This is a genomic window from Vibrio sp. V15_P4S5T153, from assembly GCF_963874485.1.
In the GTDB taxonomy this organism is placed as follows: domain Bacteria; phylum Pseudomonadota; class Gammaproteobacteria; order Enterobacterales; family Vibrionaceae; genus Vibrio; species Vibrio anguillarum.
Genome location: NZ_CAWNHR010000018.1, coordinates 115344 through 173014, shown reverse-complemented (window position 1 = coordinate 173014; position 57671 = coordinate 115344). Strand labels below are relative to the sequence as shown.

The 57671-nt window shown below is 45.0% G+C and carries 45 protein-coding genes (2 of these 45 cut by a window edge); 24 read left to right on the top strand and 21 right to left on the bottom strand.

Annotated elements, in window-relative coordinates; translation table 11 throughout:
* Positions 1–913, bottom strand: the 5' portion of a protein-coding gene (locus tag AACT42_RS16275; RefSeq protein WP_017047432.1) for a DUF3612 domain-containing protein. The gene continues 605 nt to the left of window position 1, outside the view; 913 of the gene's 1518 nt are visible here — the first part of the coding sequence; the start codon lies at positions 911–913; its stop codon lies off the left edge, out of view.
* 161 nt (positions 914–1074) lie between these two features.
* Here AACT42_RS16275 and AACT42_RS16270 point away from each other — a divergent pair, with 161 nt between their 5' ends.
* A complete protein-coding gene (locus AACT42_RS16270) occupies positions 1075–1653 on the top strand; it encodes a malate synthase (protein WP_013868075.1) in 579 nt (192 codons plus the stop codon).
* A gap of 118 nt (positions 1654–1771) precedes the next feature.
* Here the strand turns inward: AACT42_RS16270 and AACT42_RS16265 are convergent, their stop codons facing one another.
* Positions 1772–2788, bottom strand: a complete 1017-nt coding sequence (locus tag AACT42_RS16265) for a GGDEF domain-containing protein (RefSeq protein WP_017045993.1) — start codon at positions 2786–2788, stop codon at positions 1772–1774.
* Positions 2789–3020: 232 nt separating this feature from the next.
* Here AACT42_RS16265 and AACT42_RS16260 point away from each other — a divergent pair, with 232 nt between their 5' ends.
* Positions 3021–3398, top strand: coding sequence for an MmcQ/YjbR family DNA-binding protein (locus AACT42_RS16260; RefSeq protein ID WP_094133020.1), 378 nt, complete (start codon positions 3021–3023; stop codon positions 3396–3398).
* Here the strand turns inward: AACT42_RS16260 and AACT42_RS16255 are convergent.
* Positions 3395–4312 (bottom strand): chemotaxis protein, encoded by a 918-nt coding sequence (locus tag AACT42_RS16255; protein WP_013868073.1) that lies wholly within the window; start codon positions 4310–4312, stop codon positions 3395–3397. The two genes, AACT42_RS16260 and AACT42_RS16255, sit on opposite strands and share 4 nt — an antisense overlap.
* Positions 4313–4497: 185 nt before the next feature.
* On the opposite strand from AACT42_RS16255, the gene ppiC reads away from it, so the two are divergent.
* On the top strand, positions 4498–4776 hold the full coding sequence (gene ppiC / locus AACT42_RS16250; protein ID WP_026027858.1) for a peptidylprolyl isomerase PpiC: 279 nt from the start codon (positions 4498–4500) through the stop codon (positions 4774–4776).
* A 374-nt stretch (positions 4777–5150) separates the two neighbouring features.
* On the top strand, positions 5151–5822 hold the full coding sequence (locus AACT42_RS16245; protein ID WP_013868071.1) for a LuxR C-terminal-related transcriptional regulator: 672 nt from the start codon (positions 5151–5153) through the stop codon (positions 5820–5822).
* Between the two features lie 70 nt (positions 5823–5892).
* Here the strand turns inward: AACT42_RS16245 and malK are convergent, their stop codons facing one another.
* A complete protein-coding gene (malK, locus tag AACT42_RS16240; RefSeq protein ID WP_017045996.1) occupies positions 5893–7011 on the bottom strand; it encodes a maltose/maltodextrin ABC transporter ATP-binding protein MalK in 1119 nt (372 codons plus the stop codon).
* A 657-nt stretch (positions 7012–7668) separates the two neighbouring features.
* Between malK and malE the strand changes: the two genes are divergently transcribed.
* The 3 genes from malE (at position 7669) to malG (ending at position 11404) form a co-directional block, all read left to right on the top strand.
* A complete protein-coding gene (malE, locus tag AACT42_RS16235) occupies positions 7669–8850 on the top strand; it encodes a maltose/maltodextrin ABC transporter substrate-binding protein MalE (protein WP_026027705.1) in 1182 nt (393 codons plus the stop codon).
* A 76-nt stretch (positions 8851–8926) separates the two neighbouring features.
* Positions 8927–10501 carry a maltose ABC transporter permease MalF gene (malF, locus tag AACT42_RS16230; protein WP_088733512.1) on the top strand — a complete coding sequence of 525 codons (1575 nt, stop codon included), beginning with the start codon at positions 8927–8929 and terminating at the stop codon, positions 10499–10501.
* Positions 10502–10513: 12 nt separating this feature from the next.
* Complete coding sequence (malG, locus tag AACT42_RS16225) at positions 10514–11404, top strand: maltose ABC transporter permease MalG (RefSeq protein ID WP_094133018.1); 891 nt, start codon at positions 10514–10516, stop codon at positions 11402–11404.
* Between the two features lie 319 nt (positions 11405–11723).
* On the opposite strand, the gene AACT42_RS16220 is transcribed toward malG, so the two are convergent.
* Positions 11724–11969 carry a hypothetical protein gene (locus AACT42_RS16220; protein ID WP_017045998.1) on the bottom strand — a complete coding sequence of 82 codons (246 nt, stop codon included), beginning with the start codon at positions 11967–11969 and terminating at the stop codon, positions 11724–11726.
* Between the two features lie 93 nt (positions 11970–12062).
* Positions 12063–12548, bottom strand: coding sequence for an acyl-CoA thioesterase (locus AACT42_RS16215; protein WP_026027856.1), 486 nt, complete (start codon positions 12546–12548; stop codon positions 12063–12065).
* A gap of 300 nt (positions 12549–12848) precedes the next feature.
* Between AACT42_RS16215 and AACT42_RS16210 the strand changes: the two genes are divergently transcribed.
* Positions 12849–13430 carry an acyl-homoserine-lactone synthase gene (locus tag AACT42_RS16210; RefSeq protein ID WP_013868065.1) on the top strand — a complete coding sequence of 194 codons (582 nt, stop codon included), beginning with the start codon at positions 12849–12851 and terminating at the stop codon, positions 13428–13430.
* Positions 13431–13433: 3 nt separating this feature from the next.
* Here AACT42_RS16210 and AACT42_RS16205 read toward each other — a convergent pair whose 3' ends face one another.
* The 4 genes from AACT42_RS16205 to AACT42_RS16190 form a co-directional block, all read right to left on the bottom strand.
* Positions 13434–14156, bottom strand: coding sequence for a helix-turn-helix transcriptional regulator (locus AACT42_RS16205; RefSeq protein WP_017050309.1), 723 nt, complete (start codon positions 14154–14156; stop codon positions 13434–13436).
* Positions 14157–14294: 138 nt separating this feature from the next.
* Complete coding sequence (locus AACT42_RS16200) at positions 14295–15056, bottom strand: DeoR/GlpR family transcriptional regulator (protein WP_013868063.1); 762 nt, start codon at positions 15054–15056, stop codon at positions 14295–14297.
* 196 nt (positions 15057–15252) lie between these two features.
* On the bottom strand, positions 15253–16170 hold the full coding sequence (locus tag AACT42_RS16195; RefSeq protein ID WP_094133016.1) for a sensor domain-containing diguanylate cyclase: 918 nt from the start codon (positions 16168–16170) through the stop codon (positions 15253–15255).
* Between the two features lie 129 nt (positions 16171–16299).
* Positions 16300–17199, bottom strand: coding sequence for a DMT family transporter (locus AACT42_RS16190; protein ID WP_013868061.1), 900 nt, complete (start codon positions 17197–17199; stop codon positions 16300–16302).
* Positions 17200–17298: 99 nt separating this feature from the next.
* Between AACT42_RS16190 and AACT42_RS16185 the strand changes: the two genes are divergently transcribed.
* Positions 17299–18087, top strand: coding sequence for an AraC family transcriptional regulator (locus AACT42_RS16185; RefSeq protein ID WP_026028665.1), 789 nt, complete (start codon positions 17299–17301; stop codon positions 18085–18087).
* 132 nt (positions 18088–18219) lie between these two features.
* Here AACT42_RS16185 and AACT42_RS16180 read toward each other — a convergent pair whose 3' ends face one another.
* Positions 18220–19131, bottom strand: a complete 912-nt coding sequence (locus AACT42_RS16180; RefSeq protein WP_176429025.1) for a M14 family metallopeptidase — start codon at positions 19129–19131, stop codon at positions 18220–18222.
* A 281-nt stretch (positions 19132–19412) separates the two neighbouring features.
* On the opposite strand from AACT42_RS16180, the gene AACT42_RS16175 reads away from it, so the two are divergent.
* The 3 genes from AACT42_RS16175 (at position 19413) to rlmC (ending at position 23024) form a co-directional block, all read left to right on the top strand.
* Positions 19413–20741, top strand: coding sequence for an HD-GYP domain-containing protein (locus AACT42_RS16175; RefSeq protein WP_094133012.1), 1329 nt, complete (start codon positions 19413–19415; stop codon positions 20739–20741).
* Between the two features lie 134 nt (positions 20742–20875).
* Positions 20876–21787 carry a DUF808 domain-containing protein gene (locus AACT42_RS16170; protein ID WP_094133011.1) on the top strand — a complete coding sequence of 304 codons (912 nt, stop codon included), beginning with the start codon at positions 20876–20878 and terminating at the stop codon, positions 21785–21787.
* A gap of 88 nt (positions 21788–21875) precedes the next feature.
* Complete coding sequence (rlmC, locus tag AACT42_RS16165; protein WP_176429024.1) at positions 21876–23024, top strand: 23S rRNA (uracil(747)-C(5))-methyltransferase RlmC; 1149 nt, start codon at positions 21876–21878, stop codon at positions 23022–23024.
* A 67-nt stretch (positions 23025–23091) separates the two neighbouring features.
* Here the strand turns inward: rlmC and pyrC are convergent, their stop codons facing one another.
* Positions 23092–24120, bottom strand: coding sequence for a dihydroorotase (gene pyrC / locus AACT42_RS16160; protein ID WP_094133008.1), 1029 nt, complete (start codon positions 24118–24120; stop codon positions 23092–23094).
* 208 nt (positions 24121–24328) lie between these two features.
* On the opposite strand from pyrC, the gene AACT42_RS16155 reads away from it, so the two are divergent.
* The 4 genes from AACT42_RS16155 (at position 24329) to AACT42_RS16140 (ending at position 30461) form a co-directional block, all read left to right on the top strand.
* A complete protein-coding gene (locus tag AACT42_RS16155; RefSeq protein WP_094133006.1) occupies positions 24329–26146 on the top strand; it encodes a hybrid-cluster NAD(P)-dependent oxidoreductase in 1818 nt (605 codons plus the stop codon).
* Positions 26147–26733: 587 nt separating this feature from the next.
* Complete coding sequence (locus AACT42_RS16150) at positions 26734–27942, top strand: NupC/NupG family nucleoside CNT transporter (protein ID WP_013868046.1); 1209 nt, start codon at positions 26734–26736, stop codon at positions 27940–27942.
* 198 nt (positions 27943–28140) lie between these two features.
* The gene (pepT, locus tag AACT42_RS16145; protein ID WP_094133004.1) at positions 28141–29373 is read left to right on the top strand and encodes a peptidase T; all 1233 of its coding nucleotides are present in this window, start codon (positions 28141–28143) and stop codon (positions 29371–29373) included.
* 209 nt (positions 29374–29582) lie between these two features.
* On the top strand, positions 29583–30461 hold the full coding sequence (locus AACT42_RS16140; RefSeq protein WP_069212099.1) for a mechanosensitive ion channel family protein: 879 nt from the start codon (positions 29583–29585) through the stop codon (positions 30459–30461).
* A gap of 93 nt (positions 30462–30554) precedes the next feature.
* Here the strand turns inward: AACT42_RS16140 and norR are convergent, their stop codons facing one another.
* Positions 30555–32141 carry a nitric oxide reductase transcriptional regulator NorR gene (norR, locus tag AACT42_RS16135; protein WP_176429023.1) on the bottom strand — a complete coding sequence of 529 codons (1587 nt, stop codon included), beginning with the start codon at positions 32139–32141 and terminating at the stop codon, positions 30555–30557.
* Between the two features lie 203 nt (positions 32142–32344).
* Between norR and hmpA the strand changes: the two genes are divergently transcribed.
* Positions 32345–33532, top strand: a complete 1188-nt coding sequence (gene hmpA / locus AACT42_RS16130; RefSeq protein ID WP_094133000.1) for an NO-inducible flavohemoprotein — start codon at positions 32345–32347, stop codon at positions 33530–33532.
* Between the two features lie 191 nt (positions 33533–33723).
* Here hmpA and AACT42_RS16125 read toward each other — a convergent pair whose 3' ends face one another.
* Both AACT42_RS16125 and AACT42_RS16120 read right to left on the bottom strand, forming a co-directional pair.
* Positions 33724–34269, bottom strand: a complete 546-nt coding sequence (locus tag AACT42_RS16125) for a YaeQ family protein (RefSeq protein WP_013868041.1) — start codon at positions 34267–34269, stop codon at positions 33724–33726.
* Between the two features lie 70 nt (positions 34270–34339).
* A complete protein-coding gene (locus tag AACT42_RS16120; RefSeq protein WP_010318975.1) occupies positions 34340–34549 on the bottom strand; it encodes a cold-shock protein in 210 nt (69 codons plus the stop codon).
* A 796-nt stretch (positions 34550–35345) separates the two neighbouring features.
* Here AACT42_RS16120 and AACT42_RS16115 point away from each other — a divergent pair.
* The 4 genes from AACT42_RS16115 to AACT42_RS16100 all read left to right on the top strand — a co-directional run bounded on the left by AACT42_RS16115 (position 35346) and on the right by AACT42_RS16100 (position 37766).
* Positions 35346–35708 carry a hypothetical protein gene (locus AACT42_RS16115; RefSeq protein ID WP_026029065.1) on the top strand — a complete coding sequence of 121 codons (363 nt, stop codon included), beginning with the start codon at positions 35346–35348 and terminating at the stop codon, positions 35706–35708.
* A gap of 209 nt (positions 35709–35917) precedes the next feature.
* Positions 35918–36157, top strand: coding sequence for a hypothetical protein (locus tag AACT42_RS16110; RefSeq protein WP_017046015.1), 240 nt, complete (start codon positions 35918–35920; stop codon positions 36155–36157).
* A 164-nt stretch (positions 36158–36321) separates the two neighbouring features.
* A complete protein-coding gene (locus AACT42_RS16105; RefSeq protein WP_017046016.1) occupies positions 36322–37326 on the top strand; it encodes a response regulator in 1005 nt (334 codons plus the stop codon).
* Positions 37327–37328: 2 nt separating this feature from the next.
* Positions 37329–37766, top strand: coding sequence for a PAS domain-containing protein (locus tag AACT42_RS16100; protein WP_094132998.1), 438 nt, complete (start codon positions 37329–37331; stop codon positions 37764–37766).
* A gap of 78 nt (positions 37767–37844) precedes the next feature.
* Here the strand turns inward: AACT42_RS16100 and AACT42_RS16095 are convergent, their stop codons facing one another.
* A complete protein-coding gene (locus AACT42_RS16095; RefSeq protein WP_094132996.1) occupies positions 37845–38846 on the bottom strand; it encodes a 2-hydroxyacid dehydrogenase in 1002 nt (333 codons plus the stop codon).
* A 565-nt stretch (positions 38847–39411) separates the two neighbouring features.
* On the opposite strand from AACT42_RS16095, the gene AACT42_RS16090 reads away from it, so the two are divergent.
* The 3 genes from AACT42_RS16090 (at position 39412) to AACT42_RS16080 (ending at position 44206) form a co-directional block, all read left to right on the top strand.
* Complete coding sequence (locus AACT42_RS16090) at positions 39412–40455, top strand: GMP reductase (RefSeq protein WP_094132994.1); 1044 nt, start codon at positions 39412–39414, stop codon at positions 40453–40455.
* Between the two features lie 396 nt (positions 40456–40851).
* Positions 40852–42507 (top strand): ABC transporter ATP-binding protein, encoded by a 1656-nt coding sequence (locus tag AACT42_RS16085; protein ID WP_094132992.1) that lies wholly within the window; start codon positions 40852–40854, stop codon positions 42505–42507.
* Positions 42500–44206, top strand: coding sequence for an ABC transporter ATP-binding protein (locus AACT42_RS16080; protein WP_094132990.1), 1707 nt, complete (start codon positions 42500–42502; stop codon positions 44204–44206). Before AACT42_RS16085 ends, AACT42_RS16080 begins: the two co-directional genes overlap by 8 nt.
* A gap of 347 nt (positions 44207–44553) precedes the next feature.
* Here the strand turns inward: AACT42_RS16080 and AACT42_RS16075 are convergent, their stop codons facing one another.
* The 5 genes in view from AACT42_RS16075 to AACT42_RS16055 are tightly spaced (each overlapping or abutting the next) and all read right to left on the bottom strand, a layout consistent with a single transcriptional unit that may run on beyond the window.
* Positions 44554–46212, bottom strand: a complete 1659-nt coding sequence (locus tag AACT42_RS16075; protein ID WP_019281883.1) for a (2,3-dihydroxybenzoyl)adenylate synthase — start codon at positions 46210–46212, stop codon at positions 44554–44556.
* Complete coding sequence (locus tag AACT42_RS16070) at positions 46209–47603, bottom strand: salicylate synthase (protein ID WP_017046024.1); 1395 nt, start codon at positions 47601–47603, stop codon at positions 46209–46211. Before AACT42_RS16070 ends, AACT42_RS16075 begins: the two co-directional genes overlap by 4 nt.
* Positions 47596–48468 carry a thioesterase II family protein gene (locus tag AACT42_RS16065; protein WP_094133873.1) on the bottom strand — a complete coding sequence of 291 codons (873 nt, stop codon included), beginning with the start codon at positions 48466–48468 and terminating at the stop codon, positions 47596–47598. Before AACT42_RS16065 ends, AACT42_RS16070 begins: the two co-directional genes overlap by 8 nt.
* On the bottom strand, positions 48465–49565 hold the full coding sequence (locus AACT42_RS16060) for a thiazolinyl imide reductase (RefSeq protein ID WP_017046026.1): 1101 nt from the start codon (positions 49563–49565) through the stop codon (positions 48465–48467). Before AACT42_RS16060 ends, AACT42_RS16065 begins: the two co-directional genes overlap by 4 nt.
* Positions 49552–57671 carry the 3' portion of a hybrid non-ribosomal peptide synthetase/type I polyketide synthase gene (locus AACT42_RS16055; RefSeq protein ID WP_094133872.1) on the bottom strand. It continues 3784 nt past the right edge of the window, so the window shows 8120 of its 11904 coding nt (coding positions 3785–11904); its start codon lies off the right edge, out of view; the stop codon is at positions 49552–49554. The genes AACT42_RS16060 and AACT42_RS16055 overlap by 14 nt, the downstream gene beginning before the upstream one ends.

Genomic DNA, 57671 nt, shown 5'->3' with positions numbered 1-57671 from the left:
TGCGATCAAGAAGTTGTCGATAAGGCACTTTGGGGCACAGTAGTGCGCCAGCAAAAAAACTCGATTCAAAATCTCGCCATGCCTGAAGGATATCTTGGGAATTTAATTCGCAGGTGGCGGTGGCATCAGGCGTTTCTTCCCAACTGTTTGTGTGGCCAACCGTTAAGACACTTTTTAGTCCCTCTTTGCTGTGCAGAATATTGTGGCCAATATACACCGCGAGGTCGTACTTTAGGCGAGTTGGGTACTCACGTAGAATTTCATTGAGGTAGATCGTGCATGGTGGTTCAAAAAAAGAGGTAATAAGTTGTTTGGCGCTAACACCAAGCTCATCAACAACATCTTGCGGGGTTCTCGTGACCCAGCGGATAACCAAACCAAGGCTTTTGGCGATGTCGATAAGATCTTCAACAGCTAAGTTTAAGCGTTTTAAACCCACTTCTTCTGCCGCTCGCTCAAGATCTGGGAAGTGGTTTTGTAAACTCTCTTGGTGAGCACGGATCAATAGATGAGCAAACTGTTTGCCAGTGATCCCGGTTTGGGAAAGCATCTCTGGGATCGCGATTTGTAAAATATCATTTGAGAATAAAAAGCTAGGTTCAAGAGCCATACCGCTGATCCCACCTCTGTTACCCTTGTCAGGAGTAATATCCGTTTGACCTGGTTCATCATCTAAAAACCAAGCGGGATCTTTTTGGAAAACTTGGGCAATGACCTCCAACATATCAACACTAGGCACCCGTTTTCCACGCTCAATCATCGAAAGGTATGAAACGGAGGGGGCGTATTCTGGGTTGATACGAATACAGCGTGCCGATAAGTCTTCCATCGTTAGGTGATTACGCTTTCTTAAGTTTCTGACTTTTGTCCCTAAGAAATGTGACTGACGAACTAAGCTTTTTGATAAGGCCATTTTGTAAAATTCACACTGTAAAATTTTTGTTGTGAAATTGTAGTAAAAAATTGGTTAATCTACCAAGTAAGCAAGGTCACAAATTTGCACAAAGGTTAAACGCAAGTTTGGAATAATTGCTCTAGAACACAAAATGTTGAGTTACCTATAAGGAAAAGACGATGAATATGCTGACATTCGATAAAACAGAAATCCAAAAACTAGATAAACCCTTTATCGCTGAAGCCGTCTTCGCCGTCGAGACTATCAGTGCTAATCAACAAAATGAAAAGCAGAGTAGAGCGAAGCAACTACTCGATAGATTGTTCCCTTTGGCGACGGGCTCTCATCAAGATGTGACCAGTTATGTGATCGATTACCGACATGTGTTGGCTTATTTCAAGGATGGGCGTCATAGTGGTTTGAAGCACCCCAAACATTTTGTTGCCTTCAATGGTGAAAAGGAGTCACCATGTTCGATCTTGTTCCGTGATGGAAGTGGTAGCCATGTTGAAGTGATGTTAGGCTGCACTAAAGGGACTGGGCGCGTTGAACTGATAGAGATTAATGATATTCAGTTAGAAACGTGTACCACATTTACCCAATCGGTGGAAGAAATGCCCAGCGCCGCAATGCGCCACTGGGTAAGCCTAGTCAAAGGTGATGAAAAGGGTAAGCCTCAAGCTTGTAGTGAAGATAAGGAGTACACCGCAAAAGATGGTGAAGACTATTACTTAAACTACAGTTTTAACCTTGCTTAGGTTATAGATGCGTATTGGGATTAAATGGGGCGTTGTGCCCCTTTTACTTTTCTATCCATAAATTGAGGTTTATGGAAATTGTGATTGCTTTTCAGCTACCCATAAGAGGTTGAAGCGATTAAAGTGGCATAACACGGTTGCGGCCTAATTGTTTTGCTTCATAGAGCAGTTTATCGGTTCTTTCTATCAAAGACTCGGACGTATCACCTAGTTGTAACTCTGTCACACCAAAAGAGGCGGTAATATTACCAACTTGGTTTCCTGAGCGGCGATCCTTCACGCTCATTTTTTCTATCGAACGGCGCAGTGATTCTGCAAACTGTCTGGCAATGCGCAGTGTTTTATTTGGAACAATTAAAACAAACTCTTCGCCGCCAAATCGGTAGGCGGTAATGCCATCTCGACAGCTACTCTGAAGCTTTTTAGCGATGCCTTTGATGACGGTGTCACCAAATAGGTGGCCGTAATTGTCATTAAAAGATTTGAAGTGATCGATATCTAATAAGATCAGGCTTATTGGTTGCTGCGCGCTTATTAGGGTAAAGAGATCATCATTGAACGAACGGCGGTTATATAAACCGGACAATCCATCGAATAAAGCCTCTTTTTGCACCTCGGCAAGCTGCTCTTTCAGTCGATGAATTTCTTTACTGGCACTATTAAGTTGACCATTTAAAAACTGAGTTGAATGGCGAATATCTCGCGATTCAGTGACCAATTGGCGAACCACTTTCATCACCTCTTCGATCGATAAATCATCGTTTTCGACTCGTTCTAATTCACTAAAACTTTTATCAATCACTCTGGCAAATTCGCTGGTATCGGTTAGGGTATCTGACATTGAACTTGCGACTTCATTGACTAACACTTCAATATTGTTGCGTAGCGTGCTTAAACTGGTTTCAGAGCGCGATGCGACATAGCTGTTATAGAGTTGAGAGCTTGCCGCGGGAGGACAAAGGCCAAAGTTTTCCAATACAGAATCGAGTTCTCGATTGAGTTGAGGTATGGCATTGTCAACATAGGTATACCAAAGTGCATAGTTAGCAGGTGTCGCCGCCACATGATTTTTCATCATCAACGGTACTGCTTTTTTTAAATTGGCTGTAGATCTCTTAAAGTCGTCGCTGGTCATTATCGTAAAATTAATAGACAGTCACAGATATTCATACCGCTAAGATTAGCGGATATCCCAAAGTTATGCGCTAAAAAAATGCAACTAAAGTTTGAAGTTGAATTTTTATTTACGGTGAACAATCGATTCTTGATGTAGATCAAACACAATAGACAGACATAGTAGGGGGTTTTTTATATATTGAATCGCTGAATGATTAAAATAAGTTGGTTACTGAATCAAGGAGTAATAGATGGAGATGTATGATATTGAATCGTTTTTGGATATTTTACCTCAGGTAGAAAGTAGCTATCCGTTTGGTCCTGACGCGTTGGTTTTCAAAATTCGCGGTAAAATGTTTGCTTATACTTCTCAGTCGAGAGAAGAGCCGTTTGTGACATTGAAGTGCACTCCCGAAGATGGTGAAGTTCTGACCAGTGCCTTTTCCGCTATTCGTCCTGGTTATCATATGAATAAAAGACACTGGATCTCCGTTAAGTTAAACGGAGATGTGGACCAGATGATGTTACAGGAATTATGTGAACGCTCTTATCAGCTTGTAGTGAGTAAACTGAAAAAATCAGATAGAGAAGCGCTTCAGGCTCTGTTTATGCAAGCAAAACTTGATTAAGCGGTATCCTTACGTTGTTCCAGTTTTTTTGCGCCACGCAGCATCGCTTCTATCAATTCTGTCGCGTTAAATTTTTCCAAAGCTTCGTGGGCTCCGACTTGGTGAGCTCTATCCAAACAGATCTCACTGGAAAGCGAGGTGTGAAGAATACAATAAGCATGGCTCAGCATTGGATCATTTTGAACCTCAAAGGCCAGTTCATATCCATCAAGGCCCGGCATTTCAATATCACTGACCAGCAAATCGATCGCACGTTGATGTTGAGCGTCTTGACGCATCAGCTCAATGGCATCAAGCCCATTTTTACAGATTTGGTAAGGGATGTTGATACTGTCTAAGGCATCTGACAATTGTTTACGTGCAATAGATGAATCATCCACCAGTAAAATACGCAGTGCTTTTAATCGTTCACGTTCAATATCAGTCAGCATCGGGATCTTAGTTGATTCATACTGTGGATAAATTTTTGAAAGTAATAATTCGACGTCAAGTAACTGCACAATCTGTTTTTGATAGCGGGTTATGCCAGTGACAAAAACGTCTTTTCCCGCCACTGCAGGTGAAGACTCGATTGTTCGCCAGTCACACTCGATGATTTTTTCAATGCTACGTACCATAAACGCAACTACGGTTCGCAGGCAGTCCGTCACGATTAAGTAGCATTGTTTATATTCGCTAGGTTGAATTGCTCTAAAGCCAATGGCGGCAGCCATATCAATGACAGGTACCGTCAAGTTACGGATAGTCACCGTTCCGATCACATGGTGATGAGAATATGGGATTTGTGTCATTGGCATGTAAGGGACAATCTCTCGTACTTTCAGAGTCCCGATAGCAAAAAGCTGTTTCTGAGTGTTCAATGTGAACATCAACATGCCTTGGGATTGGTTTGCCTTACTGGGGGTTTTAGCCATAACACCTTACTCAACGTTGTTTCTTATGCTTAATACTAAACGATCTCTTACTGACGGCAATGCGTTAAATGCAAATAAACAGTATAACCGTATGTTTATTGATCTTTTGCACTCTTACATTGGGGTTGGACTCTTGAAAAGCATCCGTTACACTATTTGCAGTAGCAAATTTATTGAGAAAAATGATGGCAAGAACGGCAGCGGCTCTTCACATTTTAGTGAAGCATAAAGAACAAGCTGAAGATATTATCGCTCAGTTAAAAAAGGGAGCGAAATTTCAAACATTAGCCAGAAAATATTCTACCTGCCCTTCGGGTAAAAAAGGGGGCGATCTGGGTGAGTTTCGTCAGGGGCAGATGGTCCCTCAATTTGATAAAATCTGTTTCACTGGAGAGGTACTGACACCTCATTTGGTGAAAACCAAGTTTGGTTGGCATGTTGTAAAAGTTCTATATCGGACCTAGCCTCAATAGGGTGATTTTCTCATCAACGTTGATTTTTAAAGTAATAACCAATGAGCAGTGAATGCCACGCTTTTTCTCAAAACCAGAAGTGCGTGGTGCTTTTCATTCGTCAGGAATGACACTCGATTCTTTATCTTTTTATTCCATTACCTTTTATAGAATGGCCTACTACACCCAAACCACTTCAAGTAGTAAGGTATATAAATAAAACAGTCATTTGTTCTCATAAATAAGAATGCACAATAACTTCATGAATTAAATGGATTTATTCATTAGGTTTTTTATTAAAATGAGAGCGGGTTATTTTGAGATATTGACTTATAGTCGCTTAACGTTAGTTTTATCAAGTGAGCGGTATGATCTAGGAGTTTAAAATGAGTGAAGAAAAAAAAATTAACGTTCGATTGCTTTCTGATGTTTGTATGCAGTCTCGCTTACTTAAAGATTCGCTAGAGTCAAAGTTGCCGATTAGTATTGATATCTCTCCGCTTTGCGATACGTGGATGAATGATAACAGTCTATCATCCTATAAAATTCAATTGGTTATTATCGACTATTCTCGCGTTGATGAAAATAATTTTGCTGATTACTCAGCATTTAAACGCTTATCCTGCCCTGATGCAAAAGAAGTGCTTATTAATTGCCCGCTAGATATTGAACCTAAAATGCTCTTTAAATGGCAGAATCTTGTGGGTGTATTTTATACCAATGATCAGCTTGAATCTTTAGTTAAGGGCATGGAAAAAGTGCTTGATGATGAAATGTGGTTTAATCGAAAATTGGCTCAGGAATATATACAGCATTATCGTGCAGGTAATTCATCTATTACCTCTCAAGCTTATGCTAAATTAACGAAAAGAGAGCAGCAAATAATTAAGCTACTTGGCTGTGGTGCATCTAATATGCAAATTGCAGATGAGTTGTTTGTAAGTGAAAATACAGTAAAAACACATTTACATAATGTATTTAAAAAGATAAATGCTAAAAATAGACTTCAGGCATTATTATGGGCAAAAGATAATATTGGTATTGAAGAGTTTAATTAAATTTTATTTATTTTTAAATAAGACAGCCCCTATCAAAGGGGCTGTCTTATTTTCTTAACTGAATTTCTTTTTATTCGGCTTCGATGCCTTTTTCTTTGTAAAGGCGGCGGCATGCACGTCCATCGCTGTGGAAGAGATGGCAGCGATGCCCTGGAATACCAATTGTCAATGTATCACCTGTTTCAACGCCCAAAGTATCAGGCTGGCGGTAAATTACATCAGAATCAGAGCCTTTCAAGTTCATGTAGACTTGTGTTTCATTGCCGAGTTTCTCAACCATCATCACTTTGCCTTCAATTTTCGCGTCACCATCTTCAGCGCTCAGCAAGTGCTCTGGACGCACACCTAATGACATACGCTCGCCGCGAGTGATCGTGGTGCCATCGACCAAAATCCAAAATGAGGTTCCATTAGAGAGTTGAACTTTCACGCGTTCGGCTTCGACATCTTCGATGAATACGCTCATGAAGTTCATTTTAGGAGAACCGATGAAGCCTGCGACGAAACGATTTTCTGGGTAATGATACAACTCAAGTGGTTTGCCTACTTGTGATACGAAACCAGCATCCAAGACCACGATTTTGTCAGCCATTGTCATTGCTTCGACTTGATCATGGGTAACGTAAATCATAGTACAGCCCAATTTGCGTTGCAGTTTGGTTATCTCTGAACGCATCTGTACGCGCAGCGCTGCATCTAGGTTAGACAGCGGCTCATCAAGCAAAAAGACATTCGGTTGTGAGACTAAAGTACGCCCAATCGCGACACGCTGACGTTGGCCACCTGAAAGAGACTTAGGTTGACGTTCGAGCAAATGGCTGAGCTGGAGAATATCGGCGGCGTGCTCAACACGTTGCTCGATCTCCTTTTTATCGGCTTTGGCCAACTTTAGGCCAAAAGACATGTTGTCGAAAAGATTAAGGTGCGGGTAGAGCGCATAGGATTGAAATACCATGCCGACGCCACGTTTAGAAGGTTCAACATCATTCATTCGCTTATCGCCAATAAACAAGTCACCCGAGGTGATATCTTCTAGGCCTGCTATGCAACGCAGTAGGGTGGATTTCCCACAACCTGACGGACCGACAAAGACGACAAATTCGCCTTCTTGAATTTCTAAGTCAACATTTTTAGAAATTAATACATCACCGTATGCTTTACATACATTTTTTAACGTGACACTCGCCATAGAGCTCGTCCTCGATCAATATTTTTTATAAATCACTGCCCATCATTATATGAGTTTTCTTGCAGGCAATGACAGCAGGAATTGGGTAAGGTGGTTAATAATGTAAGAAAAAGGGTGATGTCTTCAAATTAAGGGAGTTTGAAGAAAGCATCACCCATCCATGCCAATGATTTAGTTCACTTCCCCTGCACATTGAGCGTCTCCCCCGTTATAAAATCAATTACCACGAACGCTCATTTATGACAGCAAACCAATCTAGCGATGTAAGCCAGTAAACGATGAGTTACTGGAAAAGGCTCTTACTATCCACTCTGGGATGACTGTATTTTGTGTGATGTGTGTGTTTGATACATCCTCCTAATTGAGTTTTTTATAGGGGGGAGTAGCGATGGATGCGATGGAGGAGGGGTTTAAGGGCTGAGTTAGATCCAGTTCAAATAATTAATGGCTGTTAAGTGGAAGCATGTCACAAAAAGGTATTTTTTTGTGATTGAGCTCTCTAACCTTGAGCGATGATGATCACGAAAATAGTCCATAATATCGAGGGCGTAGGGCGTAGGAGGATGAGTCAAGTTAGGTTTTCTCTGATTATATATGACGAAATACGGCGAAACCTGTTGGTGAGCCCTACAACACAAAAATAAAAAGGATATGAACATGAAAAACGCCCTAAGCACAGTCGCGCTAAGTACTCTAGTTGCTCTTGGTTCGTTTGGTGCACATGCTGCTATTGAAGAAGGACAACTCACCATTTGGATTAATGGTGATAAAGGCTATAACGGTTTGGCTGAAGTGGGTAAGAAATTTGAGGCGGACACGGGTATCAAAGTGACCGTGGCTCACCCTGACGCACTTCAAGATAAATTCCCACAAACCGCAGCAACGGGTGATGGACCTGATATTGTGTTCTGGGCTCATGACCGTTTTGGTGGTTATGCAGAAGCTGGCTTGCTGGCTGAAATTAAACCTTCAAAAGCGATTCAAGAGGGAATCGTGGATTTTGCCTGGGATGCGGTGAAATACAACGGTAAAATCATCGGCTACCCAGTCGCGGTAGAATCCTTGTCTCTCATCTATAATAAAGATCTTGTGCCAAACCCACCGAAAAGCTGGGAAGAAGTGGAAGCGTTGAACGCCAAACTTAAGAAAGAGGGCAAAACGGCCATCATGTGGAACTTGAAAGAACCGTATTTCACATGGCCTCTTATGGCGGCTGATGGCGGTTACGCATTCAAATACACGATTGATGGCTATGATGTGAAAGATGCGGGTATCGCGAATAAAGGCGTAAAAGACGCGATGAACTTCGTGAAAGGCTTAGTGGACAAAGGCGTGATCTCTCCTGATATGGACTACTCTGTTTCTGAAGCTGCGTTTAACCAAGGTAAAACGGCAATGACGATCAACGGTCCGTGGGCTTGGGGCAACATTGAAAAATCAGGCATTAACTACGGTGTGACGACATTACCGAAATTTAACGGGCAATCTTCCAAGCCGTTCGTGGGCGTATTGACGGCTGGTATCAGCACCGCTTCTCCAAATAAAGATCTCGCGATTGAGTTTATCGAAAACTACTTACTCACCAATGATGGTCTGCGCATGGTCAATAATGATAAACCTCTTGGCGCGGTGGCTCTTAACTCTTTCCAACGTGAGCTTGATGCAGATACACGCATCGCCGCGACAATGGATAACGCAATGAATGGCGAAATTATGCCGAACATCCCTCAGATGAATGCATTTTGGGGCAGCGCGAAAAGTGCAATTATCAATATTGTAGATGGCCGCCAAACTGTCGATGCCGCACTGGCTGATGCAGAAAAACAAATGACTAAATAATTCGGTTTTGGTCCAGCCCTTAAGGAGAGGGTAACCTCTCCTTCATTTTACGTTTATATCGCTAGCAGGTTCTTCTATGCAGTCAGTTCAAGGTACAGATGTTTTGTCAGCACCCGAAACGGCACTTCCTTCCAGTAAAAATGTGCTCATTAAATGGGCATTATTAGGTACGGTTGGTATCGTTAACGGTTACGCCACTATTCTTATGTATTCTCGCGGTGAGCTCGCCTTTGCGCTGCTTACTCTCATTCTTACCGCTCTGGCCCTTTATATTTTCGGCAGTAAACATACTTACGCACACCGCTATATTTATCCGGGTATCGCGGGAATGATCTTATTCATCCTCTTTCCTTTGGCCTACACCGTTGGTCTGGCTTTTACTAACTACAGTGCTAAAAACCAACTCTCTTTAGAACGTGCACAAACCGTGCTGTTGGATCGAACTTATCAGGGCGGGGAAAGCTATCCTTTCACTCTATACAAAACGGAAAGTGGTTATCGAATTGCAATCGAAGATGGAGAGCAGACGCTCGCTACCGACGTGTTTTCCTTAAATGGCTTATCGGTGACCGATATGGACCTTCAACCTATTGAGGGTATTGAGGGCACCAAAGAGCCGATTAAAACCATTATTAACCACCGTGCTACGTTGAGCTCAATTGATCTGCATTTCCCTAGTGGTGAAGATGTACGCATGAGTGGCTTGCGCAAGTTTGCCGCCGTATCGCCGCTTTACACCATGCAAGATGATGGCGAAACGCTGGTCAATAATCAAACAGGCGAAATACTACGGCCGAATATGGATGTTGGCTTTTATCAACCAGTGGACGAAAGTGGTCAATTTATCGGTGCGACAGTATCGCCTGGTTTTGTGGTGAAAATTGGCACACATAACTTTGAGCGTGTATGGAAAGATGACGGTATTAAAGAGCCTTTCATCAATATCTTTATCTGGACGGTCGTTTTCTCTACCTTAACCGTGATTTTTACTCTCATGATTGGTTTGGTGCTAGCCAGTGTCGTGCAATGGGAAGAGCTTAAAGGCCGCGCCGTTTACCGAGTGCTATTAATCCTGCCTTATGCTGTTCCTGCCTTTATTTCTATTTTGATCTTCAAAGGCTTGTTCAACCAAAGCTTTGGTGAGATCAATATGGTGCTCAACAGTATTTTTGGCATTAGTCCTAGCTGGTTCTCAGATCCCTTTCTCGCTAAAAGTATGGTGCTGATCGTCAATACTTGGCTTGGTTTTCCTTACATGATGATTTTGTGTATGGGTCTTTTGAAAGCGATTCCAGAGGATTTATATGAAGCATCGGCGATTGATGGTGCAGGTTTTTTACACAACTTTACCCGTATCACATTGCCGCTCATGATCAAACCAATGACTCCGTTACTTATTGCGAGCTTTGCATTTAACTTTAACAACTTTGTGATGATTCAACTTCTGACACAAGGTGGCCCGAATATGATTGGTACTTCAGAGCCAGCCGGTTACACCGATTTACTCGTAAGCTATACCTATCGTATTGCGTTTGAAGGAGCTGGTGGTCAAGACTTCGGTTTGGCTAGTGCCATCGCAACCTTGATCTTCTTACTGGTTGGTGGGTTAGCACTACTCAACTTACGTTTTACGAAGCTGTCACAGAATTAAGGAGTAATCGTTATGGCGATGGTACAAGGTCAATCTCTCAAATATCGCTTATGGGCGACTCATGTTGCTCTGTGGGCATTTTTATCGCTGATCATTTTTCCACTATTGATGGTCATTGCGATTTCATTTCGTGAAGGGAACTTTGCCACGGGCAGTTTGATCCCAGATAATCCCTCTCTAGAACACTGGAAATTGGCATTAGGTTTTGCCGTCACTAATGCTGATGGATCTGTTACACCGCCGCCATTTCCGGTTCTGACTTGGTTATGGAATTCAGTGAAAGTAGCAGGCATTACTTCAGTGCTCATTGTGGCCCTATCGACAACATCTGCTTATGCCTTTGCGCGCATGCGTTTTAAAGGTAAAGACACCATCCTAAAAGCGATGATGATTTTTCAAATGTTCCCAGCGGTACTGGCACTGGTTGCGATGTATGCACTGTTTGACAAATTAGGTCAATACATCCCATTTCTTGGCTTAAATACGCATGGTGGTTTAATTTTCTCCTACCTAGGTGGTATCGCACTGCACGTATGGACGATCAAAGGCTATTTTGAAACGATAGATAACTCATTAGAAGAAGCGGCTGCTTTAGATGGAGCTACACCATGGCAAGCCTTTAGACTGGTGCTGCTACCACTCTCTGTGCCGATTCTTGCGGTTGTGTTTATTCTCTCGTTTATTGGGGTGGTTGGTGAAGTACCAGTGGCATCTTTGCTACTTTCTGATGTAAACTCATATACATTAGCGGTGGGTATGCAGCAATATCTTTATCCTCAGAACTATTTGTGGGGAGATTTTGCAGCAGCAGCAGTGTTGTCTGCTTTACCTATCACTATCGTATTTTTGCTTGCACAGCGCTGGTTAGTCGGAGGACTTACGGCCGGTGGTGTGAAAGGATAATAACGATAGGGCGACCGTGAGGTCGCCCATATTGTATTAGCTTAACGTATTTGGTTTGGCCGCCGATCAGTTAAGTAATATGCAAATCTGGCGTTACGCATAGCTGGCTGTTAGCTTTATTCCTTACTATCCAACAAACTAACAGTTTTTGTAACCAAGACCCGAGCATTGCTTGGGTTTTTTTATATCTGTATTAAAGGGTGCTATTGGTAACGCGCATGCAGTATATGATGAATTGAATGTCTCAAAAGTGAAATGGTGTTTGGATGCGACCCACATCTGAAATCTTTGTGTAACGTCGTAAAGGAAGGCTAAAAAATTAGAACTCACGGCTAGAAGGGGCGCAGCCTAAGTATTGCAAAAGGACATACAAACTCTCTTGTTGCAACGCAACGCGGCGAAACAGATCGGCGAAGGTATCATCTCCGCCAAAGCAGGCACGGATATAGTGGTTAATTTCTTGGGGCTGGTAGCCTTCAACGTAAAGCGTTCGGACCCAGTGATACTCAATTGACTTTGGGTCGACTAATGTTGATTCGCTCAAGGTAATCTCTCTGGGAGTCAAAGCCTTTTCCTATCATCGATGCAAAATTTCAGAGGGCTCGATTTAAGCAGATAAAGATGAAGAAAAAATGACAACTGAGCGCATCGTGGGTGGTTATTTTAAGTACTTAACGTGAGCTTCCATCTCTTCCCCTATCTCTTTACGCATGTTCATTAAGCGTATCGCTGATTGGCGTAGGGCAATATCTTCTGCTGTTTGCGGCACCCATTCGGGTATAGGGGTGGGCTTGCCTTGCCCATCGACAGCCACCATGATGACAATACAATGGGTAGTCAGCTGGTTTTTCAACTCTTTTGGATCGCTCGCTTGCACATCAATGGCAATATGCATTGAGCTCGTTCCCGTATAAATAACTTTTGCGCTGACTTCAACGAGGTTCCCTACGTGGATAGGAGCGACAAAGCGGATCCCTCCAGCATAAGCGGTGATGCAATATTTACCACTCCAGCCTGCAGAGCACGCATAGGCCGCTAGATCTATCCATTTCATGACAGCGCCACCGTGGACTTTACCACCAAAATTCACATCACCGGGCTCTGCTAAAAAACGCAAAGTTATTGCACGTTGGCCACTACTCATTGGGGAATCCTTGTTTTTTATTAACGGAATCATAAATAACAAAGCGTTAACCAAACTGCAATATTATTTTGAATGCAGCAGATATAAAAAATCCTCTTAGTTGCCTAAGAGGATTTTTAAAGCCGAGCGGTACGAGTTATTTACTTTATGTTGTACCTTATTAAGCCAACTGAGCGTTAGTTATTCAGTTGCGTTAATAATAGTTTAAACAGTATTTCGACGTAACTGTTCGATCGAACAGGTTCTATCTCTGATGAGATTGTTTAGCGTGATTTCTCCAATAACCTAAGGAGAAGTCACATGACTATTTCAATTTATTCACATACCTTTCAAAGTGTCCCTCAAGCTGATTATGTGTCATTGCTGAAGTTACGCTATAAAGTTTTTTCGCAACGCTTGCAGTGGGAGCTAAAAACAAATCGAGGGATGGAGACTGATGAGTACGACGTTCCAGAAGCACACTATTTGTATGCCAAAGAGGAACAGGGTCATTTAGTGGGGTGTTGGCGAATTTTGCCAACGACGTCGCGTTATATGCTTAAAGATACTTTTTCGGAATTACTCGGTGTGCAGCAAGCACCCAAAGCAAAGGAGATTTATGAGCTGAGTCGTTTTGCGGTCGATAAAGATCATTCGGCGCAATTGGGCGGCGTGAGTAATGTTACGCTGCAGATGTTTCAGTCGCTGTATCATCACGCCCAGCAATATCACATCAATGCCTATGTAACGGTCACATCGGCCAGTGTGGAAAAATTGATTAAGCGGATGGGGATCCCATGCGAAAGACTCGGTGATAAAAAAGTGCATCTTTTGGGAAGTACACGTTCTGTCGCTTTGCATATTCCAATGAATGAAGCATATCGTGCAAGTGTCAATGCATAAGCCTTATAAATAGGGATTGATATAGCCACCTAAAATAGCTTTAGTGATCGCTTGGTAGCGATTCGTCGCGCCAAGCTTTTTACAAGCATTACTGAAATGGAACTTCACGGTACGTTCTGACGTATTAATAATCGTGGCAATTTCCCATGCGCTTTTGCCTTCGGCCGCCCAAGCTAAGCATTGTACTTCACGTGCGGTGAGCACCGCTCTCGGTTTTGCGTCTTTATGGTAACGGGTGATGTTGCCAATATTATGAGCCAGTAACGGTACAATGAGCTGTGAAGTATGGATACTTTGTTGATTCAAATCGTAAGACTTGGTATCTGAGGTTGCAAAACTTATCATGCCAAATTCCCCCCTAAGCCCATGGATTGGAATGCTAAATCCCGCTTTGAGTCCATTGCAACGCGCCTCTTCGAAAATGACTCGTCCATCATCATTGACCCGCTTAGCGTCATCCCAGCGAATGGGCAAAAAATTGGTAATGCTGTATTTGACAATCGGATCGATATGCATGAAGCCGGATTCATCATATTGCTGTCGCCAGCTATTGGGGTAATTGTCCGTGACAAGCGTTTCACTGGTTTTTAACGTGGGTTGAAAAGAGAGGCCAAAGAGGAAAAATTCATGACCAATTAAGTTATTGAGCCCATTGAGTACATTTTCCAAATCATCGTGGCTAGTGATTTGTTGGTTCTCTTGGATCAGTCTCAGAATTTTGTACATAAGCCGAAAGTTCTAAATTGCGTCGTACTATATTGGCATTTATATCAAAAAAAACCGTAACAGTACGAGCAAATAATGAAATAGTTTATCTATTTGGCGGGAAAATCTAGTTCAAATGTCGGTTTGGCCTCAATCTATCTATACCACCTGAATGGTTACTTCATTTTCACGAGCGAATGCATCAATTTCTTCTGGTGGTTGAGCATTAGTAATGATCAAATCGACATCGGCAATTGTGCCTAGCTTCACCATGGCATTACGTCCGAATTTACTGTGGTCGACACCGAGATAAACACAGCGACTATTTTCGATGATCGCCCGTTTGACTCTCACTTCGTGATAATCGAAATCTAAAAGTGAGCCATCATAGTCAATGCCGCTAATCCCTAAAATACCGAAATCGAGACGAAATTGTGAAATGAAATCCAAAGTGGCTTCACCCGTCACGCCACCGTCTTTATTACGCACTTCACCGCCCGCTAAGATGACATTGAAATCTGGTTTGGCCATTAAAATCGTCGCCACGTTAATGTTGTTGGTGACAATGCGCAGATTTTCGTGATTGAGCATTAATGCCCGAGCGATAGCTTCAGGTGTCGTACCTATGTCGATAAAGAGCGTTGCGCCATCGGGAATGTGTTTGACTAGCTCGGCAGCCACTTTCTCTTTTTCTTGCTGATAAGTTACTTGGCGAGTGTGGTAAGAGGAGTTTTCAGAACTAGACGCGATGGTAGCGCCGCCGTGATTGCGTCGTAACTTATTGGCATCTGCAAGTTCGTTGAGATCTCGGCGGATGGTTTGTGGGCTAACATTGAATCGCTCGACTAAATCATCGGTACTCACAAATCCGTGTGTTTGAACTAATTCGATAATTTCTTGATGGCGTTTAACTGCTTTCACCTTAAATATCCTTATTCATTGAAGCTTAAATAGGTCAATACCTTGAATGCTTACTTTGCGTAAGGCACTACGACTTTGTGAGTGTACGGTTTAATCGACCAAATTCAATCATTAGTGAATGGGGTACGCGAGTATTTGCTCGTTTTAAGTGATAATTCACATTAAACGAACATTATAGGCCCTTTATGGAACATAGTTATGTTTCTTGGAATGTGGCACATTGATTCCGTCCAGCGAGCTTGGCTTTATAAAGTGCTTTGTCTGAGCGGCGATAAATTTCGAAAAAATCGGCATCGTTGCCCGCAATTTCAGAGATACCGCAACTGATACTAAAGTGTGTGCCGTTGTCAAAAAATGCGTATGCATAAAATTCTTTACGTAAACGATCTGCCATTTGAAAGGCCTCATGCACATTGGCCTTATGCAGAACAATCAGAAACTCTTCACCACCAATTCTGCCGCAGGCGTCGCCATGGCGTGTGTGCTTTCTCGCCATCTCTGCTAACTGCCAAATCACATCATCTCCTCGCTGGTGGCCATAGGTGTCGTTTACTAACTTGAAGTTGTCGATATCAATGGCAATACAACTTATCGGATAATGATCACGCTGAGCCAACGTAAATTCATTGCACGCTTCCCGCCACAGCTTGCGGCGATTGTAGAGCTGCGTTAAGTCATCGGTATTGGCCAGAGTGTGAAGCTGTTCTCGTAATTCGACAATATCGGTAATCTCAGTAGACACACCGATAAGGCCAATCACTTCACCGGTTTGTGTACTTAGAATCGGTTTCTTTATTGCGCGGTAGACGCGTACTTTGGCATCAAATTTTGCTTGCGCACGTTCTTCACTGGTGAAGGGCTGCTTGGTATCAAATACCATTTTATCGCTGTGTAAAATATCGGCGAGCAGTTCATCTTGAAAAAAATCGTGATCAGTTTTGCCTTTGAGTTCTTCCAAAGTTGTGCCGAACAGTTTTAGTGTTAGCTGATTTGCATACAGATACTCACCTTGGCGGTTTTTTACGAATACGTATGAACCGAGCTCGTTGAGAACAAGCTCATGCAAGGCAAACAAATTATTGCTATACACATCTTCGATGTTATCAAGAATCATTATCTGGCCACCAAATTTGCTAGGTTGCCTAACGGATCTGACGTAAAGGATCCCTCAATACATTTCATTTTTGTTTATTTTTATTCTTCTTCCATAAACATAGCTCGAATCGATGCTAGATGCTCAATTTTATGGTTGTATTGCGCCCTCGATAGCTGTTGTACGGCTTTTTGTCAGTTTTATTTGGGATAAAATAACCCCGGAAATTACCATCGTTCCACCTAAAAGATGGTAGTTTTGCACTGTTTCACCTAACAGGGTTGTGGCAAGCGAAACCGCCACCACAGGTAACAAATTCATAAACATCGCACTAGAGTCTGCACCAATTAAGTCGATCGCTTTTACCCACATCCACGGAGCCAATAAGGATGCAGCGACGGAAGCGTAAGCGATTAGGGGCAGTGAGCCTTCCGTGGGTAGGAGATGTTCACTGGTCAACCATAATGGTGTCAGCATTAAGACAGCAAACAACCCTTGCATATAAATAAGCGTCCAATTGCTTAGTGGCATTTTCCACCGTTTAAGTAACACACAATAAAGTGCGTAAACGGTTGCAGCCACCACCATTAACGCATCACCATGTGTAATATCTTGATGCAAGAAGAAGCTCATATCGCCTTGACCTAGCATAAAAGCAAGCCCTGCGAGAGAGAGGACTCCTCCGACAACACTCAAAGCTGAAATGCGCTTATGGAGCAGAGGAACGCTGATGAACACACTGAGCAGTGGTACCAGCGAAGTGATCAACGACATATTTGATGCAGTAGTCGTTAGCCCTGCGTAATAGCCAAGAGACTGATTCAGTACCATGCCTAACATGGCTAAAAAAGCCAGTTTAGTTAAATGGGGCTTGATGATTACCCATTGGCGGATCACGGTAGGTAAGCAAAAGGGGGTTAGCAACAGCATCGCGACAAACCAGCGATAAAAACTCATCGCACTTGGTTCAATGGTTTCTGCGGCGAGCTTGTTGATGATAGAGTTACCACCCCAAATTAGAACCGTGAATAGTGGAAGAAGATATACCATGTGAGCCTCGTCGCAAATTGTGCTTTGAAGTATAGTGTGGCAGGTCTCTATAATTATATATATCTCCAAAACGACATTGCGAGCGATAGGAAGACAAGTTTGAAAAAAGCGCCCAGAAATCTTCACCCTTCACTATCGATTGACAGTGCGCCATCGGATGTCTTTATGAATTTCGATGCGTTTTTGTCAAACACAGAAACGCGAACTCATAGCCATCCATGGGGACAAGTGCAGCTAATTTCCGGCGGGATTTTGGAAATGGAAGCGCAAGAAACGCGATTTCTCGCACCGCCTCATCTAGCGATTTGGGTTCCTGCGGGGGTGAAACACTGCAGCTATAATCGTAAGCCAATTGAATATTGTTCGCTCAATATTGATCGGGCTCTCACCCATGGTTTTCCCAAGCACACCAGTTTGATAAAAGTGACGCCCATCGTTTCTGCCATCATTGAGGATTTTCGATCGCGTGAAATCAGTGTGGCTCAAAACGCGCAAGATAAACGTTTAGTTCAAGTATTGCTCGATCAATTGGCAACGCAAGAAACGCAGCATCATTTTTTGCCTTCCACTAATCACAAATATTTAGCCCCGATTTTAGCGGCGGTAGAAGAAAACCCGACCGATGATACGACATTGGCTTTGTGGGCTGAAAAAGTACATACCACAGAGCGAACATTAGCGCGGCATTGCCAAACGGAACTAGGGATGAGTTTTACCGAATGGCGATTAAGAGTACGCTATCTCTATTCCATGGATTTACTGCGCACAGGGCATTCAGTGAAAGAGGTAGCATTAACTCTTGGCTACAACCAAGCCAGTCCTTTTATTACCATGTTTAAAAAATACTCCGGCCAAACGCCGGAACAGTATAAAAATCGCTTGTTATAATATTGCTTAAGCGTATGTAGGCACTTCATCCTGATCAAACTATAAAGAAGTGCCTTAGACTTAATTTGGTAATTTTTTACAACGTCTATTACTCATGAATCCATGACATAGGTGGTTGGGTGTTTTATCGTTTTAGCGGCACACGTAGTCCAAAGCGCCAACAATGGCGGCGACTTGTGCGTCATTACACTCTTGCGCTGTGACTTTTGGGCTATCTGGGTACACTTCGGTGGTGGTGCCGAAGTAGCAATTTGTGATGCCACCGCATAACCCTAACGCTTTCATGGGGTAGTTGATCACCCCTTCTTGAGTGATGGGAGAGCCGATGATCTCGCCTTTACTATCGGCTGGTGCAATGTGCGTGACTTTGCGTACCGATTCAATAATGGCTGCTTGGAATTCTGGCTGCGGATTTTCCGTATCGCCGACAGTATAAAACCCATCGGGAATCGTATCGGCTTCATATCTAATCCCATCGCGCGCTGCTAGTGCAGGGCGAAATTCGCTTTCATCACTGTCTGTAGTTTCATGCAAATCAATATGCACCAGCACGTCACCTAAGCTTGCGACCCAGCGCATTAAGCTTGCAGACTCTTCGGCTGGGCTATTGGCGTAAAATGAGCGATTAGGGTCAAGCGCTGATGGGTTCCAACGATTGATCGTTTCATAGCCCCAAGGGCTTACGCACGGGGCAACGGCAATGTTGAAATGAGATTGATACTGCTGTGCTTGAGTCGCTAAAAACTGCAACGCGCCGTGCACTCCGCTGGTTTCGTAACCGTGTACGCCACCTGTGATCAACACCGTTGGTTTGTCAGGGTTCCATGAGCGACTTTTTAAGGCAAATAATGGGTAGCGATCTTTGTCTATTGATAGTGCACCGTATTGCTCTATCTCAAAATCCGTTGCCAAAGCGTTAATTTTCGACACGACTTCTTGCTGATATTCTCGTTTAATCGTCGTTTGTGCGAGCCACGCTTCGCGTTCTGCTGCTTGCCAAGGTGTACCTGGCGTACCGATAGGATAAGTATAAACAGAGTACATGAGGGTTCCTTTCTGACTAGTTGTCCACAGAGTAAGAGGTGTTAGTGTCAAGAGCAATCAAAAATACCAAGCTGGATTTACCACAGCCCGTTAACAGGGTTCATTACCTCAACCTGTTTTTGGGGCAATGCAGGTTTGTTAGAGCAAGGAAATAGTCCAACTCTGGCCTGATAACTGAGGTAAATCATTGGCTAAACCGAACGGTCACATCTAAACTGCAACCAGACCAATGCAATTGAGTGAGAACACGATTGGAGAATAGTTTCCCCCTTTCTGAACTAATGATTTCGCTAACGACCGCCTTAGACATGACGGAAGGGCAACCACCGGAGCACTGCATTCGTTGCTGCTGGGTTGGTATGCATATTGGCATGCAATTAGAGCTCGATCAGGCTGAGCTGCATGATCTGTTTTTTACCTTGCTATTGAAAGATGCCGGCTGCAGTAGCAACGCCGCGAGAATTTGCGAGTTGTATGCCACCGATGATCTCGCTTTCAAACGGCGTTATAAAACCGTCGGAACCAGTCTATCGAGTGTGATTAACTTTATCGTCAAAAATACCGGTTCAGAGCAGAGTTGGGCAGAACGTATTTTAACTACCATCGACATTTTGAAAAATGGTAATGATTATGCACAAGAGCTTATTCAAACTCGTTGTACTCGTGGGGCTGATGTGGCGCGAGAGTTGCGATTTAGCGAAGTCGTCGCGCAGGGGATCCACTCACTGGATGAACATTGGAATGGTCAAGGGCGCCCTCAACAACTAAAAGGTGAAGCCATCCCCCTTTTCTCGCGGATTGCGTTATTAGCTCAAGTGTTTGACGTTTTTCAAATGGAACATGATTTGGACGAAGCAATACGCGAGGTTACAGAGCGTAGTGGTGTATGGTTTGACCCACAATTGGTTGAGATTATTGAGCAGTTGGTGGATAACCCGCACTTTGTGGCTAGCCTCAAAGCCCCTGATATCATCCAACGAGTGATGCATTTACCACCGGCACAAGCGCATCAGCCTTTGGATGAAGCGTATTTAGACTGTATCGTCACGGCATTTGGCAAGATTGTTGATGCAAAAAGCCCCTATACCGCAGGGCACAGTGAACGAGTGGCTGTGTATACTGATTTAATCGCACGACAATTAGCCATTTCGGAAACTGATCGATCTTGGTTGAGACGCGCGGCATTACTGCACGACATTGGTAAGTTAGGGGTCAGTAATGCCATTTTAGATAAACCCGGTAAGTTAGACGATATGGAGTGGAAAGCCGTTCAGGCGCATGCCGCGTTTACTGAACAAATCTTGCAGAAATTGTCGCCCTTTAAGACGTTGGCACGTATGGCAGGGGCACATCATGAGAAACTCGATGGTACTGGCTATCCGCGTGGTGTAAACGGTGATGAGATCAGCGTGATGACTCGAATCATCACGACGGCCGATATTTTTGATGCTCTCAGCGCGGAACGCCCTTATCGCTCCGCGATGCCAATTGATAAAGCACTTTTGATCATGCAAGAGAATCTACATACTGCCATTGATCCTGACTGCTTTGCCGCGTTACAGAGCGCTCTGGCTCAATTGCCAGCCGAATATACTCAGTCACTGAGCTAGTGTTCTTTACTGCTTTGCTACTTGAAGCGTCAGCACTGTTGGTGGGATTCTTATCGCTGTGTTTCCCTTCATCAGCGCTTGGTGTTACATTTTGTCACGCTTTGAATAATGAAAATGAATAAGAGAGAATTTGCATGGCAGGCGCGAGCTTACTTACCCTTCTTGATGATATTGCAACCGTGCTCGATGATGTGGCGTTGATGTCAAAAATGGCCGCGAAAAAAACGGCAGGCGTATTGGGGGATGACTTGGCGCTCAATGCTCAGCAGGTGTCTGGTGTTGCCGCTGAACGAGAGATCCCAGTGGTATGGGCAGTGGCTAAAGGCTCATTTCGCAACAAATTAATTTTGGTTCCCGCTGCCTTGCTGATGAGCTCATTAGCCCCTTGGTTGATAATGCCGCTCTTGTTAGTCGGTGGACTTTTTCTCTGCTTTGAAGGGGCAGAAAAAATCTTAGAAAAAGTGTTTCATACCAGTCATCACAGCACCGCTGACGCGGATGAGCGCATGCTCACTGACGTATCGATTGATGACTATGAAAAACGTAAAGTCGCTGGGGCGATTCGGACCGATTTTATTTTATCGGCCGAGATCATCGTGATTGCGTTGGGGACAGTGCAAGGCCATAGCATGGTGACACAAATTTTGGTGGTGAGTTTGATTGCAGTGGTCATGACCATCGGCGTTTATGGTTTGGTGGCAGGCATTGTGAAATTGGACGATTTAGGTTTCTACCTAGAGCGCACTTCAGATGGCGCAGGGCTGCGTGCTCGCTTTGGTAAAGGGTTGATCAGTTTCGCGCCTAAGCTCATGAAAGCATTAACTGTAGTGGGTACCGCCGCGATGTTTTTAGTGGGCGGTGGCATTGTGGTGCACAACATCCCTTTTATTCACCACGTGCTTGAACCTGTGATTGTAGCCGTTGCTGAACTCTCTTTATTAGCAGTAGTGATGCCAACCTTGCTTAATGGTTTCGTTGGTTTACTCGCCGGGCTGGCTGTGGTTGCAGTGTGGGGGATGGTGAGTAAATTGAAATCGTCCCATTAATTTTTTTTATGGTGATGATAACCATATTGAATGGTGATTTGCCCGCAGACGAATAGACTAGCGCTTTTCGTTTTTGGCAGTTCCCATTATGCAGTGTGCGTTTTTTGATCAACAGCTGTGCCGTTCTTGTACTCATTGCGCGGTTTCTTATTCAGAGCAGGTGAAGCGCAAAGATTTGGCACTAAAAGCGCTGTTTTCAACGCAGATGCCACAGCAGTGGCTAGAACCTGTCATAAGTGAAGAGACGGGTTTTCGTAACAAAGCGAAAATGGTGGCTCTTGGCGCGGCTCATGCACCGATTTTGGGTGTTGAATCCATGGTTGATGGGCTATCAACGCCCGTGTCGTTAGTGCAATGTGCTCTCTACCCACAAGAGACACAAGCGCTATTAACTTATCTACAAGATTGGATCCGTAGCTCGGGCATTCCTCCCTATAATAAAGCCAAGAAGAAAGGCGAACTCAAATACATATTGCTCACACGCAGCGAATATTCAGGTGAGTTTATGCTGCGTTTCGTACTGAGAAGCCGCGAAGCTTTAGGCCGAGTTGAGCAAAACCTCGCGCGGCTTCAGGCGCAGTTTCCAACCATTCGCGTCGTCTCAGTTAACCTTCAACCCATCCACATGGCGCGCCTAGAAGGTGAAGAAGAGATTTTTTTAACCGAGTGTGAGTATTTGATTGAGCAGTTTAATCAGGTGCCTATGGTTATCCGCCCGAAAAGTTTTTTCCAAACCAACCCGCATGTAGCGAAGCAGTTGTACGCGGCGGCGCGTGATTGGGTGAGAGAGATAAACCCAAGTCATATGTGGGATCTGTTTTGTGGCGTGGGCGGTTTTGCCCTACATTGTGCCAGTCCAACTACGGCAGTCACAGGAATTGAAATTGAACCAGAAGCGATCGCCAGTGCTAAACGCTCTGCCAAGACGATGGGCATTATCAATTTAGACTTTGCTGCGCTGGATTCTGCCCAATTCTCACAGGCTCAATCAATCGCGCCAGAGCTGGTGCTAGTCAACCCTCCGCGTCGTGGTTTAGGAGCTGAATTAGTTGAGCGATTGGTGGCTTTATCACCCAAACACATCATTTACTCAAGCTGTAACCCGCAAACGCTAATCACTGATATGCAAGGTATGGTGGGCTACTTACCCAAAAAACTGCAATGGTTTGATATGTTTCCACATACCGATCATAGCGAAGTGATGGTGCTATTAGAGCGTCAGCCTAAGCCGAGATAAGCGCTGTGTGGTGCAAAAATGATAAAGAGAGGGAAGCCGCGGCTTCCCTTTTTGATGCATTAATGGGCTATTTTACTGCCCACGCGACCGTTTCGCCGGCGCGGATCGGCACCACAATATCTGAGCCAAATGGCATACTTTCAGCAACTGGCCACTCTTCTTTGACCAAAGTAACGGTGTCGTTATTACGGGGTAGGCCGTAAAAATCAGGGCCATTGTGACTGGCAAACGCTTCAAGGTTGCCAATTTTACCAACTTGCTCAAACACCTCTGCGTATAACTCTAAGGCTGCGTGCGCTGTGTACGATCCAGCGCAGCCGCAAGCGGCTTCTTTTTTGCCTTTGGCATGAGGCGCAGAATCAGTACCCAAGAAAAATTTCTTATTGCCCGATGTCGCTGCCTGAATCAGCGCAAGCTGGTGGGTGTTGCGCTTAAGGATTGGCAAACAGTAAAAATGAGGACGAATGCCACCAGCAAGCATGTGATTGCGGTTATAAAGTAGATGATGCGCCGTGATCGTTGCCGCTACATTCTGGTTCGCATTTTTTACAAACTCGGCAGCATCGGCGGTGGTGATGTGTTCTAACACTATTTTCAGATTTGGGAAATCATTAACAATAGGAGCAAGCACTGTATCGAGGAAGGCTTTTTCTCGGTCAAAAATATCCACATCGTGAGCAGTTACTTCGCCATGAATCAGCAGCAGCATGCCAACCTCTTGCATCGCTTCTAATACTGGGTAAATATTTTGAGCGCAGGTTACGCCAGAATCTGAATTGGTGGTCGCCCCAGCCGGATAAAGTTTGGCTGCCACGACAGCGCCAGAAGCTTTGGCTTTGCGGATCTCATCAGGTGTCGTGTTATCGGTGAGATAAAGCGCCATGAGTGGCTTGAAAGAATCACGTGGTTTTTGCGCCATGATGCGCTGTTGGTACGCTAATGCTAATTCTGTGGTGGTGATCGGCGGGACCGTATTGGGCATGATCAGTGCGCGGCCGTTGTAGCGACTGATGTCTCGTACTGTATCGGCCAGCACATCACCATCACGTAAGTGAACATGCCAGTCGTCTGGACGAGTAATCGTTAATGTTTTCATTGGTTGCTCCCACCGGAAAATAAATTGATTGGAGCTTAAACGGGCTTCGCTTTTAATGTTCGCGCAATCGCTTACGTTTAAGCGACAGGATGATAGAGGAAACAGGGGTGAATTTCATCCTTTTATTTTCCATAGGGTTAGCCAGCTTTGGCGATTTCCATTATCATCGCGTTATAAAAATACCTTCAAAAAAGCATAAGGATAGGCCATGTCGTCAGCTCAACTCTCACAAATTAACGTCTACCCAGTCAAATCGATAGGTGGCCTCTCGCAGTCCACCGCTTGGGTTGAAAAACAGGGGCTGGCTTTTGATCGGCGCTTTATGATCGCGTTAGCTGATGGTTCAATGGTCACTGCACGTAAGTATCCAAATATGGTTAAGGTCAATTCAATACTGGTTGCGGATGGTTTGATCTTCACGGCGGTGAACCAATCTCCATTAAAACTGCGTTATGCAGATTTCAAAATGCAACCTTCCTCAGCGCAAGTGTGGGATGACAACTTTACCGCTTACACCACAACCGATGAAGCGGATGATTGGTTTAGCCAAGTGTTAGGCCAGCGTGTTGAGTTGCTGTTTACCGGAGAGCAATCAAACCGAATGCGTGAAAAAGTGGGTCACAATGTCAGTTTTGCTGATGGCTATCCAGTGCTGGTCATCAGCCAAGCTTCACTTGATGAACTTAATCGCCGCAGCCCTGAAGTGCACAGCATGGATCAATTTCGTACCAATCTAGTGGTACGAACCGATGAGCCTTTCGCTGAAGACAGCTGGAAACGGATCCGAATTGGTGAGGTAGAATTTGAAGCGGTAAAACCTTGCGAACGCTGTATTCTCACTACTGTTGATGTGAATAAAGGGGCTTTTCGTCCAACCAAAGAGCCGCTAAGAACCTTGTCACAATTTCGCGCTAACGAAAGAGGTGGGGTGTTTTTTGGGCAAAATTTAGTCGCAAAAAATGAGGGGATGATTCGAGTTGGCGACAGCGTTGAGGTGCTTGAGTACAAAGAGAAAGAGTTTTATCGAGATTTGGGCATGAGTCACCATGTGATGACCTGTGTTGAGCGTGAAGCGATTGCGCGTGATTTTGTCACGTTCTGGCTAGAGCCGAAAAAGGGTGAAATGCCAAATTATCAACCTGGGCAGCACCTACCAATCGAAGTTGTGATCGATGGCGAGAACGTGGCGCGCCGCTATACTTTGTCATCTAGCCCATCGCGCCCGGGTCGGTTAGCGATTTCAGTCAAACGTATTGATGGAGGTAGAGTTTCTAACTGGTTGCTTGATCACTTGCAGGTAGGAAGTACATTGACCACGCAATCACCGGATGGCTCGTTTCATCTGTCGACTCAGCACCAACAACCGTTGTTACTGTTGTCGGCTGGAAGTGGCGTGACGCCTATGTTATCGATGTTGCGCTATCTTGCCGATAATCAACAAATTCAAGATGTGGTCTTTTATCATCAATGCCGCAGCGTTGAGGATATTCCTTGCCGTGTTGAACTTGAAGCGCTTAAGCAGCGGAATCCGGGGTTGAAAGTCTTCATTTCTCTGACTCAAGCTCCCATCGATTGGTTGGGGCTGAAAGGTCGGCTCTCTTTATCCCATCTTAAGCAAATCCAACATGTGACTGCTCGCCAAGTGTTTGTGTGTGGGCCTGATGGTTTTATGCAGAAAGCAAAAAGCTTATTGTTGAAAAAAGGGCTTGCGGAAGAATCTTACCACCAAGAAGCGTTTGGTGTGGCGCACACTGTCGCAGCTGAGCTGAAAACGTTACAACTTAGCGTCAATGGCCATGTATTTGAGGGTAATAACCAAACGACCTTATTAGATCAAGCCGAAGCCGCTGGCATTGCGATTGCCAACAGTTGCCGAGCAGGGTTTTGTGGCGCGTGCAAGGTGACTGTGCAGTCGGGCAAAGTGCATCAACCTGACGTGCCAGCACTGCCTGAGCATGAACGTCATCTTGGTTTCGCTTTAGCGTGTTGTTGTATTCCTGAAACCGATATTGAGGTTGTAAACTAGTTTTCGCCTCACGCTGTTGCACTACAGTGACTTTGTCCAATAAAAATGCCTCTTGGGTCAGTGTTGACCGCAAGAGGCGTGACGTTGCTAGTGATTTTTATTCGAAATCGTTTCAGTCTCTTCAAAGTGACTCTCTTAAACCTAGTTGGCAAAATGCAGAAATACCAATTATTCGTTTTTATATAGTTAAATTAGTTTAAATTTGTGATGAAAATTCCATATTTTTTTTGTTTGTTTTCCATCCAATCTTGCCTGTGTTTGATGTTTTTTTAGAATAACTGTCGAATAAATGAGCGCTTGAACGTTTGCGTAAAAATATGTGATGAAACTCTCATTTTGTTCGCTATACTTTCCGCCCGGTTATGAGCCGGTGCTCAACCCATACAAGCCGTCACACGGAAATGTGAATGACCCCAAGGACTGGACCAGCTAAGTTCCTCTGCTTGTATAAGGTGATCTTGGATGAACAATATGTTCGCATACCCCTCTTTTTGTCACGCTTTTGTTGTACAAAAGGACAATGATTCCTCCTTTGCCAAGTTTTTTGGTTCTACCCTTATTTCCAAATTTCAAACTAGGTAAATACAATGAATATTCTTTTTGGCCTCGTCGGCATTTTAGCGCTGATCGCTTGCGCCTACCTGCTCTCTGAAAATCGATCTTTCATCAATTGGAAAACCGTATCACGTGCTTTATTGCTGCAAGTTGGTTTTGCCGCGCTGGTGCTCTACTTCCCATGGGGACAAAGCGCACTAGCCAGCATCAGCGGCGGTGTGTCCAGTTTGCTGGGTTTCGCCGATGCAGGAATCCGCTTTCTATTCGGTGATTTAGCTGATTCCGGATTTATTTTTGCTGTTCGTGTTCTGCCTATCATCATTTTCTTCAGCGCTCTTATCTCTGCCCTTTATTACCTTGGTATCATGCAAAAAGTCATCGAGTTTATCGGTGGTGGTATTCAAAAATTTTTAGGTACGAGCAAAGCAGAATCTCTGGTTGCTACGGGTAACATTTTCCTGTCACAAGGCGAATCACCACTGCTTGTGCGTCCCTTTTTGTCGCGCATGACACGTTCAGAACTGTTTGCCGTCATGGCCGGAGGTATGGCCTCTGTCGCAGGTAGTGTGTTGGGTGGCTATGCCGGTCTAGGTGTTGAGCTTAAATACCTTATTGCAGCCAGTTTTATGGCGGCACCCGGCAGTTTGATGATGGCAAAAATCATCGTACCAGAGCGCGATGTTCCACTTGATCAAACCAATATTGAGATGGATAAAGCGCAAGAAAGTAATGTGATTGACGCACTGGCGAGCGGGGCGATGAATGGCATGAAAGTGGCGGTGGCCGTCGGTACAATGCTGGTTGCATTTGTGAGCGTGATTGCGATGGTTAACACTGGGCTTGAAAGTTTCGGTGAGTTATTGGGTTTGAACGGCATTACCTTGCAACTGCTGTTCGGTTATCTATTTTCACCACTGGCTTGGTTGATTGGTGTACCAAGCCATGAAGTCTTGATGGCGGGATCTTACATTGGGCAAAAAGTGGTGATGAACGAATTTGTGGCTTTCATTGATTTTGTTGACCACAAAGCGCTGTTGTCGGAACACACCCAAGTTATTATTACTTTTGCTCTGTGCGGCTTTGCCAATATTGGTTCTATCGCGATCCAATTAGGCTCTATCGGGGTTATCGCTCCTGAACGCCGTGCAGAAGTCGCGAATTTAGGTATTAAAGCGGTGATTGCAGGTACGCTAGCTAACTTAATGAGTGCATGTCTAGCGGGCATTTTCATTCTGCTTTAAACGCACTGTTTGCTTCTCTCAATGCTCACTGCGGTGGGCATTTTTGATCCCTTTTTTGAATGATTGACACCTCAGTAATTGCTGAAAAGCTGATTTATAGCAAATTCCGTTTCTGATGAGCGCGTAGTATAGCTTGCAATTAACTGCGTATCCCAACATAGGCGATACGTTGACATGCTAACTTATTGAGTGCTTGCTATGGAAAATCTTGTTGAACGCTTTTTGCGTTATGTCTCTTTTGATACTCAATCTCACCCTGCCAGCCGCCGTTGCCCGAGTTCAGTAGGGCAAATGACGTTTGCCCATACACTGCATGAAGAATTAATCGCATTAGGCTTAACCGATGCTACGGTTGATGAACACGGCTATGTTATGGCGAAGTTGCAATCGAATGTTGATTACTCTGTTCCTGCGATTGGTTTTATTGCACATATGGATACCGCGCCAGACGCGTCAGGCAAACACGTTAAGCCGCAAATTGTGGAGAATTATCAAGGTGGAGACATTGCTTTAGGTAAAGGGGATGAGGTGCTGTCACCTATTCAATACCCGGATTTGCATCAACTGCATGGGTACAATCTGATCACGACTGACGGCACCACACTGCTTGGTGCCGATAATAAGGCAGGCATCGCTGAAATTATGACGGCCATTGAGAGGTTAATTGCCGACCCGAGCATCACACATGGTGATATTTGTATCGGTTTCACTCCCGATGAAGAGATCGGCCGGGGCGCGGACTTATTTGATGTGGAGAAGTTTGGCGCACAGTGGGCTTATACCATTGATGGTGGCCCGGTGGGTGAGTTGGAGTATGAGAATTTCAATGCAGCGAGCGCTGATGTTATTTGCTATGGCGTGAATGTTCATCCGGGGACCGCGAAAGATAAAATGGTGAATGCCATCAACATCGCCGCACAATTTCAGCTTATGATGCCAGCCGACCAAACCCCAGAGACCACGCAGGGCTATCAAGGCTTTTACCATTTAAAATCCGCAGAGATGAGTGTGGCTCGCTCAACCTTGGGTTACATTATTAGAGACTTTGAACGAGAAGGCTTGGAAGCTCGTAAAGCGTTTATGCAGCAGCAAGTGGACCAGTTAAATGCCCGTCTTGAGAAAGGACGAGTTGAGTTGGTTGTGACGGACAGCTATTTCAATATGAAAGAGATGGTCGAGCCTCATCCACAAGTCATTGAACTGGCTAAACAAGCCATGATTGCTTGTGATGTTGAACCGCTGATCAAACCTATTCGAGGTGGTACGGATGGTGCGAGGCTCTCATTCATGGGCCTGCCATGCCCTAATATTTTCACTGGCGGTTATAATTTTCATGGTATTCATGAGTTCATTACCATTGAAGGGATGGAACAAGCGGTAAACGTGATTGTAAAACTGGCTGAAAAGACAGCGTTGGCGAATCAACACTGATAACAAATTTTTCCTTTCGCCAATCTCAAAGGGAGTTTCTCTTTCAAAGCTATGACAGGGCGCATAATAATTGCGCCTTATGCCGACGTTAACTATTCACTCAGTTACAATACCTTTCGAAAATTCTAACACGATCTCAATCTGCTGCTCTTTAGTGGCGTAGATGTGTTGCTGATCATTATGCATAAAAATAAAAGAAGGGGATTGATATGGAGAAAGTGGTCGCGGTGTGGGACTTTCTTATCACTCATAAATTGGTTTTTAGTATTTTAATCATGACGTTGATTATTTTGACACGGCGAGTTGTGCTTTCTCAAATTCGTGGTGATGTGGCACTGATTACCGAAAAGCAGCGTAAATGGATGTCACGCACCAAGAATGGCACCTTTGCCTTTACTTTGGTCATCCTCTTCGTATTGTGGCAATCGGAGATCAACGAATTTGCACTGTCAGTGACTGCGATAGCGGTCGCCATTGTAGTCGCATCAAAAGAGATCATCTTGTGTTTTACGGGTTCAATTCAGCGAGCGAGCTCTCGCTCATTTCGTATCGGGGATTGGATTGAAGTCGGAAAACTGAGCGGTGAAGTGATCGAACACAACTTGATGGCAACCGTGATCCAAGAAATCGATTTGAATCATGGTCAATATCACTACACTGGAAAAACCGCGACCTTGCCAAACAGTATGTTCTTCTCGTTTCCGGTAAAAAACCTTAATTTTATGAAGCGTTATGTGTTTCATAACTTTTCGATAGTAGTGCCTGAATTTGTAAATTTATATCCTTTATTGCCGATTATGCATGAAAAAATTGAGAGCCACTTTGCCCACTTTATCGACGTTGCAAGGCGCTATAACAGCATGATTGAAAAACATGCGGGTGTAGATTTGCCCAGTGCTGAGCCGCACATTCAGATCAGCAGCGCAGCCGCAGGAGAGCAGGTCGTGCATTTCATGATTTTTTGCCCAACAGAGCGGGCCAACCATTTAGAGCAACTGATCCGCCAAGACTTTATGCAAGCGTATGAAAACGCATTTCCACGCACTTTAGTTGCAACAGAAGTGCTGCCGAGTGAAATGGGTAGCTAACCGCCGAATAATGAGCGCTCACACAGTATGGTGAGCGTCTTACCTGTAATTACTGTTTGGGTGAGAAAAGATATATTAGTGATGACAGTGAGATTAACGCTCAATTGCGTGTGTTTTTTTCACCGAAATCCCTAAGCGTTTTGAAAGCCTAGTGAGATTCGCGCGATCCACTTGCAATAATCTTCCCGCTTTTGCCCAATTGAAATCGGATTGGGTCAATGCTTCACTGATCAATTTACGCTGATATTCATCCGTTGCTTCTCGCAGCCCACGTTGCCACACCTTCGCTGTGACCTCTTTGCCGCTCAACGTACTTTGCGTGTTAACCAGAGGTAGGCTGAAATCTAACTCACCTATGTCGTAGCTGTTGACTGTGATTAACGCTTGTAAGCCTTGTCTAGCTCGTGCTTTCAGCGCTGCGCGGTTGATCACGTGTTCTAATTCGCGAACATTACCGGGCCATGAGTAGTTGAGTAACCCAGCCAGTGCGTTGGGATCGATTTTGAGCTGTGTGATACCGAGCTTGCGACGCGCTTGCTCTAAAAAATAACCTGCCAACAAGGTAACGTCACCATTTCGCTCTCTTAGCGGAGGGATATAAACAGGGTATACGCTGAGTCGATGGTAAAGATCGGCTCGGAATCTTCCCGCTTCCACCTCTTGCTTTAAATCTCGATTTGTCGCTGCCAATATCCGTACATCAATAGTTTGGACATGATCTTGTCCTACGGGCTGAATTTCATTGTTCTGCAATGCACGTAAAATCTTGCTTTGGGCAGCCAATGGCAGTTCACCGATTTCATCGAGAAATAAGGTTCCACCGTCGGCTAATGCAAACTTGCCTAAGCGATGCCGTTCTGCTCCAGTAAAGGCTCCTTTGACATGGCCAAATAGTTCACTTTCGACCAAGTTTTCTGGAATTGCGGCGCAGTTGACATAAATAAGGGGTTGGCGTTTACGCGCTGATAGTTGGTGCAGTGTTCGTGCGACCAGCTCTTTACCGACACCCGTTTCACCATGGATTAAAATGTTGAAATTAGAAGGGGCGACCACTTCCAAATCGGCTTTCATGGCCAGCATCGACGTACTTGAACCGATGATCTCTCCACCTTCTCTGTCCCATGCTTCTTCATTCAGCTCTTCTAAGCGTTGCTGTGATTGTTTGGCTTGTGCTTCAAGTTGAGAAAAGGTCAGTGCCATTTTCAAGGTAGAGGCCGCGATTGCCGACAACGCTTCTAGGCTGCGTTTGGGAATATGCTCAAACATGTTGGGATTAAGGCTATCAAGCGTCAAGATACCGAGTAGTTTGTCACCAAACAAAAGGGGCAGGCCCATACAAGAGTGCATGGGAAGGTCGCCATCATGATCCATTAATAAACCATCGAAAGGATCGGGTAGTGATGAATTCGCATCGAAAATAACCGGCCCATCAGCGTGGCAAATCTCACGAAAGCGGGGATGTTCATCAATTAAAAAGCGTCGGCCTAAGGTATCGCGAGTCAAGCCTTGCATCGCAAGGGGGATTAACAAATCACCTTGGCGTGAAAGCAGCATCACACAGTCGCATTGAATGGTTTTACGAATCGCATCAAGCAGGCGATTGAATCTATCTTGATCGTTCAAACCACTTGCGAGTCCTATGGTCATTTCAATCAAGGTAGAGATGGAAAAATCTTGCATGGTAAGCACTCAGGTGATGTTTTTGGATATTGTAGTGTCATAATGACATTTTTTGAAGTGTTATTTTGACCTGATCATTTAATGATTTTTTATTTTTTATTTAAAAATCAATAGATTAATGTTGGTATGCTTTGTGCTATACAAGCTTCAGTATCAGAGCGAATCTAATTCGCCATTTATAAAATCTGAGGAGAAAGCTCAATATGCTTAATAATCAACACATCGCCATTGTCAAAAGTACCATTCCTTTACTTGAATCTGCCGGGCCAGCGCTTACAGCTCATTTCTATCAGAGAATGTTTACTCACAATCCTGAGCTAAAAGATATTTTTAATATGACCCATCAACATACTGGTCGTCAGGGCGTTGCACTGTTTGAGGCGATTGCCGCGTATGCGAAAAATATTGAAAATCTCGCCGCATTAACCAGTGCAGTGGAACGTATTGCCCAAAAGCACACCAGCTTTAACATTCAGCCAGAGCACTATCAAATCGTCGGTCATCACCTTATTGAAACGTTGCGAGAGCTTGCTGCCGATGCCTTTACTCCTGACGTTGAAGCAGCATGGACGGCGGCTTATCTCTTTTTAGCGCAAGTCTTTATTGATAGAGAAGGGGAGTTGTACTTACAGCGTAAACAGGCGATCGGCGGTTGGGAAAACGCGCGTGAGTTTGTAGTGCAAGATAAAGTGAAAGAGTCTGAATTCGTCACTAGCTTTATCTTTGAGCCTGCTGATGGCAAAGCAGTATTAGATTATCAGGTAGGTCAGTATATTGGGATTGAGCTCAAGCCGGAAGGCGCGTCATACAGTGAAATTCGTCAATATTCCTTGTCACAAAAACCTAATGGAAAAAACTACCGCATTTCTGTGAAGCGTGAAGGCGTGGATACTGAACATCCTGGGACAGTCTCTAACTATTTACATGATTATGTTGAAAAAGGCAGTCGAGTGAAACTTTATGCGCCAGCGGGTGATTTTTTCTATGTTGAGAAGCTCGCTCCCGTTGTACTTATCTCTGCAGGTGTCGGGGCAACACCGATGCAAGCCATACTTCAACAGCTTGCGTCAGTAGGAAAAAAAGAGGTGACGTATCTGCATGCTTGCAACAATTTATCACAACACTCCTTTATTGATGAAACCGCGACATTAATGGCGGTGCATCCATCATGGCAGCAAGTGGTCTGGTATCTGGAAAGTGAGCTAGCACCAGCCAAGCAAGGTTCTATGATCTTGCATGAAGTTTGCGAGCAACTGCCGCTAACACAGGGGGATTTTTATATCTGTGGCCCCGTTGGTTTTATGCAGTTCATTGTTGAACAGCTTGAATTGCTTGGCGTAGCAAGAGAGCGTATCCATTACGAAGTCTTTGGTCCACACGCCTATTTATAAAGTATAAAGCGCTATCTAAATCTAGGCTCTTTTAAGGGCCTATACCCTTCCCATTTAAAGCTGCAGCGGTGTTGGTTACGTTCGCTTACCCCAATCACATAGTTTATCTATGCTCATGGGGATGAGTTCACTTGCCGTCTACCTGCAACTTCAAGTTGTTTGGGTATAAATACTGAAAAGTGGGCTGGGAATTAATGCTCACTTTTTATTTGTAGTGCTTGCCAAGTAATTTCATCGGAATGGCTATCGCTATCAATAAAAATAGAAGACCCACTAATCATCACTGAAATATCCATACCTCGGTTCAAGGAAGTAGAGAGTTTTTCAATCGCTGCAGCATCAAATCGAAATAGATCGACATTGAGGTGAGAGAACTTTCCCTTGTTTTGCTCCCACCAAACCTGTGATTTCGTGTTAAAGCTGTAGACTTTCACCTGCTTTGCAAGCCGTGTGGCTTTTTTAATGCGATCAGCATCGGGTTCGCCAACTTCAATCCAGAGCTGAATTTGGTCATCTAATGATTTTAGCCAGAGATCAGGTTCTTCAATGGAAGAAAGTCCTCTAGTGAATGTTAGCTCGGGTGAAGCATTAAGACAAAACGCCAAAATGCGCGCCATCATTCGTTCGTTGCTTTCTGAAGGATGCTGAGCAATGGTGAGATTTAAAGAGTCATAATGATCGCGATTAGTATCCGTCAGCGCAATACGGAACTTATAGATTGTCGGTTTAAGAGCCATTGGAAGAATGCCAAGAGGTAAAAACGAAAATAGCCAGCAAATTGCTGGCTATTAGAATACTTAGTAAAAATTATACTAGGCGGATGTTTTCAGCTTGAGGGCCTTTTTGACCTTGAGCTACTTCAAACTCTACCTTTTGACCTTCAGCAAGAGTGCGGAAACCGTCACCTTTAATTTGGCTGAAGTGTGCGAATACGTCTGGACCGTTTTCTTGTTGAATGAAACCGAAACCTTTAGTTTCGTTGAACCATTTTACTGTACCAGTAACTGTGTTAGCCATTTTTATACCCAAAATCAAAAAAAATTTTACAGCCGAATACGGCGCGGATAGCGTGGAAAAGTAGATTGCTATTGCGTACGACACGACGGGGGAGTTACAAGTAATCCAACGAGACGTATGTGTATACAAAGAACTGCTTTCTAGCTAGTGCAAAGTCTAGTTCAAACTTTTATCTTGTCAATCATAACTCGATAAAACTCGAAAAACTTTCTTAAAATTGTTAGGTTTTATGCTCTATGTTGCATTTTCTTATGATGAGGCTTGAAATTAACATTACTATTCTATTACCCATTGACATAGTTGAAGTTTTAGCCAGAGTTAGTGGTCAGATGAGTTCGATGGTTGAAGCCGTTTATTACTGGCCAACGTTCATTGAGTGAGGAGAAGGGTTAGGTTTACTTTCCTATTTAATGGCTCTCTTTTTGGGCTGAATGACTCTCCTCAAAACTGAGGAAATTTTTCCCTATCAAATAGCATCTTCAAGTTGTTTTGGCGACAACTCGGAACGTTGCGCTGTACACATCACAAATTTGCACTTTCAATGAAATATTTACTCGGTTAAATAATTGTTACAATTAGTTCCATTTTGAAGTGTTTTTTTGGGTAATGCCATGTCCCATCTGATTTTCGGGTTTTCTGTTGTTAACCACTGATTAACAATTGTTTTATTCTAAGCCAACAAGGAAAAATTGCTTGTTTTTTGAACTTGAAATTCTTATTTAATGGAGGAAAATGTATGTAAACTGAGTTTTCGAAAATGAATGGATACTTTCTCATAAAAAGAGAGGTTTACAACATGAAACTAATACTGATTTTAATGGCGTCTGTCTCGGCGGGTGTGGCCTCTGCTGATCACTTTCATTCATTTTTGCTTGGGCTTTACATCTCGTCACTCGCAGTAGGCAGTTGTTACTGGTTTGCGTTTCGAAGTACTAAAGTGCCGGAGTTTGCCCTTTTTCTTCTCATCTGTGGGCTTCTTGCTAAATTGACAGTGACCATTATCGGTGTTGCGTGGGGGATATCGGCGCAATTGATCACATCGCCTTTTATCTTTGCTTTGTCGTATCTCTTCTTCTCTATTGTCGTGACATACATCTGGTTCAGTTATCGAGATAAATTAACATCTGCAATCTCTAAAACAACGGCGCATCACGCGTAGCGCACTTAATACATAGCGTCTTTATGCGTAACTTACGCGTAAGATGGTTAATGTGATAGTGAACTAAATTATTTCTGTTAATGCAAAAGGGCTTCCTCACTGGGCCCTTTTGGTGCTTTTGCACTTTAGACTTTTGTCCAAGAGTGGCACTCATCTTTTCGATATACACTGTTGGCAATGATTATTTATCTCCTGAACAAGGAAGTACTATGGGCATCGGATTATTTTGGGCAGAGAAAGTTATCTTAATACTGGGCATCATTTTTATTCTGACGAGTATTGTGCGGTATGGTAAACGTAGCCATGACTGGAAAGGTGTCATCACGATGTTTTATCGTCGCATTCCCATGTCAATTGAGGAATATAAGTGGTACCGCTTGGGAGTGGCATTCATTGTTACCGCTATTGTGTTGCGGATTGCTGTACTGACCTTCTGGCCCTCACTATGAGGTTGAAATGAGCGAACATTGCTGTTTGCTAACCGATGTTTCGCTTGAGTGTGTAGCCTTTTATAATCCCTAAAACTTTTTAATTAATTTTTTGCGCAACTCGCATCTACGCGAGGTTTAGGTATACACTCTATTTATCGAATTAATAAATAGAAGGTGATTACATGTCTTTCCCCGTACTCATCTGTGATGACTCTGCACTGGCTCGGAAGCAGATGGCTCGTTCACTTCCCGCCTCTCTAAACGCCGATATTACTTTCGCAGTCCATGGTTTAGATGGCATCAAAAATCTTGAAGAGCATGATTTTAAATTAATGTTCCTCGATTTAACTATGCCTGAACTGGACGGCTACGGGACGCTAGAAGAGATGCAACGCAGAGGGATGACAACGCCTGTTGTTGTTGTTTCTGGTGATATACAGCCGAAAGCGAAAGAGCGAGTATTGGCGTTAGGGGCGCGTGCTTTTATTCAAAAGCCGATTGATAAGGACGTGTTAAATAGCGTACTACGAGAGTTAGTCGAACCGCCAACACAGCCTCGTATCGTTACGCCTATCTCTGTTGAACTACCTATCTTAAAACGTCGTGACATCTATATGGAAGTTGCGAACGTTTCGATTGGTCGAGCAGCTGATGCTCTGGCGCGGCACTTTGATGTATTTGTTCATTTACCGCTACCAAACGTCAATATTTTTGAAGTGAGTGAGCTACATATGGCACTTCGTGACTTGGCGGAAAATGATCAAGTTTCTGGTGTATGCCAAGGCTTTAGCGGTGAAGGCATTGCAGGTGAAGCACTGGTGCTCTTGAGTGATTCCAGTGTTTCTGACCTGAAAAAATTAATGAAAGTGCCAGCAGACAGTGAAGAGCTTGAAGAATTAGAACTGTTAATGGATGTATCAAACATATTAGTTGGTTCTTTTCTGAATGGATTAGGCGAGCAATCGGAGGTGCGTTTTTTTCAAAGCTCTCCAGTATTGCTTGGGCAACACATCTCCATTGACTCTGTGATCAATTCCACCGCTGGATCATTTAAAAAAACGATGACGTTTGAAGTGAGCTACAACATTGATCAAACGACGATCCGCTGTGACTTGCTCTTTATGTTTGTCGATGAGTCTCTTCCGTTGCTAGACAGTAAATTAGCGTACTTGATGGAGGATTTTTAACGATGAATCTCCCTGCAGAATTTGAACAGTTCCACTGGATGGTGGATATGGTGCAGAATGTCGATATGGGGCTGATCGTGATTAATCGTGATTACGAAGTGCAAGTGTGGAATGGATTCATGACACACCACAGCGGTATTCAAGGGCACGATGCGATTGGTAAAACCATTTTTGAACTGTTTCCTGAAATCCCCCAAGAGTGGTTTAAGCTCAAAACTAAACCTGTGTATGACTTAGGTTGTCGTAGTTTTATTACTTGGCAGCAGCGCCCATATCTCTTCAAATGTCGTAATGTTCGCCCTGTCACTCAGCAAGCCGAATATATGTACCAAAGCATTACTTTAAACCCGATGCGAACCACGACGGGTAAAATTAACTCATTGTTTTTATCAATACAGGATGCCACATCTGAAGCGTTAGCCTCTTTACAAATACGTTGATAGAATCAGGGTGTTGATGATTTCGAAGCCTCCTTTTGGTGTTTCATCAAGGAGGCTTCATATTATCGATGGGTTTAATTAATCAAGCGTTACAAGCTCATTTCCGCAACGTTGATTGTTTGCAAAGGCACGAATGTTATCCAAAGTTGTCTGAGCGATATTGTGTAGTGCATCTTCAGTCAAAAAGGCTTGATGTCCCGTAAATAGTACATTGTGGCAAGCCGATAGGCGTCTGAATACATCATCGACAATCACATCATTCGACTTATCTTGGAAGAAAAGATCCTTTTCATTGTCGTAAACATCTAAACCAAGAGCGCCGATACGACCTTGTTTCAGTGCTTCAATTGCTGCAACTGAATCGAGTAATTCACCTCGGCTGGTGTTTACAATCATCACGCCATCTTTCATTTGGGAAAATGCGTGACTGTTGAGTAAATGGTAGTTCTCTGGCGACATTGGGCAGTGAAGCGTAATCACATCACTTTGTTGGTAGATTTCCTCAAGGCTGCAGTAAGTTGCACCGAGTTCAATCGCCAGAGGGTTCTGATAAGGGTCGAAGCACAGTACATTCATTCCCAACCCTTTCAAAATGCGCATTGTGGCAATACCAATTTTTCCTGTGCCAACAACTCCCGCGGTTTTACCGAAGAAGTTAAACCCGACCAACCCCTCTAATGAGAAGTTAGCGTCTCGGGTACGTTGGTACGCCTTGTGAAAGCGGCGATTCAAACACATCATCATTCCTACCGTGTGCTCTGCCACCGATTCTGGTGAATATGCGGGCACTCGCACCACTTGAATACCCAGCTCTTTTGCGGCATCGAGATCGACTTTATCAAATCCGGCACAGCGCATTGCGATAAGCCTCGTCCCATTTTCATACAATTGGCTCAATACTGGGCGACTTAAGTCGTCATTCACAAAGGCACACACCACAGTGCATCCTTGGGCCATTTTAGCTGTGGTTGGGGTGAGTCGAAAATCGTGAAAGTGCAGCGAGAAGATTTTTGTATCACTGACCTCTGAGAAAGAACTCGCGTCATAAGATTTTGCGCTGAAAAATGCAATGTTGATCATGTTCTCTTCCTAATTAGACTTATAATTTTCACTATAAATACGCCTAATATCACAGAAAATAAACCACAAAATAACTATGTCTTTGGGATGGTAGGAGTTGCGGGGGGATGTCACTAAAATCGAAAACGGACGGATTAATGATAAACATTCACCACAATCTGTAAAAATCGCCGATAGAAATGTCTGAGTCACCTCTTTTGTGAGCGTGATTTCTCTCACGTTTTCGGCGCAATGCTGAACAAGGTAACGTTTGCTTATTGTATGAAAGCTTTCGCTAAAATGATGCGTTCTTTAATAACGTATTGAAAAATAAAAATTTACACGATGAGTATTTGAGAGAGATGGACTTGAGAAGTGTCGGATATGAAAGTTTCGAGATAGTACCACAAAAAAAATGCAAATATCAGACTTGCCGATAAGAAATCCGGGCCTATAATGCTGAAAACCGGAGCGTCTGCCAACGCTCCGGTTTTTTTGTGTCCAAAATGTACTGACGTCTGCCAACGAAGGTACTACGCACTCTGCAAAAGAGACACAAATGGTCAATTAATCAAGGAATTACATAATGCGTATCGAACAAGAACTTAAGTTAGGTTTTAAAGATGTCCTGTTTCGCCCTAAGCGTTCAACACTAAAAAGCCGTTCTCAAGTAAATTTAACCCGCGATTTTACATTCAAGCATAGTGGGCGTCAATGGTCCGGCGTGCCTGTTATTGCGGCGAATATGGACTCGGTAGGCAGTTTTGCTATGGCAAAATCACTTGCTGAACATGAGGTAATGACAGCGGTTCATAAACATTACTCAGTAGCTGATTGGGCTGAGTTTGTTAAAAACGCCGATGCATCAACACTTAAGCATGTGATGGTTTCAACTGGCACATCTGATGCTGATTTTCAAAAAACCAAAGATATCATGGCGCTTAGTGACGATCTGATTTTCATTTGTGTTGATATTGCTAACGGCTACTCTGAGCACTTGGTCGATTACGTACAACGCGTGCGTGCGCAATTTCCAGATAAAGTGATCTCAGCTGGTAATGTTGTCACCGGAGACATGTGCGAAGAGCTCATTCTAGCGGGTGCGGATATCGTAAAAGTTGGTATCGGCCCGGGTTCGGTTTGTACCACGCGCGTGAAAACAGGTGTTGGTTATCCTCAGCTTTCAGCCATTATTGAATGTGCCGATGCGGCGCACGGATTAGGCGGGTGTATCATTGGTGATGGTGGCTGCACATGCGCAGGTGACGTTTCTAAAGCCTTTGGTGGTGGCGCTGATTTTGTCATGCTTGGTGGCATGCTTGCAGGCCATGAAGAATCTGGCGGCGAAGTGTTTGAAAAAGATGGCGTGAGCTACATGAAGTTCTACGGCATGTCGTCACAGTCTGCAATGGCGAAGCACTCTGGCGGCGTTGCAAAATACCGCGCAGCGGAAGGCAAAACCGTATTGCTACCTTTCCGTGGCAGCGTTCACGACACCATCTCTGACATTCTTGGTGGTGTGCGTTCAACTTGTACTTATGTCGGTGCAGCTAAGTTAAAAGAGCTCACAAAGCGCACCACATTTATCCGTGTTCAAGAGCAAGAAAATAACGTGTTTGGCCGCGAGTAAACTGAGAAATTTGGTTGTATCGACATGTTTCAACATCAATAATTAATCTGAGCCGCTTTTGCGGCTCTTTTTTATACAAATGAGTTTGTTTCAATCAATAAGATTACCTATATATTCTATTTGATTCGGTTGGTTTTGATTTATACAACCAAACGTAATCTATACCACTTGACGATAAGGCGCGCTTAAATTGGTTGGTTACTGATGTACGGCCACCTAGTGCGATGCTGATACGATATTGAGCAATTGAGGATTAATGAATGTGGCCACTAATATACTAATACCGATTGCTGAGTGGTGGGCTAGTTACGACTAAACGCGACGATTTTATACCTAATTGCGTTAGCGATGGCATGCATATTCAGCAAAAATAGCCTCCATTTATGGAGCTTTATTATGTTGCTCTCGCATCACATGAGCCGGATGACGGCGCTGAAAAGCTTGTTGTTCAGTGAGCGAAATTGCGTCACCTTATCGATAACCAGTGCTATTCTATGCAGTGTCTTTGAGCTTATCTCTTGGATTTTTCTCTATTTAGCCGTCACTGCGATTTACCATAACGAATCGGCGACAGCTTATTTTCTAATGATGTGTTTGACGGTAATGGGTCGCTACGCCTTTTATGCATTAGCAGTATGGCAAGCACATTTAGCGGCCTATCACATTATTCAGAAAGTAAGGCAACACTTAGTGCGTGCGTTAGCCAAGATGAGAATGGATAAACTGCGCAGCTTGAGTCGGGGCGATATTGAAAAGCGCATCACCGATGAATGCCAGAGTCTTGAGCCGCTGATTGCTCACCATGGTACGGATATCATCAACGGACTTCTGATGCCCTTGTTTATGGTGGGATTGCTATTCTATATTGATTGGCGACTCGCCCTGATTGCTTTAATGCCACTGCCGTTGGCAATGACTGCACAAATTTGGATGATGCGTGGATTTGCTGAAAGACAGCAGAAATATAATCAAATCGTCGCTCATCTGCATCAAGCACAAATGGAATTTCTGCGCACCATAGGTGTAATGAAACTGTTTGCATTTGATGCGGATTCCTACCTTGAACTCAGCCGAACCTTACAATCTCATCATAAGATTGTGACGGGATACACTCAAACGATGGTTAGCGCTTGGGTGACATTCGTCACGCTGGCACAAATTTCGCTGATCTTGGTGTTGCCTGTTGCCATCATGCTCGCCAATACGGGCCAATTAACCCTCATTGATTTGGTGATGGTGGCATGCGTGAGTGTGGGATTGCTTAAACCGTGGTTAGACTTAACGCAAGTGTTTGCGCAAATTCAGCAATCGTTCATTGCCATAGACAGAATCCTTCCCTTATGCGGTGAGCCTGAGTCTCATCCTTTCCATTACCCCTCGTCTTTGATGCTTCTTGAGTGCCGTGACCTTGTTGTGGCTCGCGACCCAAAGGTTGCCGTATTGCAACAGGTGAATTTGAAAGCGTATCCCGGACAACGCATAACGATTGAGGGAGCGTCTGGGGTTGGGAAAAGCACACTACTTGCGTCGTTACTCGGTGAGTTGGAGCCTACTTCGGGTGCTTGGTACATCAATGGTCAGCCAATAACTGATATTGACGATGAGAGCCGTAGTCATTATCTCGCCTCGGTTGATCAGCGAGTGGTCTTTTTTTCTGGATCCTTACGCGATAATTTAATCTTAACGAAACGTCACGTTGAAGAGCATGAAATCTGGCAATTACTGACTTGGTTTGGGCTTAAACCGTTAGTGCAAAGCCTACCTCAGCAGCTCGATTGCCCAATTGGAGAAGCGTGCCGATTGTTCAGTGGTGGTGAAATGCAGCGTTTGGCGATTATCCGCGCCGCTGTCACTAAAGCACCGATCCTAATTTTGGATGAGGCAACGGCCCATTTGGATGCGCTTTCAGAGCAGAGCGTTTTTGAGGCGTTACGCCATTATGCACCAGCTCAGATTCAACTGATCATTAGCCACCGTGCTAGTCAGATTCAGCAGGTTGATCGCCGCTTGGTACTGTTGAACGGTCAACTAGAGGAGAAAGCTGATGAATAGTCTGAGGCGCTTAATTGAACATAGTGGTGCAAAGACACAGCACTTTTGGTTTGGTTTACTGGGCAAAGTCGCTACTGAGCTGATTGGGCTACTGGTCTGGATTATGTTATTTACCTTTCTGCTCTCTTCCGAGTCATTACCGTTCACTGTCATGTTATTGATAGCGCTGTCGTTGATCTTAGCGCAGTGGATAGTAGGCCAGAGTACCAAGCTCAGTTTTCTTGGTGCCTATCAAATCACCCATCAATTACGTCATCAGTTATTGACCGATATCCGTCTTCAACCCTTGGCGGCTTTGCGTGGTAAACGCTTAGGTGAAAAAGTAAAGTTACTCACTTCTGATCTCAAACAGTTTGAAGATATTTTCAGTCACCTGCTGACCGAGTTTGTCGCAACTTGGGTAACACCGATCGTCATGACGATTGTACTTGCACTGATTCAGCCTTGGTTAGCCGTGACTCTAGTGCTGATTTTTGGGTTAGCGTTTAGCGTATTAGTGCTCGTAGAACGGAGATTTAGCCATCAGGCAGACCACACACATCATACCAATGTGCAAAGTAGTAACTTGTTGCTCGAATACCTAGACTGTTTGCCGATGCTGCGCAGCTTTGGACAGAGTGGGCGATTGGCGGACCCACTCTGCCAGCAGATTGAAAAGCAAAAAGATCAGGGACTAGGATTAGAGTGGCTTGGTGGAAGTGGTGTATTGTTAGCAACGCTGATCTTAGAGCTTGGCCTCGTGATCAATTTAGTTTTGGCTGCGTGGTTGGTGGATCTCGATTGGTTGAATCGCTCACAATTTTTGGTTGCTGTGGTTGTCACCGTGGTCTCTATTCGTCCACTAGCGCGGATGACGGTGTATGCAGCCTTACTCCGCTATATGTTAAAAGCAGCATCACGTTTACATCAGCTTTCCCAGTTGCCGCAACAAACCTCACAGGGCGTAGAACCTAGCACTTTTGATTTATCACTCAAGGATATTCATCTTTGCTTAGACGGCCAGCCAGTACTCAATGGGGTTAACCTTGAGGTGGCGGAGGGTGAGCATATTGTGCTGGTGGGCAAAAGTGGTTCAGGTAAAAGTAGTTTACTCGATGTGTTGGCTGTGTTTCATATCCCCACACAAGGTTGCTTAACTATGGGAGGAAAAACCTTGGATGAAATAGGTACTGAGCACTGGTATCGACATATCGCCTATGTCACGCAAGAGGTTCAGCTCCTTGGCGGTAGCCTACGTGATAACTTGCTATTGGCCAAACCCGAAGCGAGTGAGCAAGTGTTGTGCGAGGCAGTAGAGGCGGCGGGTTTGAGTGAGTTAGTGGCTAAGTTGCCGCACGGACTAGATTCGCGGATTGGCGAAAATGGTAACCAAATCTCTGGCGGGGAGCGGCAGCGTTTGTCGATTGCGCGAGCGCTATTGCATGATGCGCCTATCTTACTGCTTGATGAATTTACCTCCGCACTGGATAGCCAAACTCAGGCCCAAGTGTTGCAAGCGCTTGAGATTCTTTGCCAAGGGAAAACGGTGATTTCCGTAGCGCATCGCCTGGAGACTATTCAGCAAGCTGATACTGTTTATTTGATGGAGGCAGGGCAATTGCGCAAGGTTGAGAAGGTTGAGCAGTATCAACAGGAGGTTACAACAGCCAACTCACAACTCTATAAACCACAACTCTGTAAAAAGAGCGAAATGGCTTAATGGAAAATGGTTCTTAAATCGAGCCAAGATATGTGCTCGGTTTATCCTTAACGATGTGAAGCTACCGCCATCTTGGCTGAGTTTTTTCGCCCCAATCACATGGTCTATTGCTGTGATTGGGGACTCACTCATTTACCGCTAGCCTGCGATTTCAAGTTGTTTGGCTATATCAACAATTAGCTGCTTTACTGTCTTCTCCATCGACGACTACCATGTCATCCTCGCCTATTTAACAAGAGCAGAAGGATGAAAGGCTGTTTCTGCGTGTTGGCGAATGAATGCATCCCCATGAGTCTCGACCGACTCGATGATTGGGGTGAACGAACGTAGCCAACACTGCTTCAGCTTCAGGTCGGAATGGTATTATAGCCAGTCTGAATATCCAGCATCCACGGTTTCCCACTGGGGCCTAAAATCGCTTTTTTATCTATTTTTCCGACGGCGGTTTTGGGTAGATGGCTGACGATGTGCAGTTCATCAGGAAGCTTAAATGAGGCGAGATTACGCTCTTTTAAAAACTGACGGAGTGCTTGTAATGTCAATCTAGAGTCTTTGGAGATAAGTGCGACACCGATCCGCTCGCCTAAATAAGAGTCGGGTACTGCAACCACTGCGACCTGCGCTACTTGAGGATGAGCTAATAAATGCTCTTCAATTTCATCCGTAGCAATACATTCCCCAGCTCGATTGACCACATCTTTAATCCGCCCGGTCACGGTGAGATATTGGTCGCTATCCATGCGCACTTTATCACCACTGCAATAAAAACCATCTGGAGTGAAAGCCTTTTGATTGTGTTCATTCGCTCGGTAGTAACCACGCAAGGTATAGGGGCCTCGCGTCAGCAATTCGCCTTCTTCTCCCTCGCCAACGGGATAACCTTGAGGGTCGACTACTCGAATTTCATCGAGTGCACAGACTGGACGACCTTGTCGAGACGCAATAATTTCAGGATGATCGCCCAAGCGAGTGCAACAGATAAGGCCTTCCGCCATACCAAATACTTGTTGTAGGGCATTAGGGAAGGCTTTTTGAATGGCTAAAGCATCAGTGTAGGCCAGTTTCGAGCCTCCAACTTGTATCAAGCGTAGGCTTGAAAGATCACTTTCTTCCCATTGTGTGGCTTCTGTCCATAATTGAGCTAAGGATGGCACCAAAGCGGTGGCGCTGATTTGGTGCTGTTCAATTAACTCAAAACAGTGGTCTGGCCCCGCGTGTTGGGTAAACACGACCTTTCCACCTTTGGCGAGCACCCCTAAAAAGCCCGGGCAGCCGAGTGTGAAATTGTGTGCAGCTGGCAGCACGGCAAGATAAACATCCCGCTCATTTATCTCACTTGCCTGACAGCAACAACGAATATTGAACAGGTAATCGTTGTGGGTGCGAGGGATAAGCTTGGGTAGTCCTGTCGTGCCACCAGATACCAGAAATAGGGCAGGGTGGCCTGGATTTATGGTAGGAGCTATCAGTGGTGAGTGAAGCTGAATATTATTAAGAGAATGGTGGTTACCGTGCTCACCAAACAGATAAACCTGCTGTAAGCCTTGGCAGTTGGCTATTAAGTTATTTGCCAACGCCGCACCTTGAATTTCTTCACTAATATACGCTTTGGCATCGCCGAGCTGAGCCAAGTGTTTGATTTCAGAAAGCCCATGAGCAGGCAGCGCCAAAATAGGTACTAAACCAGCTCGTAGAGTGGCAAAAAGAGCGATTGGCAAACGGCAAGTATTTGAGAGTTGGATCACCACGCGCTCACCCACTTGCATTCCATCGGTTATCAAACGATGCGCGATACCATCCGCAGCGTTTAGCAGTGCTTGATAAGTTAGCTGATGATGCTCATCTAGCACGGCAATCTGCTCACCGTATTGTTCAACACCTTGAGTTAATAGGCACCAAAGCGGTGCGTCTTCCCAAAGTCCTGCTTGCTGATAACGCATCGCTTGTGCGGTTTGGTAGCCGATAAAGCCTCGGAGTAAATCTGCTGTCATTGGCCGGTTTTTCATGCGACTGCCTCACTGATTAAGGAAGATGAGTTCTGTGCATCGCTGGTTTCAAGGACTAAATGATTGAGTACACAGGCCATTTTTTCACAAGTTTCTTCCCATTCTCGTTGAGGATTAGACAAACTGATAATGCCAGCTCCGGCTTGAAGCAGAGAAACAGAACCCGTTTTGTATCCCGCCCTTAACACCAAAGCCGCATCGAAAAATCCATTGCGGTCTGTAATGAATACGCTACCGCTGTACAGTTTTCTGGGTTGTTTCTCAAAACGAGCAATCGCGGCAACCGCCTCACGTTTAGGAATGCCAGAGGCAGTGATGGAAGGAAAGAGGACTCGGAATGCATCCCATGCGGATTTGTCTGTGGCGAGCTGACCTTTTACTCGCGATGCTAAATGTTGCACGCTACCTCTTTCTGATACGGTCATAAATTCAGACACATGAACGCTTGAGGGATCACAAACCTGTTCGAGCTCTTCGATAGCCAGCTTGACGGAAGCGGCATGTTCGGCAATTTCTTTAGGATCGTTAAGCAGTTCGTTCTTTAGCCTTGCTGCGTCGGTTTTATCTTGGGGTAGTAAGCGTGTTCCGGCCAAAGGTTGGGTGCTCAAGGTCCCCCGCTCATCGACTTCTAAGACTGTTTCTGGTGAGAAACCAAATGCTTGCATGTTATTTAGCTTGAGCATGAAAGAGCGAGCTGGCGTGTTGTTCATTCTACCGTTAATAAAGCTTTTGGTTATGTCGATATTAAACGGCAGTATGGCTGGCCGAGATAAAATCACTTTCTTGTATTGGTTGGCTTTGATTTCATTGACGGCTAAATCGACTGCCTGCTGATAGTGATGTTTCACTTCAATGCCACCAACAATATCCTGTTGAGAGCAGGGCTGCCCTTGCAGAGGCAATGGCGCAGGTAAGCATGATACCCGGGTAATGATGGCTTGAATTTGCGCAAGTACTGAGCTTTCAAAGGTACGGATGATAACGTGAGTGGCCGTAATGCGTAATTCGGTTTCGGCTACAAACAGTTCCAGCAGTGGATGTTGGCACTCTTGTTGTGGTAAATCGTGAGCGAAGCGACTGAATTCAAAATCAGCGCGGCCGAAGAGTCGCCAGTCCTCTCCACTCAGAGTTTGGGTTGCACGATGAATATATTGACACAGATGATGAGGGTTTACCTGTGCGACCTTTCCTTCAAAGTCACAAACTTCGCTTCTATGGTTGACGGTTAATTGCAGTCGTTTATTGATGCCGATCGCCCATTCATTCTCATGCTCATAGACCAGATATTCATGACAGAAAGAGGCCGAGGTCAGTTCGGCAACGAGTTGGAGTGGATGACATTGATGTTGCAATACCAAAGAATGTAAATATGCCGTATGAATGTTAGCCATGTTGTTCTCCAGAAACGTGAGAGTAATTTATTAAGGTTGTTGGTCGATGCTCCGACCTTGTTACTGTTGGTTCGCTAATCTTGCTGAGAAAGTGTTCAGGGGTTGCTGTGATGTAAAAGTGGTCGCCTGATATGGCTATCAGTGTTGGTTTGTCATCGATTGGCATCAACCATGGTTGCCATGCAGCGACTTCGGACTCCCAAGCTTCAGGGTCATGTTCGCCAAACACGAGTGTGCATGGGGTGTACTGTAGACATTTCGATGCTGTAACTTTTTGGTGGTAGTTAACTTGTTGGTGGTAGCACTCTGTGGCTAAAAAATCCGCTCTCAACATGGGTAGAAACAGCGGGAGTAGTTCAGGGTGCTGCTTGAGTATCGGACTGCCGCTGCCAATCGCGATCAGTTGGTCAATAAAGTCATCATCATTGAGTTGGCTCAATCGTCTTCGACTGCTTAAATGCGGGGCATGGCAGGCAGAAAGGATCAGATTTTTGATCGGTGATAGGGCTCCAAAACTGCTCTCAAATCGATGACATACTTCATAGGCCACTTGTGCCCCCATGCTATGTCCACAGAGTATTATTCGAGTCTCTTTAATGAAGGTTTGATCCGCTATCCAAGTCCTCAATCCCTCAGCAACATCCTCTGCTATTGCTTCAATACTCGTAAGGGGGCGCTCTCGCATTCGATGATCTCTGCCGGGGTAAGTGGCCAGCAGTACCAGCGTTTCTTTTGCTAGTGCATTGCAGTCAAGTGACATCCATGTTTTAAATGCACTTAAACTGCCTCCAGCAAAAGGACAAATAATCCATATTTCACGAGGTTGGGCACCATTCTGATAAAGTGTTTTGAACACCTGATTCATATCTCCACCTCTTTGGTCACTGCGCGATTGAATCGAAATGAAATTCGTGGTGGTGGAGTCATGGTCCTTTCTTGGGGTTGTCCACATAATGTGAGAATGTCTTCCCACAGTTGAGCAACCTTGAGTTGGTGACAGATAAGCAACAATGGCGCGGTGTCTTGCCCATCAATTAAACGGCAAAACTGCTCTAAAGTGTTGCATACCCCTTCAGGTCCGAATTCTTCAAACAGATCTTTAACGAGACAAGGTTGGTCGTAAAGTGTCTGCGTAGTCGGTTGATTGAGATAGTCTCCTTCAGCGAGGCTGACGACCTGATACAGGCTTTGCTGGTTATTCTGGTGCTTTTCGGCATGAAGCGCTGGTGTCCAATGTATCGGGCCATAGCTATCAACCATCGAAAGATAGCCAGATTCCCACCCTAACATAAGACGATGCATGGCGAGGCTGTGCATATCTGGATCTTGTGGATCCAGATAGTTTTGTAACTGCAACAGATAATCACCGTGAGGAGATTGAAGACTAATCAGATCAAAAAGGTGTTGTTTGCCTAATTTTATAGGTTGAATTTTGCCATCGCGGCCTAATGCCAACAGCAGTAAATCCAATGTTGAGTAAAGCAACTGCCGACTTGTCGTAATATTGCCGTAGCTGGCGGGCTGGCGCATTTGCAATGAGACTTGCTGTGCGCTTGAAATCATGGTTTGCCCCGCTTGAGACGAACTATAGAAACTGTTGACTCGGTATTGGACTCCACATTGCTCAGCAAGCGCATGATGCCGTTGTAATTCTTTCGCCGACACGGGATGCTCTTGCAAAACATGAATATGACGTTTGAGCAGCTCTTCGACCAATACGTTACCGCCCCCACCGATAACGGAGGCGCGAACAACCACGCAGGCAATAGCAATATCCTGAGGCAACTGTGACACCTTTTCATACAGTGGTATACCAAAGGCAGTGGCCAGATTCTTTGAACGCAGGCTACCTTGGGACAGAATCCCTGCCAGTTCGAGATCGGGATGAGATTCGATAAAGGCATTTAGGTACAGTTCACCAAATTTAGCCCCAACGATAATGACTTTCTTACGACTCTTCATTTTCTAGCTCTTTTACGTTTTGTTGGTGGAACGAATTTAATGAATGTGAACGGTGACCGAGCAGAGTAGAGATCTCGTGCGCCAGTGTTTTCACATGAGGTTGTTGTAATAGGGTGTAGTGATCTCCCTGCATGCGATGAATGATGGGATGACAGCAATCACTCCAGCCATGGCAGCGGCGTTTTGCCATCTCAGGATGTTGGTAGCGCATAAAATCAAGCTGTGAATGGTTTTGTGCGCTATAAAGTGTGACGGGGAGCGTCTCCAAATAAGGTGGCTGATAGTCGAGCATGGCACGCAAGTTTTGCTGATAGATTGCTAGCAACTCAGCAAGACTTGCACTGTCTAATAAGCCTGATCCTGTCTCTAAAAATGCCTTGGCAAGCTCTGCGCAAAATTGCGTCTCTGATTCGAAGTTCGAAATCACATGCTCTTTCAGCGCCGGGAATCGGCCAATACAATCTGCGTAGAAGTATTGGCGGATCGACGCCTCGGTTAATCGCTGATTTGGGTTTTGGCTTGGTTTATAACTATCAATCAAGATGCAGTGGCTGACCTCTTCGCCCTGTTCCATGAGTTGTCGAGCCATTTCAAAAGCCACTACTCCGCCAAATGACCAACCTGCCAGCTGGTAAGGGCCAGTTGGCTGTACGTGACGAATCATAGATAGATAGTGTGCGGCTAAAGCCACAATGTCGGTTTTTGGCGCAGATTTATCGTGCCGATCTGGGTAGGCAAGTCCATACAAAGTGATCTGGCTGAGCTCTTTAGCTAATGCTTGATAGCTCAATAAGTGTCCGCCAATCGGATGCACAATAAAGAGTGTACTGGTTCGGTTACTGCCGTTTGATGAGAGTTTTACCGGTGCATGATGGAGCGGTTGGGTTTGCTCTGTCAGCAAGGTGGCGAGGCGCTCAACCGTATCATGGGTTTGTAACTGCCCTGCGCTGAGAGCAAGGTTTAAACGGTGATTGATTTGGTTAAGTAAGCGTACGGCGATCAATGAATTTCCGCCTAGATCGAAAAAGCTCTGATTGGCGGGAATAGGGGCGAAATTAAGGCATTCAGACCAGATCTGAGCCAGAAGTTGTTCCTGCTGTGAGTGCGGCATGCGTAATTGATCTGCTGCAATATGGGCATCTGGGCGCGGTAGTGCAGAACGATCCACCTTACCGTTGGCCGTCAATGGAAGGTGCTCTAAGGTTATGATCTGGCTTGGACATAAGTACTGGGGCAACAGTCGGCGAGCATGATCCAGTAAAGCCTGATTATCACGTCGACTGTGGGGAGCGTACTGAATATAAGCCACTAAACGTGCACCATTTTGCGCGGTTCTGTCTGGCTGAACGATGGCATCTAGGATGTCTATTCCGCTCGCGTTGAGTGCACACTGACGTAGAGCATTTTCCACTTCACCAAGCTCAATACGATAACCGTTAATTTTAACTTGGTGATCGTTTCTGCCCAGAAACTCAATGTTACCATCCGGTAAATAGCGGCCTAAATCCCCCGTTTTATACAAGCGTTGGCCAAGCGTTGGATGTTCGATAAAAGCGAAGTCGGTCTTTTCTTGATCATGCCAATAGCCGCGAGCGAGACCACGTCCACCAATGTAAAGCTCTCCTGTAACCCAATCTGCACAAGGATTGAGCTGTTCATCGAGCACATAAAATTGTTGATGAGTGAGCGGTTTTCCATAGGGAATACTGCTGTGTGTGGTATAGCTTTTCTCAATCGGATAGCAGATAGACCAAATGGCGGCCTCGGTAGCACCACCTAAGCTGAGCAATTTAGCCTGAGGCGTAAGGGTATTCAGTCGGTCTGGTAAGTTGACGGGTATCCAGTCTCCACTCATCATGATTTGACGTAAATGGGGCAGCGGATTTGATCGATTTTCTAGTAAATCTACCAATAACTGTGCGAAGGCTGGCACACTATTCCACACCGTAATCGCTGACTGCTGAGCTAAATGCACCAGTGCTTCAGGATCTTGACTTGGCGATGTCTGTGGTATTACCAATCTTGCCCCACAGCTTAGGGTGGAGAAAATATCAAACACAGAGAGATCAAAATTGAGAGAGGAAATCGCCAATACTCGGTCACGATGATCGAGTGCAATACGCTGGTTAATATCGAGCAGGGTATTGACTACGGCACCATGCTCCATCATTACCCCTTTAGGTTGGCCCGTGGAGCCAGAGGTGAAAATGACGTAAGCCAGATCGGTCGGTTGGTTTGCCACTGGGATAAAATGCGCTTTGGCTTCTGTCATTAACGCAGGGAATAGAACTCGATAGTCATCGGTGCGGCAAGGCTCAGAGCTATCGCTGATAATGGTTGAGACTGCTCCTTGCTTAAGCAGAGCTTGGATACGAGGTTCAGGATAAGCGCCATCAATGGGCATATAAGCTTTCCCTGCCAACAGAATGGCGAGAACAGCGACTACCTGTTGCCATCCTTTGTTCATCACAACCGCCACTAATGGTGCATCATCTTGCTGTTCGATAAGCTGCGCAGCTAAGTGCTGAGCGGAAAACCAAAGTGTTTGATAAGTCAGTTCTAGTTCGCCTTGCTCAATCGCAATTCGCTGTGGGTGCTGTTCCACACCGAGCCTTACTAAATCGCACAATGTCGCCACACAAGCCGTAGTTTGGTTGTCTAAAACCAGTTTGACTTCACCTTGTGTCGCATTGACTTGATCACGCTTCTGCTGCTGTGCAGAGGGGAGTGCTAGGGCGAGAGGTTGTTGCCAGTCTCGGCTTGTAAGCGTTTCTAACGTGTGGGTATAAGCGGCAAACATGGCTTCAAAGACACCACTTTTTAAGTAGTTTTCTTGAATCGTCCATTTGATGATAACGCCGCCGCATGGTGACGGAATCAACATACTGTCAAGGTAAACATGGGGGGTTTGTGCACCAAAGGCATTGAGCTTGCCATAGGGTAATGGTCTATGTTGCCCAACCGATAAGGTGTCGTTAAACACCACTGGCATGCCTGCATTGAGATTATGATTATGACGGTTTTTTTCAGTTAACACCGATTGACCATCAAATAAGGAATGTGCCATATCATCGGCCATCTGCTGTTGAATTTGCTCAACAAACGCGAGCAATGAACCGGGTTGGGTTCTTACTTCAAGCATGGATGTGGTTGAAAGGTTGCCAATGACGTCGGCGGATTGAGGCAGCATAGCCGGACGGTTACTGTGCAGTATATTGATGGCAAAATGCTTCTGGGCACTCCAATGGCTGATCACAAGGCAAAATGTGGACAGCATACTCATTGACGGCAATAAATTATGGGCAAATGAGACGGCTTGGATCTGACTCCACTGTTCAGCACTGAGGTGGTGAGTGAGTACACTTTGTGCTAAATGCTCTGAGCGTTTATCCGCTAACGGCAGTGCTGGAGCTTCTGGTAGTGTCGGTACTCGGTCAAGCCAGTAAGCTTGAGCTTGTTGGTAAGGCTCTGACTGTTTGAGCTGTTCAAGCTCAAGGAGATAGTTGTCGATACTCATCGTTGGCAATGCTAATTCGATACTCAGATCGTCATACAGTGCAAACCATTGTTGAAATAGAGTATTGAGGCTTTTGCCATCAGCCACGACCAAATCGAGTACCAAATGTACCAAAGAGGTTTCGCCGTCTACCTGCAGGATGCTGATATCAAACAGAGGCCATTGATGTGTCGCTACACCGTGGGCGGCGATCTGCGTCCTTGCCTCATCAATCCAGCGTGTTTTTTGTGGTTCATCCCATGAGCTTAAGTCGAGAAACTGTGGTTGATACTCTGGTACTTGGCGATGAATATGATATTGACCTGCATCGATTTCACCGCGTAACTGGTCGTGTAATTGCACCAGTCGATTCCATGCTTGGGTAAGTCTCAGACGATCAAGATGCTTAATTTCAAGCTCTGCATAGAAATGGGCAACCCCATTTCCCAAGGAAAACAAGGCATTTTCACCAAGCCAGTAGGCATTTTGTAGCGGTGTGAGTGGGTAATGTCGAACGCAAACGCCATTTTTCTGTTGTGTTGTATTATCTTGGGATTCAAGAGTTGTGTTTGGCTCAATAATGTCCGTTTCAACGGTTGTCGTTGCAGTAGACGGGGCACTCTCAAATTGGCAACAGAAGTCTTGGAATTTCGGATGCTCAAACAAGGATTGTAAGCTCGCTTGTTTGATTCCCGCATGTTGTAGTGCCACGATCATCTTTGTTGCCATTAAGCTATCACCACCGGCAAGGAAAAAATCGGTGTCGTGGTTAATCTCACCATGTAAAAACGTTTGCCATATACTTTTTATCTGCTCTATTTGTTGCTGATAGGACTCAGACTGACCTAAGGTCTGCGGACTATGTTGCGGACGTTTTTGGGTTACTATCAGATGTTGACGTAATGCTGATACCTCACTGTTGGGATAGCTCAACTGTGGCTCTAAACCTTGTTCCGCCAGCAGGGTAAGCCAAGCTGGTTGTGTCAGCATGCCACTTCCAGTGGATTGGCGAAAATCGTTGAATGCGTTGATTCCTTCAATAAACCCAACCGTCGCCAACTGCATTGGGCTGTGCTGATCGGTCGCCTCAATCAAAATCAAATAGCCATCATCGGCCAACAGAGCACGGAGACCTTGCAAACATTTTGCGAGATCGATGGCATCGTGCAGAACATTGACGGCCAAAATAACCTGATATCCACCATCCATTTTTAGTGCTTCATCAATGGGCTGATTAATATCAAATAGCCCATAGCTTACCTGTGGGTACTCAGACAATAGTTCGCGCGCTTCATGAAGGAACAGACGAGACACATCGGTAAACTGATAGTGGCGAATCGTTGAGGAGGCGAGGCTTAATACCTCTCGAGTGGTGGCTGCAGTGCCAGCCCCGACTTCAAGTATATTCAAACCTTGCGCCTGCTGTTGGCCAAGGGCATAAATGGCGCGCGCGGCACTTAAATTCAATATTTGCAGTGATGGATTACAACGGTAGAGGCTATCGGTGATCGCCGGGTCAGAAAATAGCAACTCGAGTGCAGAGTGGCGACCATTCAACAAAGCCGGGTGTTGCTTGAGGCAATCCTCAAGATAGGTATCCAAACGCTGACACCAAGCTTGTTGAGGCAAAGGTAATCGTGGTGCTTTGGGGAAATCGTCTTGGAAGCGATACTCTCCATCCTTCTCCGTCAGCACGCCCTCTCGGCATAACTGATCTAACCAAAGTTGGATAAGCTTATGATGTTTATCGGTCACTTTAAGTTGTTGAATAATTTGTGGTGCGCGATAGGCTTGCTCCGGCGAAGTAAATAACTGGTGATTGCGTAAGGTTGTCCAGATCCCACGCAGTGCACGATGCTCAAGCTGCGCCCACGCTTGCGTCACCTCTTGTACAATCTGTGGTGAAATTTCGGGGAGAGACATGTTGTGCCAATCAAGGGTGGATTCGGCGATGACGTGATCAGGCGGCAGAAGGGGGTGCAGAGGCTCTGGTTGAGTCAATGATCGCTCGAAAAACTGCGGGTCTGCCGCACACTGTTGCAGCAAGCTTAGATATTGGTTGAATAAGTTTTCCAACAGATCTGGCGCCAGTACGCCGGCCATGCAATACCAGTTGAACGCCAAATTACCTTCAATTTCCATGATTTGATGATCAAGCCAGACTTGTGGGGTTTGACTCAGAACATAAACCGGATCCCCTAGTAAATGGGTCATGGCTTGTTCGATATCCATGCCATCCATCGACATTCCCAGCATGCTAGTAAATACCACCGGAGTTAACGGCAGTGCCGCTTCTTGCTCACTGAGCTGACCGGAGGATTTCCAGTGTTTGGCTAGTTCGCGGATCACCTCAACCCCATTGACTTGACTATGGCCTAAGCGTTGCCAAAGTTTGCTTTGGGTTTGTAAGATACGCTGTTTCAAATCGGTGCTTGAGTCGTGTTGGAAATCCATTAGAAGGACTGAGGTGAAGTCACCAATCAGATCTTGGACGGCCTCATGAAAAGGCTGACGATTAAAGAACGTCATGTTCAACGTAAAATCAGGGCTTGCAGTCCAATTGGCCAAGGTATGCGCAAATAGGGTCAGCAGGCCAGCTGAAGGGGTTACCCCCCATTGTTGCCAAACCGATTTTAGCGTTTGCCATTCAGAGTCGCTAAGGCGGCCTTCTAAGGTAATAAATTCCGGAGCATGGTGTTGATAATCCGGGTTCAGTGGCAACTGAGGCGCTTTAGGCAGAGTTGGGATCGTTTGTTGCCAGTAGTGCCATGAGTTTTGCCACTCGGCGGAATGGCGTAACGTTTGCTCATGCATCACGTAGTCACGGAAAGTGATCGACAGAGGCTCCAAGTCTTTGCCTTGATAGGCGGTGGCTAAATCATCCATCATGATTTTGAAGCTTTGTACATCAAACTGCAGTAAGTCGAGGTTTAGGTGCAAACGCACTTTGTGCTCAGATAAACGGCTGAGTTGGACATCAAAGAGTGGCCAGACATCCGCAGCCCGTACCTGATGACGCATTTGTTGGCGTATTTGCTCAAGCTCAACGTGTTGTGCTTCTTCTGAGAGTGAACGTAAGTCTCTCTCTACAATCGGAAAATAGTCAACCTCAGCGTGAACAACTTGTTCTCCTGCATGATTGACTGTCATGCGCAGCATGTCGTGACGCTTGATTAAGGCATTCCAAGCGGCTGCAAATTGTTGTGGGTTAAACTCGGTAAGATCCTTATCCCACTCAAAGACGACGTGACAGGCAATACCGCCATATTGAACCCAGGGTTCACGACCAATCCAATACGCGTGTTGAATAGGCGTGAGTGGGAAGGGGGTATAGCGGTTGTGAGGATCGTTCACAAAGTGTGTGAGCATTGAATCTGATTCTGGTGCAGCAGGGACACGGGCGATCGCTTCCACCAAACCTGAAATGGTTAAGTTTTGGTAGGCTTGTTCGGCATCGATCTTGACTGCGAACTGTTTTTGAATAACCGCACTAAGCTCAAGAAATTGCAGAGAGTCTAAACCTAATTGCAGTAAATCTTGATCGACTCGGATTGGTGTATCGTCACTCATACCCAATTGGTAACGAAGTCGTTCGGTTAACCATTGACCTACATCACTCACTGTGGGACGCGTTAGCGGCTTGGGTGATACCAAGCAATCTATGGTATCTACTGTATCTATTGCCGTGTTCAATGGGTCAAGATAAGGCTGGAAATTAGCATGCTGAGGTTCGATATTCATTGCCAGTACGAAAGGAGCGCTACTGAGCAGACTCTGACTGATCTGCCACAAACCTTCTTGTACGTTTAAGGTATGCATACCTTCTTTGGCCAGTGTATCGAGAAGCGCTGAATCGGCGGTCATTCCTATGCTATCCCAAGCTCCCCATCCAATACTCATCATGCGGCAACGGCTGCTGCCCTGTTGGGCGAGAGCATAGCCATCTAAGAAGGCATTGGCTAACGCATAAGCACCTTGTCCAACCGCACCTAGTGAAGCTGCGGAGGATAAACCCAGTAAATATTGGGCTTCTTGTGCTTCAAGCCACTGGTGTAGTGCGACAAAAGCGTGGCATTTGGTTTGAATAAGTAGGGCAGATTGCTGAGGATCCCATTGATTGATAAGGCCTGTTAGCGATGTTCCCGCAGCATGAAACGCACCTATGATAGGTAAAGTCCGCGGCCAATCATTAAGCATTCGTTGCAGCTCCCCTTCTTGGCTCACATCGCAAAGCAAGGTCATCACCTGACAGCCGAATCTGGCTATGGTTTGGCAAAACTCAGGCCAATCGCTGGGTTCTCGTCGCCCAATCACCGCAATATGGCGGGCACCGGATTGTGCTAGCCATTTAATGATGTGTCGGCCTATGCCCCCCATACCTCCAGTGACAAGATGCCAACCTGAAGTCGTAAACCAAGAGGAAGGGATGAGGTCAGGCACGGTTTTGGCGTGCACCAATTGAGGTATCCAGTAGCTGTGGTTGCGATAAGCTATCTCAGTCGCTAGATGGAAAGGAGCAGAGTTTAAAGCCTGACTCAGAATCAGGGCTTGATGGTGATGATTCTCAACAGACGGCTCAATATCAAGTAGATAGATACCTTGCTGTTTGT

What these genes read in the sequence shown, in the direction of transcription:
- AACT42_RS16175 (WP_094133012.1), top strand. Translation starts at nt 19,413, where the DNA reads ATGATTTCGCTAACGACCGCCTTAGACATGACGGAAGGGCAACCACCG.
- hmpA (WP_094133000.1), top strand. Translation starts at nt 32,345, where the DNA reads ATGCTTAATAATCAACACATCGCCATTGTCAAAAGTACCATTCCTTTA.
- AACT42_RS16110 (WP_017046015.1), top strand. Translation starts at nt 35,918, where the DNA reads ATGGGCATCGGATTATTTTGGGCAGAGAAAGTTATCTTAATACTGGGC.
- AACT42_RS16140 (WP_069212099.1), top strand. Translation starts at nt 29,583, where the DNA reads ATGGAGAAAGTGGTCGCGGTGTGGGACTTTCTTATCACTCATAAATTG.
- AACT42_RS16210 (WP_013868065.1), top strand. Translation starts at nt 12,849, where the DNA reads ATGACTATTTCAATTTATTCACATACCTTTCAAAGTGTCCCTCAAGCT.
- AACT42_RS16100 (WP_094132998.1), top strand. Translation starts at nt 37,329, where the DNA reads ATGAATCTCCCTGCAGAATTTGAACAGTTCCACTGGATGGTGGATATG.
- AACT42_RS16070 (WP_017046024.1), bottom strand. Translation starts at nt 47,603, where the DNA reads ATGGCTAACATTCATACGGCATATTTACATTCTTTGGTATTGCAACAT.
- AACT42_RS16155 (WP_094133006.1), top strand. Translation starts at nt 24,329, where the DNA reads ATGTCGTCAGCTCAACTCTCACAAATTAACGTCTACCCAGTCAAATCG.
- AACT42_RS16255 (WP_013868073.1), bottom strand. Translation starts at nt 4,312, where the DNA reads ATGGCTAAAACCCCCAGTAAGGCAAACCAATCCCAAGGCATGTTGATG.
- AACT42_RS16080 (WP_094132990.1), top strand. Translation starts at nt 42,500, where the DNA reads ATGAATAGTCTGAGGCGCTTAATTGAACATAGTGGTGCAAAGACACAG.
- AACT42_RS16105 (WP_017046016.1), top strand. Translation starts at nt 36,322, where the DNA reads ATGTCTTTCCCCGTACTCATCTGTGATGACTCTGCACTGGCTCGGAAG.
- AACT42_RS16090 (WP_094132994.1), top strand. Translation starts at nt 39,412, where the DNA reads ATGCGTATCGAACAAGAACTTAAGTTAGGTTTTAAAGATGTCCTGTTT.
- rlmC (WP_176429024.1), top strand. Translation starts at nt 21,876, where the DNA reads ATGCAGTGTGCGTTTTTTGATCAACAGCTGTGCCGTTCTTGTACTCAT.
- AACT42_RS16215 (WP_026027856.1), bottom strand. Translation starts at nt 12,548, where the DNA reads ATGAGTAGTGGCCAACGTGCAATAACTTTGCGTTTTTTAGCAGAGCCC.
- AACT42_RS16075 (WP_019281883.1), bottom strand. Translation starts at nt 46,212, where the DNA reads ATGAAAAACCGGCCAATGACAGCAGATTTACTCCGAGGCTTTATCGGC.
- AACT42_RS16125 (WP_013868041.1), bottom strand. Translation starts at nt 34,269, where the DNA reads ATGGCTCTTAAACCGACAATCTATAAGTTCCGTATTGCGCTGACGGAT.
- AACT42_RS16150 (WP_013868046.1), top strand. Translation starts at nt 26,734, where the DNA reads ATGAATATTCTTTTTGGCCTCGTCGGCATTTTAGCGCTGATCGCTTGC.
- AACT42_RS16170 (WP_094133011.1), top strand. Translation starts at nt 20,876, where the DNA reads ATGGCAGGCGCGAGCTTACTTACCCTTCTTGATGATATTGCAACCGTG.
- AACT42_RS16115 (WP_026029065.1), top strand. Translation starts at nt 35,346, where the DNA reads ATGAAACTAATACTGATTTTAATGGCGTCTGTCTCGGCGGGTGTGGCC.
- AACT42_RS16190 (WP_013868061.1), bottom strand. Translation starts at nt 17,199, where the DNA reads ATGGTATATCTTCTTCCACTATTCACGGTTCTAATTTGGGGTGGTAAC.
- AACT42_RS16095 (WP_094132996.1), bottom strand. Translation starts at nt 38,846, where the DNA reads ATGATCAACATTGCATTTTTCAGCGCAAAATCTTATGACGCGAGTTCT.
- malK (WP_017045996.1), bottom strand. Translation starts at nt 7,011, where the DNA reads ATGGCGAGTGTCACGTTAAAAAATGTATGTAAAGCATACGGTGATGTA.
- norR (WP_176429023.1), bottom strand. Translation starts at nt 32,141, where the DNA reads ATGCAAGATTTTTCCATCTCTACCTTGATTGAAATGACCATAGGACTC.
- AACT42_RS16085 (WP_094132992.1), top strand. Translation starts at nt 40,852, where the DNA reads ATGTTGCTCTCGCATCACATGAGCCGGATGACGGCGCTGAAAAGCTTG.
- malF (WP_088733512.1), top strand. Translation starts at nt 8,927, where the DNA reads ATGCAGTCAGTTCAAGGTACAGATGTTTTGTCAGCACCCGAAACGGCA.
- AACT42_RS16195 (WP_094133016.1), bottom strand. Translation starts at nt 16,170, where the DNA reads ATGATTCTTGATAACATCGAAGATGTGTATAGCAATAATTTGTTTGCC.
- malE (WP_026027705.1), top strand. Translation starts at nt 7,669, where the DNA reads ATGAAAAACGCCCTAAGCACAGTCGCGCTAAGTACTCTAGTTGCTCTT.
- AACT42_RS16205 (WP_017050309.1), bottom strand. Translation starts at nt 14,156, where the DNA reads ATGTACAAAATTCTGAGACTGATCCAAGAGAACCAACAAATCACTAGC.
- pyrC (WP_094133008.1), bottom strand. Translation starts at nt 24,120, where the DNA reads ATGAAAACATTAACGATTACTCGTCCAGACGACTGGCATGTTCACTTA.
- AACT42_RS16260 (WP_094133020.1), top strand. Translation starts at nt 3,021, where the DNA reads ATGGAGATGTATGATATTGAATCGTTTTTGGATATTTTACCTCAGGTA.
- AACT42_RS16120 (WP_010318975.1), bottom strand. Translation starts at nt 34,549, where the DNA reads ATGGCTAACACAGTTACTGGTACAGTAAAATGGTTCAACGAAACTAAA.
- AACT42_RS16060 (WP_017046026.1), bottom strand. Translation starts at nt 49,565, where the DNA reads ATGAAGAGTCGTAAGAAAGTCATTATCGTTGGGGCTAAATTTGGTGAA.
- AACT42_RS16065 (WP_094133873.1), bottom strand. Translation starts at nt 48,468, where the DNA reads ATGAATCAGGTGTTCAAAACACTTTATCAGAATGGTGCCCAACCTCGT.
- ppiC (WP_026027858.1), top strand. Translation starts at nt 4,498, where the DNA reads ATGGCAAGAACGGCAGCGGCTCTTCACATTTTAGTGAAGCATAAAGAA.
- malG (WP_094133018.1), top strand. Translation starts at nt 10,514, where the DNA reads ATGGCGATGGTACAAGGTCAATCTCTCAAATATCGCTTATGGGCGACT.
- AACT42_RS16270 (WP_013868075.1), top strand. Translation starts at nt 1,075, where the DNA reads ATGAATATGCTGACATTCGATAAAACAGAAATCCAAAAACTAGATAAA.
- pepT (WP_094133004.1), top strand. Translation starts at nt 28,141, where the DNA reads ATGGAAAATCTTGTTGAACGCTTTTTGCGTTATGTCTCTTTTGATACT.
- AACT42_RS16180 (WP_176429025.1), bottom strand. Translation starts at nt 19,131, where the DNA reads ATGTACTCTGTTTATACTTATCCTATCGGTACGCCAGGTACACCTTGG.
- AACT42_RS16265 (WP_017045993.1), bottom strand. Translation starts at nt 2,788, where the DNA reads ATGACCAGCGACGACTTTAAGAGATCTACAGCCAATTTAAAAAAAGCA.
- AACT42_RS16245 (WP_013868071.1), top strand. Translation starts at nt 5,151, where the DNA reads ATGAGTGAAGAAAAAAAAATTAACGTTCGATTGCTTTCTGATGTTTGT.